Raw genomic sequence first — 41,471 nt, 5'->3', positions numbered from 1 at the left:
ACATGCACATCATGTCCCTGGTCAACCAGACGGATAAAGGTGCCGCCCATGGAGATCACATCATCATCCGGGTGTGGTGAAAAGATGATAGCACGTTTTTGTGCCGGTTGTGCCCTTTCCGGTCTTTGGGTATCATCTGCATTGGGCTTGCCTCCCGGCCAGCCGGTAATGGTATGTTGCAGCTGGTTAAAGATGTCAATATTGATATTGTATACCGGACCCTGTTCTACGGCCAGCTGGGCCATGCCATGGTTGTTATAATCTTCTTCGGTAAGTTTCAGTATCGGTTTGTTTACTGTTTCGGCTAACCACAATACCGCTTTCTTTTTCAGGGTATTTTCCCAGATACAATCTTTTACCAGCCATGGGGTATCAAATCTGGTCAGGTAGCTGGCTGCGGCTTCATCCAGTACAAATTCTACATGGTCAGATAATTGCAGATAGGTAGCCGGTACTTCACCAGAGATCTCTCCTTCTACTGCTTTTTTAATAATCGGTGCTTTCTTTAAGCTCCAGGCCATCAGGATGATTTCCCTTGCTTTGAAAATAGTGCCGATACCCATGGTGATGGCTTTGGTAGGTACGTTTTGTTTACCACCAAAATCACGGGAGGCATCATTCCTGGTTAAATCATCCAGGGTTACCAGGCGGGTTCCTGAATTGGGTGCCGAGCCCGGTTCGTTAAACCCGATGTGGCCCGTACGGCCAATTCCCAGGATCTGTAGGTCAAGTCCCCCCAGTTTGGTGATCTTTTGCTCATAATCTAAACAAAAAGCGGCCACCTCTTCGGTGGTTGTCAGGGTTCCATCGGGGATATGTACATTGGCTTTATCGATATCTACATGGCTGAACAGGTTCTCGTTCATGAAGGTTACATAGCTTTGGGCTGCTGTAGGCTGCATCGGATAGTACTCATCCAGGTTAAAGGTGATCACGTTTTTAAAGCTCAGGCCCTCTTCCTTATGTTTGCGTACCAGTTCGGCATAAACCGCTATCGGCGTTACCCCGGTGGCCAGCCCTAATATTGTTTTTTCACCTTTGCTTTCCTTGCTTTTTATCAGTTTGGCTATCCGCTCCGCTACCGCTACCGATGCCTGTTGCTGATTGGGATATACCGTTACAGGTAATTTCTCATACCTTGTCTCTTCCAGTAAATTTAATCGCGCCATGTTTTAGGTTTTATTGAAGTTTAAGTCATTAATAATTAAGACTTATTACCAAACTTCAGACTTAATAATTGTTGGTGTAAGCAAATATATCAGATATGTTAGATAGTGTGACTATTAATTTAACTTTTGTACTTCCATTGGCAAATGGTTAATTTGAGCAACTATTAGCTATGAATCAAAATCTGCAAAAACTCTTCAGCGTCGCCCAAAAAAATGAAAAACTGGGTATTGGCTTAATGTCGGGCACTTCGCTGGATGGATTGGATATTGCCTTGTGCAGGTTTACAGGCAACGGACTAAAAACACAATTTAGCCTGGTTAAATTTATCACCATACCCTATCGGGAAGATTTTAAAAAAGATGTACAATCCATATTTGCCCGAAGGGATGCTGACTTAGAAAAAGTTTGTTTGCTAAATGCCTTAATTGGCAGTTTTCATGGCGAACTGGTTTTACAAGCATTAAAAGAATGGGACATTCAGCCAGCGGAAGTTGATTTTATAGCAAGCCACGGACAAACTATTTACCATGCGCCTAAGAGATTACATCAAAAGCCTGGCTACCCCAATGCTACCTTACAAATAGGAGATGGTGATCATCTGGCCATAAAAACTGGGATCTTAACCATCAGCGATTTCAGGCAAAAACATATTGCCGCAGGAGGAGAGGGCGCGCCTTTAGCTTTATATGGCGATGTTTTATTAGGCAGTAAAGTAGGTGAAAATAGAATCTTGCTGAATATTGGTGGCATTGCCAACCTTACCTTTTTGTCTGCCGATGGCGATGCGGATAAAATTTTGTGTACAGACATAGGCCCGGGCAATACCATGATTGATGCAGCCTGCCGCAGGTATTTTAATTTGCCTTATGATGAGGACTCAAAAATTGCTTTCTCTGGTAAGGTAAATGATGCCTTATTAAATACGTTACTTGCCGGTCTTTTTTTTAAGGAGCAAGCTCCGAAAACCACTGGTCCCGAATTGTTCAATTTAAGTTATTTGGATGAAGCTCAAAGGCAATCAGGCACTGAAGGTTTAAGTGCCGAAGATATTATTTGCACACTAAGTGCATTCACTGCTAAATCAATAAGCGATTTTATTTTACAGCATTTTAAGGCTGATGATATCAGGATATTCACCAGCGGTGGCGGGGCCAGGAATATTTATATTATAAACTATTTGAAAAAAGCCTTGCCCAATGCCGACATAAAAGATACCGGTGCATTGGGCATTGATCCGGATGCTAAAGAAGCTATCCTTTTTGCTCTATTGGGAAATGAGTCCCTGTGCGGCGAACCTTTAAAAATAGGAACTAACCCGGAAGTATTGATGGGTAAATTCAGCTTTGCTGTTTAAAATAAAAACTCACCATCATTTGGCACAAAGCATTGTGTGGTTAGTCCGTTAGTTTGTAAAGCTGCTTTTATTTGCTGCCTGCTTTCCGTGCCATGGCTTACTGCTTCCAGGTGTACTACGTAGATTTTGGCAAGCAGAGCATATTGGCACACTTTAATAACATCTTCAATATTCATCACTATCGGATCGCCGGTGGCAAAACGGGCCGCACCACCGTTAACCACAATTCTGCTGGGATTAAACTGGTCAATAGCTCGTTTTACTTCATCGCACCAAATGGTATCACCTGCAATATAAACAGCATCGTTCTGGTGTTTAATGTAATAACCGGATACTATGCCCATCCGTTCGCCAACTTCACCTGTGCCATGCCTGCCGCCGGTTCGATTGATACTGATCTCATTCCAGGTGATTTGATCGTTTACAGGTATTACATTGATAAAGCCTTGCCCGAGTATTGTTTCGGTGTTGGCAGGTTGGCAAAACAGGGGGATGTTTTTTGGCAATAGCTCCTGCGCTTTTTTATCCCAATGGTCGAAATGAATATGGGTTAACAGAACGGCGTCAATTTTGGTAATCAGCTTTAATAGCTCGTCATCATTAACAGGCAAATCAACTAATGGAGCCCTCGGTGTACCAGGTGCCGCAGGCAGCGGATCAAAAGTATCTTTAGCGGCAAACATCGGATCGATTAAAATATTTTTTCCATTTACAGAAAGTATTTGGGTGGCATTGCGCAGCAGTTGAAGTTTCATTTTTTTACTATTATTTATTAGCCAAAAGTGATACTATCTTTGTTTAAATTAAAGAAGTTTACCTTTTGGTAACCTGTTCACAATCCAGTAACCATGCAATATCAACAGTTTAAACATTGCGGACTTAATGTGGCGCTCAATATGCTCTCGGGCAAGTGGAAGCCTATTATCCTATATCATTTGTTTCATCAGCAGGAAATGCGGTTTACTGAGCTTTGGCGCATCATCCCTAAAGTAGCTAAAAAGGTATTGCTTGAGCATTTGAAACAAATGGAGGCCCATGAACTCATTATCCGTGAAGAGAAACACACTTTTCCTCCGGAGGTTTATTACCGGCTATCTGAAAGGGGCAAGGCGCTTGGCCCGGCACTATCGGCACTTGAACTTTGGGCCAATGAATATGCTGCTGATGAGGTAACGGAATTGAAACAGCGCAAAAAAGTTACTGCGTAAATTACTTCCATTAATTCACCAGTCTGCCGCTTAAGTCTACTGTACGGGCAAAGGGATTTAAATAACTGTTGGCTAAAACGGCAAATTCTCGGCGTGTAATTGGGCCGTTTAAGTTAAAATCAGTATTAAACTTATACTGGGTTTTCCATGCTTTTTGTATGGTTTTGTTTAATAATTCAGGGTCGGTGAGTGTATAATCACTAATAAGTGATAGGGTATTACCGATGGTGAATATTTTACCTGGTTTTTCTTTGCTAAACCATAAAAAAGCACGTGTGTATATCTCGGTTAATACAGGTTGAATCTGGGCGGTATTAACCAATGAATCAGGCATAAAAATAAATTCAGCGTGGTTTAGCTTACCTTTTAATAAGCCTGTAGCGCTTACCTGTTGCACAGCTCTCCAATTGGCATCTTTTGGATCAATATCTGTAAAGGGTAAAATATATCCTTTAAAATCAAGTAATTCACCCTGTATAATGCGCACCCTAAGATGTTGCGTGGTAGTTTTAAAAAAGGCGCAATACGCGGCTATCGTTCCAACACCCTGGCCCAGTTCTAGCTGTATAGGTAAATATTGAATATTATTACCTGTTGGCAGTGCTTTTGCCGTAACCAATAAATTGCTAAAATCTTTTAGCAAAACGGCATTTATCGGGATACTCCAGAATGGATATGAGGGATAGCTATCCGTGTTATAGTCCTTATTAAAAACCGTATTGCCGGTTGCTATGGTCGTACGATAAGCGTTGAACGAACTGCTTTTAAATGCAGCCTCAAACTTGGCACCTGCTTTTGTGGCTACGGTTCCGCTATCGGTAGCATCAATAATTACCCTTGCTTTTATGGTGATGGTTTTGTCGTTTTGTTTGATAGAAACGGCCCAGCGGTCATCATCTTTTTTTATGCTGATGAAGGTGGACTGCTCATACAGGCTTAAATTTTTCAGTGTGTCGGTTAGCCTTTTTAAGACGACCTCTGCTGTATCGGTCTCAAAATTTAATGCTGCATATTGGGAGGTATCATAACCTGGCTTTTTACGGTAAACTTCCTGAATTTTTTTCCTGAATTCGCCCCATGCACCCGATGGTATGTTGACGTTATTATTTATGGTATACGTTTCTGCTGCATTGCTGTTGGCTATAATCTTAATGGCCCCAAAAGCCCATATGGTTTTAACCTTACTACGGGCGCATTGTACCGATGCAGCAGCGGCGCTTGCACCATTGCCAATTACCAATACATCGGTTTTAACGGTTTGCGCATATAAAACAGTGCAGTTGGAAACGAGTAAAAGTACAAGAAGCTTTTTTATCATTAAGGTGTATATAACGGGTACAAAACGCTAAAATAACCTAAAACCTTGTTGCGCATAAAAATAATCCCTAATTTAATTTTTTTTATAACTATGACAGACGAGCAGATGCAATATCCTATCGGGAAGTTTAAAGCCCCGGTTTCGTACACTACTGAAGATATCCGTAAATGGACTACTACTATCCGCGAATTACCAGGCCGATTGCGCCAGGCCATCATCACCTTAAATGAAAAACAATTAGATACCCCTTACCGTATCGGTGGATGGACATTGCGCCAGGTGGTTCACCATGTTGCAGACAGCCACATGAATAGTTTAACCCGTTTTAAGCTGGCGCTTACTGAAGAAAATCCAACTATAAAGCCCTACGAAGAAGCCGATTGGGCATTATTGCCGGATTATAAATTACCTGTTGAACCTTCCCTGAAAATGCTGGAAGGTATCCACCTGCGTTGGGTAGCTTTGCTGGAGGCTTTAACAGAAGAACAGTGGAACCGTGCCTTTGTGCATCCTGAATCAGGTGAAACGATACAACTGAAAAAGGCACTGGCGTTATACCATTGGCACAGCAAGCATCATTTGGCGCATGTAACGGAGGCGATAAAGAAATTTTAATAAATACAGCTTTAGATCACTCTTTGTGAATTGCCATGGAGAGTGATTTAATAAGACGAAAGAAAATTACCAGGTTATTCTCCTTTAAATTTCAGTCCAATCCCCGCCCTTGCACTATCCAGCATAGCGATCATTTGTCGGGACATTTCATGACTGATGATTGGACTTTCGGTTTTGCTACTGTTAATCAGCTCACAAAAATGACGGGTTTCGTAGTTCAGTCCACCAGATGTAAATGGTTCATCCAGTTCAATGGTGCGGCCATCAAGATAACTGATGGTTGCTTTGGCGGGATTCCACCAATTTTTATGAATGGTGATATGCCCCAGCGTACCGCAGATTAAGGCATCGCCTTTGCCATGCAAGTCAAAACCACAGTAAAGCTGTGCATAACCTTTTTCGTGTTCTGACTGGAAAATGGCAAACATATCTATTCCCGTTTCGCCGAAGCGGCCAAGTGTTTGCACCTGTTTGGTAGTACCCAGCCATTCAATGGCTAAATAAGCCTCATAAATACCTATACCCATAATGCTACCACCAACCAGGTCAAGGCTATAATTGGGATGCCCCGGAGGACAATCAGCAACAGCAGATCCGGCACGAACGTAACCAATTTCGCCAATAGGGTCTGTCAGTAAATATTCTTTTAAGCGACGATATAAAGGGAAAAACGGAGGCTTCATTCCCTCCATAAAAAGTAAACCGGTGGTTTTGGCTACTTCCAGTATTTGATCAAGATCGTTAAGATTAATGCCTGCAGGTTTTTCGCAAAGCACATGTTTGCCGGCTTTTAGTGCCGCAATACAATATTGTGAATGGCTGTCGGGCAGGGTAGCAATGTAAACTGCGTCAATATCGCTCGCCAATAATTCTTCAACCGAGGTGCAGGCCTTACCGCCATATTGCTCAATAAAGGTATTTACCGTTTCGGCCCTGCGCGACCATGAAGCCGCAAGCATGGTATCCGGAACATTATGCAGCCCCTGCATAAACCGATGGGCAATACGTCCGCAACCGATAATACCCCATTTAATCATCTGAGTCTGTAGTCTTAAGTTCTGAGTCTTGAGTCAATAATCTCACACTTTGGACTTAAGACTACTGACTCAAGACTTGAGTTTACTGATACTGTATATAAATGGGTTGCGGTTTGTACATCTTTAATACCTCCTCGGGGGTAAGCATGTGATGCGGCGGCAACCATGAGTCATTTTTATAGAACAATTTGAAGCCGGTAAACTGTACCGGGTCGTGATAAACATAATCGCGATAGGTACCGGTCTTTAAATCGGGCGGGCCGAAACCGTCCATATCCATCACAAACTGGATTTCGGGGTGAAGCTTAATGTTTTGATAATTGGTTAGCATTTTACGCGTAAAACGGTGCACAATAAAAATTTTGGGCGGCAGGTGATACTTCCTTACCTCGTTGGCTAAGTAAGCCGACACATAGTTAACGTCAGCTGCGTCATAACTGCCAATTTTTTTGCCGGGATGAATGCCATCATGCATGGCAAATTCGGGATCTATACCGCAATGAACATTAGGCATTTGCCAATATTTTTCCAACTTGGGCAATTCCGCGCGGATATTGCTCAATGCTACCTGTATATCCAGGAAAAGTATGGCATGAGCCCTTTTAGCCAGTCTTACTGCACTATCTATTTTTTTTTCCGGCATGCGGTTAATATACATATTGTCCTTACCAGGAAAACCGGCTGCCACTACTGCTATATAATGCAGCGCAGGTTGCACAGGTGTTTGTGGGTCAGCTTTCTCCCAATGCTTTACTTCTCCGTGTAGTTTGGTCAGCATTTCGTCTGGCGGCAGCTCGCCCAGAATGCCCATCTTTTTAGCAGACAAGTTACCATAAAAAGCAACTACCCTTTTGAAAGGTAAAATAGCGCCCGGCAATGGATATGGTGCATTTTTAACAGGCCATTTGCCGGTGGTATCGCCATGGGCAAGGCGTTTCATTAATGAATCATAAAGTTTTTTATCCAGCGGCGGGTAGGTTACAGGTGCTGCAGCAACAGTATCCGCTTTTTTTGCGGTATCTTTTTTTGCAGTGTCCTTTTTAGCTGTGTCTTTTGTGGTGCTGGTACTTGCAGCGCTGCTGTTTTTTTGACCGCAGTCAGATAAAAGCAGTACGGCTGATAATAATACCGCAGGCAGGATAATGTTCTTTAATTTCATTTTTTACTTAAATGTTTTGTAACAGGGCTATACAAAATAATATTTTTCTGCGCCTTAGTACGTTTAAATTTATCAATAGTTAGTTCCCTTATTGTTGAACATACCTATAGCGATGTATTTGCCGGTAAAATGTTCAAAATGGATAGGGGGATAAATTAACTGGCGTCAAAGATAGCAATATCGATATATAAATGGCGCTTTAAATGGTATGATTAATAATGATTTTTTAAGAAATGGATAACTGAATAATAAAGTACTACTTCGCCTTATAAAACTTTCCAAATACACCCAATGGTAGCTTTGAGCCGGCAGTAGCTTGCAGATAAAGTTCGCCGGTTTCCAGGTTTTGTACCTGTGGGTAAGCGCTTTTGATAAGATTTTCAATAATTACAGATGAGAAACCCAGCGAGTAGGTATTTAATATCAGGAAATGTTCTTCGGGGTCAAGAAGCTGCATTACATCGCCCATCATTTCGTTAATGTTGTCTTCCAGTTTCCACTTTTCGCCGTTAGGGCCATGACCATATGCTGGTGGATCGAGGATAATGCCGTTGTATTTTTTGCCGCGTTTAAGTTCACGCTTTACAAACTTCAACGCATCTTCAACCACCCAGCGGATATCGGTTAGGCCAGATAGTTCCTGGTTTTCGTTGGCCCAGGTAACTACTTGTTTAATTGAATCTACGTGTGTGGTATCTGCTCCGGCAGCCCTGGCAATTAAGGAAGCACCACCGGTATAGGCAAACAGGTTAAGTACTTTGGGCTCTGGCGTTTTAAATCTTTTAATGTTTTGGGTGATGTAATCCCAGTTTACAGCCTGCTCCGGAAAAATGCCCAGGTGTTTAAATGATGTTAGCGCCAGGCGGAATTTAATTGCCGCTTCGGGATTTTTATATTCGATGTGCCAGCGATCAGGCGTAGCCGGATTTTTCTTTATCCATTCGCCGGATGTGGCGGAACGGCCTTTAAATTTAATGTGATGTAGTTTTTGCCATTCGGCAGGGCTTAAGGCCTTGCTCCAAACCGCCTGTGGCTCGGGACGAATTAGTATGACATTGCCAAAACGTTCCAGCTTTTCAAAATCGCCGCAATCAATCAGCTCATAATCTTTCCAGTGCGTTGGTGTGAGAAGTTGGATCATTTTTGTGTTAGTGATTAGAAACCGGAGATTAGAGATTAGAATAAAAAATGCAAATATAACAATCCCTGTTTCAATTTAATGAATTGTAGTAAAGTTGAATATGCTAAATCAGGTTCAGCGGAGTCTTATCTCCAATTACCAACCTCTAACGACTCTTAATTATAACTTCTCTCTTGCCGCTTGCATAAACTTGCTGGCAAATACAAAGGCATTCAGTTCTTTATTATCAGTATGGGCTATTTGGTGATTAGAGCCTTCCCACCATTTTTCGCCGTTATGCAAAAACAGGATATGATCGCCAATACCCATTACCGAGTTCATATCATGGGTTACAATAACCGTTGTGGTTTGAAAGTCTTGGGTGATTTCACTGATCAGGTCATCAATCAAAATGGATGTCATTGGGTCCAAACCTGAGTTGGGTTCATCCACAAACAAATATTTTGGCTGCATGGATATGGCCCGGGCAATGCCCACCCGTTTTTTCATGCCTCCCGATAATTCTGAAGGATATAAATGATTTTTTCCTGCAAGGTTCACCCTTTCCAAACAAAAATTAGCCCTGTCTAGCTTTTCACCTCTCGACATCTCGGTGAATAAATTCAATGGGAATATGATGTTTTCCTCCACCGTCATGGAATCAAAAAGAGCGGAGTTTTGGAACAGCATTCCAATTTGCTTACGGATTGGTACACGTCCCTCAAAATGCATAGAGGTAAAGTTTTCTTTGTCGTAAAGTACCTCGCCGCTTGTTGGTTCGTGCAGGCCTACAATACATTTTAGTAAAGTGGTTTTCCCTGAACCTGAACTGCCAATAATCAGATTGTTTTTGCCGGGCTTAAAATCAGCTGTTATGCCTTTAAGCACATCATTGCTCCCGAATGATTTATAAATTTCTTCAACCTGGATCATAGCAATAATTCTGAAATAACTAAATCGGCAAATAATATCATTATACAGCTAAACACCACGCCTTTTGTAGCTGATTGGCCCACTTCGAGCGCGCCGCCCTTGGTATAAAAGCCCTGGTACGCACAAATAGAAGTAATGATGAAACCAAAAACAATGGCCTTAACAGCACAAACAGTAACGATAACAGGATTAAAGCCATCAGATAAACCGGCCACATAATCAGCTGTAGATACATCTTTTGATGCCGCGCAGGCCAGGTAGCCACCGCCCAAGCCCAACGCTACAGAAACGATTACCAATAGGGGGATCATGGTTACTCCGGTGATCACTTTTGGAGAGATCAGGTAGCCTGGTGCATTAACGCCCATAATTTCAAGTGCGTCAATTTGCTCGGTTACCCTCATAGTGCCAATTTGTGAGGCGATGCTTGATCCGATACGACCGGCAAGTACCAGTGCCGTAATGGTTGGACTAAACTCAAGGATAGTTGAATCGCGGGTGATGCCGCCTACTACTGTTTTGGGAATGAAATCACTCACCAACTGGAAAGCTGTCTGAATAGTTGCCACCGCTCCGATAAATACGGAAATAATAGCTACAATGCCCAGTGAGCCAATGCCCTGTGAAACCATTTCACGCATAATTTCGGCCCAGTAAACACTGTACTTTTCGGGCTTGCGGAAACTTAAACGCAGTAAGAGTATATATCTTCCTAAACTATAAAACATTTATTGAATAAAATTCGGCTAAAAATACAGTTTTTAGAGGATAAAGTGCACCATCATATAAAACCAATAAGAATAAAGCCACCGATGTTTTACATTATTTGAACAAATGGGTTCAAAAATCAGCTTTTTTGAGTGAAGGAAACATCCATTTTCAATTCTTTAAGACCCTTTTTTATCTGCACCAGGTAAAGCAGATCACTTTTACCGCCACTTTGGCCCTCTTTACCGAAAATATGCCCCGCTTTACCAATGCATAGATAGCGTCTGTTTAAATAAAAATTAGATTTGTATTGTAAATAGTTCGGGATCGCTACCCAAACAGTAAATAATTTAAAGCTTTAAAAATAAAAACAAGAACAGTACATGAAAAATGCAATCATCACCGCATCAACCAAAGGAATGGGCCGGGCTATATCAATAATCTTTGCTAAAGAAGGGGTAAACCTGGCTATCTGCTCAAGGCACGATGATGAACTTGCTGCTTTTAAAACTGAACTTTTAACCATCAATCCCAATATTAAAGTATTTACCTCAGTTACTGATTGCAGTGTTAAGCAACAAGTTTTAGCATTTGCGGCGGCTGCCGAGGAAGCACTGGGTGATATCAGCATTATTGTAAATAATGCGGGCATGTATACCTACTCCAGCATATTGGATGATACCGAAGATGCTTTTCAAAAACAGGTAAATACCAACCTGATGCCTGCTTATGAACTGTACCGTTATTTTGGTAAAAAGATGATAGCCGCTAAAGACGGGCACATTTTTAATATCTGTTCTATTGCGGCCATAAGCCCGATTGCTGAGGCAGGTACTTACAGTGTAACAAAATTTGCGCTGTTAGGTCTTACTAAAGTAATGCGTTTGGAAATGCAGGATCATGGGGTAAAAGTAACCGCTATTATTCCAGGTTCAACCCTTACCGATTCATGGAAGGGTATGGTGGTTGATAAGGATAAGATGGTATTGCCGGAAGATATAGCATCGGCAGTGATCAATATTTATAAAATGAGCGTTGGCGCAAATGTTGACGAAATAATAATAAAACCGGCATACGGTCAAATATAAAAATCAAACTAAAACAAAATAAAGATGAACAAGAAACTATATCGCGATGAATACCACAAAGTGTTAGGTGGTGTTTGTTCGGGCCTGGCAGAATACTTTGAAATGGATGTAACTGTTATACGCCTGCTTTTTGCCTTTACCGTTATTGTAATGGGTGTAGGCATTATTCCATACATTGTTTTATGGATTGTATTGCCTAAAAAGGGCTATCTGTACAATCAATATAATAACCCATCGGTTGATTACACTGTTCCGCCACAGCAGCCTGCTGGAGGACAATTTACAGCTGAAGGAAATCCATTTGGCAGCAATCCTTACGGAGCTAACCCATTTGACGAAGTCCCTCCGCTTAAATATCCTCAAAAACAAAAATCAAATGCGGGCATCATTGTAGGCGTAGTGCTTATTGTTATTGGCGCGGCAGTTTTAATAGATGAGTATGACCTGATCCCTGATTTTGATTTTGGCCGGTTATGGCCTATAGTATTGGTATTGGTTGGCGCATCCCTGATTGTATCCGGGCAGCAAAAAAAGCCATGGCACCATGGAAACTGGAATGATGCTCCCGCTGCAGATAGTGGAATAAAAACTGAGTCTTCAGATCAGCAGGAACCATTAGTTTAATATATTGATTAACGGGCGCAAGCCATTAAAACATAAAAAAATGAGAAACGATAAATTAATCCCCGGTTTGGTGCTGGTACTCATAGGCGCAGCCATATTGCTTGCTAATTTCGGCTACTTGCATTTTCATTGGTATAACATATTTCATTTGTGGCCAATATTTTTGGTAATAGCAGGTGTAAACCTGGTATTTGCACATAGCAAAGCCATTTGGGCAACCATTATAAAAGTTGCAGTTGTAGTATTGGGCCTGGGTTTGGTGCTGTTTGGCAACTTTGGCGACAGGTATAATTTTTGGCCGGGTATGGCATATCACTACGGGCATTATGATAATGATGACAATGACAACGATAATGATAGCAAAAGTGACTTTAATTTTGATGATGACGACGACGATGATAACGACAGCACCAGCACTACTACTAAAGTAAGCGGCAATGGCACCTTTAACGAGCCCTATAAAGCAGGGATTAAGTATGCCCGTGTAGAAATAAGCGGAGGAGCTACCACCTATAATCTATCAGATACTACCAACCAGTTATTTAGCGCTAATGCTTATAACAAAAATGGACGATATGATTTTTCACATAGCACAGATGATTCTGTTTATGTGGTGAGCTTTAAAATGAAAGATCATAACGGCATCAACTTTGATTCGGATAAAAACAAGGCTGATTTTCGTTTGAATCTAAATCCAATTTGGGATGTACATGTAAAAACAGGTGCAAGCAAACTTGATTTTGATCTTTCAAAATTTAAGATCCGTAATTTGAAACTGGATGGAGGGGCAGCATCTTTTGATATAAAACTGGGAGCTCCCTTAACTAAAACAAATGTGGATATTTCTACAGGCGTTTCGGGTGTGGATATCAATATACCGCAAAATGCTGCTTGCAGTATTGAAACAGACTCTGGTCTTTCTGGAAATCATTTTGATGGGTTTACCAAAACAGGTGATAATGATTATGAAACACCGGGCTTTGCTGCGGCAAAAAATAAAATGTACATCCATATAACAGGTGGCTTGTCTGATTTTAAAGTACACAGATATTAATTGGGGTAAAAGTTTTAAGTTGAAATGTTGGAAGACCGGGGTATTAGTTCGCTAATATTCCGGCCTTTTTAGTTTAAATTTGATTCATTATGGAGCCTGTTGATCTTTCAATTTTAAAACACGGTAGCAATACTTACCTGCTGGTAATAAATGGCAGGCCCGAAGGCCCGTTTACTATGCAAGAGTTAAAGGACCGTAAAATAAAGCCTGGAGATTTTGTAAGGACCGATGGGATGGATGATTATAAAGAGGCCCATGAAATTGCAGCGCTTCGTGCACTTTTTGGTTTTAGTAAACCCGTAATTATGCCCCAGTATTTTGCAGGTTTTGACCAGCGTTTGCTGGCCTCAGCACTTGATTGGTTCTTTGTTGCCGGTGTTTGTATCACTATTGCATTTATAGCCAGTTTATTTGTTGGTGATAAAGAAACACGCCTTTATATAGCCCTGGGTTTACTGCTCGTTATCCCGGTAGTGAAAATTATCTATCATATAGTAATGGAATGCACGGTTAAGCAGGGAACTTATGGCAAGCAATTACTTAAAATAAAGGTGAGTGATATGCAAGGTAACCGTATCAGTTTTGCACGTTCTGTTAGTCGGAATGCTTTAAAGATCGTTTCTGTGTTACCCTTTTTTATCGGTTATATCTTCAGCTTTTTTAATAAACAGCAACAGTGTATGCATGATATGCTGGCTGGTACTTTGGTAATAAAAGACAGGTTGATTTAATGGAGGAAATCCCAGATTTTGTTCTACAGCTTCACCACATAGGTTTTTGCCATATAATCATGCAGGGCCTGGCGTCGTTCCGAAAAAAATATGCTTAAAAAGCCCAGTCCACAGAGCATTAACGATAAAGCTTTCCCTATACTGCGGCCCAGTGCATTTAAATAAGTGAGGCGGGCACCGTCAATATCAACAACCACTAATCCACATAGCCTTTTACCAAAACTACCCTTCATGGTTGAAGCTTCACAGCTTGAATTGTAAAGAATTAAAACAATAAATGCAATGCCCTGTAAAGGTAAAATGGCCAGTAGGCTTGAATAAAGCTGATCGGGTGTCATCTTTAACATTTGCTCGTTGGTAGGTATGTTGAATTTTAAACCATAGGTAGCCAACAGTGAAAAAATAAATCCAGTTAATAAGGATAAGATAAAATGATCAATTATGTAAGCCAGCAGACGCCACCAAAATGAGGCAAGGTTATCTTCGGTAGGGAATACAAAGCCTCTGGCCTCAAAATACGTAAAAAGTTCAGGCAAATCGCAGGCATCTTCCCAGTCGCTATTTGATGGCGATAGTATACTGTCATGGAGGTCAATATCCATTTTGATAAGCTCATCAAACATGTACGGGCCCTTTTGTTCACCGTTTTCTTCAATGTAATAGGCGTTGTCCATCTTTATTTGAAATTCGGTTGAAAGATATAAAATAACAACACATCTTTTTTACTTATTTAAATCAATTTGAGGCAAAAACAGCGTTCAAATTGTATTAGTTTAAATACTTTGTTAACTTTATACAACACCATTATTTTCTAATTAATTAAACTTGCTTTGGTACTGGCAATCCTTTTAAGCAAAAGGTTGTTTATTATATTATTAAATCAAGTAATATTTAAAACGTGAATGTAATTCCGGTTCCTAAAAATGAGAAAAGCCGTTTAAAGGCCCTTCATGATCATCAGATTTTAGATTCATTAAATGAATATGAATTTGACCGGATCACTGAACTTGCTTCCATAATTTGTGAGGTGCCCATTTCTCTGGTTTCATTGGTTGATGAGCACCGCCAATGGTTTAAATCATCGGTCGGTTTGGATACAAAAGAAACGGACAGGGAACTTGCTTTTTGTGGCTATACCATTATGGATACTTCTATTTTTGAAGTGGAAGATGCCACTAAAGATGAACGCTTTAAAGATAATGCACTAGTAACGGGCGACCCGCATATCCGGTTTTATGCTGGTTATCCGGTATTTGATGAGCAGGGCTATGCTTTAGGTTCGCTATGTGTAATTGACCGCAAGCCGCGAAAGCTAAGTGCAAAGCAAAAACGGGCATTGGAGGTGCTTTCGCAGGAAATAAGCTCACTTATTGCTGAACGCAAGATAAAGGAGGAGTTGAAGGACTTTCAAAAATTGTTCGAACAATCAAACGACTTGGTTTTTATAGGTGGAATTGACGGCTACTTTAAAAAAGTTAACCCGGCATTTGAGCGGGTATTGGGATGGAGCGAAGAACATCTTTTAAACACATCGTCTTTTGAGTTTTACCATCCGGACGATGTGGAGAGCACTGTAAAAGAGTTACAAAAATTATCAGGCGGAGGAAAAACGGTTAATTTTTTGCAGCGTTTTAAAACCGCAAGCGGCGAATATAAAACCATTGAATGGGCATCAATCCCTGAACTAGAAACCGGTAATATATTTGGCATAGGCCGCGATGTATCGGAACTTACATTAAAGGATCAGCAACTTGCAGCAAGTGAAGGAAAACTGAGGGCATTTTTTAATAATTCACAGGGGTTGATGTGCACCCATGATTTGAAAGGTAATTTTATTTCATTAAATACTGCCGGAGCTGAAACTTTAGGATATACCGTTGATGAGATTATTAAGCTAAGCCTGTTTGATGTTATGCCAAAGGATAAACATCCTTTGGTAAATAAATATCTCGATGAAATAAAACAAAACGGTAAGGTTAAGGGGCAAATGGTAACCTTGCATAAAGATGGTTCCATACGTATCTGGATGTATAACAATACGCTGCAAACTGACCCTGGGAGCCCGCCCTATGTTATTGGTAATGGCACTGATATTACAGAAAGACATTACCTGGAAGAGAAATTAAAACGCACCAGCCAAATGCTGGAGCAAACCAACCAGGTGGCACGTGTTGGTGGCTGGGAATATAATTTGGTGAAGAAGAAAGTTTTCTGGACATCGGTAACTAAAGAAATTCATGGTATGCCACCAGATTATGAGCCTGATATTGAAACAAGTATTAACTTTTATAAGGAAGGTAAAAGCCGGGACAGGATAGCTGAAGTAATTAAACGCGCCATGGCCGATGGTACTCCCTGGAATGAAGAGCTGCAAATTATAAACAACAAGGGCGAAGAAATTTGGATAAGAACTTTAGGAAATGCTGAATTTGAGAATGGTAATTGCGTTAAACTATATGGTACTTTTCAGGATATTGATGTTTATAAATATAATGAGATAGCGCTACAGGGAGCAGTTGAAGCGCAGGCCAGGCTTAATAAAGCACTTTCCAAGTATATTGATTTAATAAGAGAACAGGATAAAACCATCGAAAAAATACAGGAATTTAAGTTCCTGGCTGATTCTATTCCTCAAATTGTATGGATCTCAAACCCGGATGGCAGCCTGGACTATTACAATCAGTATTGGTTTGATTATAGTGGGATGAGCTTGAAGGATACAATGGATTATGGCTGGACACCTGTGCTGCATCCGGATGATATAAGCAAGGACTTTAAGCCCTGGACCGAAATGTATGTAGAAGGTAAGCACTACGAGGAAGAGGTAAGGTTTAAAAGGATATCAGATGGTACATACCGGTGGCACTTAGGAATTGCAGTGCCAATGAAAGACAGCAAAGGGAATATTATTAAATGGTTTGGCTCATTTACCGATATTGATGAATACAAACGTGCGCTTGATCTTGAAAACAGGATTAGCCAATTTGAAGATTTTAACCGGATAGTAGCTCATAATTTGCGCGGACCTGCCGCCACTATACAGATGATATTGGAGATGTACGCTGATTCGGCATCGGAGCCAGACCGATCAGATTATTTGGCGATGCTGAAGCAGGCGAGTTCTACACTTATTGATACCCTTAATGAACTGATGAAGGTGTTAGAAATTCGTAATAACCAGAATCTTCCATATGACACCTGTAACTTTAAAAGTATTGTAAACAGTGTTGAAGTGATGTTAAAGGGGCAAATCATCAAAAAAAAGGCTATCATTCATACTTACTTTAAGATTCCCTCTATGGCATTTCCTAAGATGTATCTGGAAAGCATATTTTACAACATGATCAGTAACTCCTTAAAATATAGTCGGGCTGCTGTTCCCCCGGTAATTACTATAAAATCTGAATTTGAAGATGGTAAGCTTATATTAACTTTTAATGATAATGGTTTAGGCATTGACCTTAAAAAGCACGGCGAAAATGTGTTTAAGCTCAATAATGTATTTCACAACGGCCATGATAGCAAAGGGATAGGTCTTTTTATGACGAAAACACAAATTGAAACTTTTGGCGGCAATATAAAGATAGGTAGCGAACCCAATGTTGGGACTACTTTTACCATTACGTTTTAGTTTGTTGATTATCATGTAGTTTCTTATTTAATAGTTCTTTATATTAGCCTAAGCTATTTTATGAACGAAGAAACTACTACAGAAAACAGTAACGAAGAAGTTAAATCTGCTGAAACGAGTATTCCGGAAGTTTACACGCTTCGTGGATGGAAGGAATACGCAGGCGAATCACTGCTAATTATTTTCAGTGTTTTGTTGGCACTTATTCTTACGGAGTTTATCAATAACCTGCACGAAAAAAAGCAATTCAATGAGCTACTGAATAATATCCGCAATGAGCTGATCACTAATAAAAAGTATGCGCAGGAACAATATGCCTACAACAAAAAAGTAATACGGTCAATTGACTCGGCACTGACCGATCCTACCATACAAAGGAAGATTATTAATAATGATGAATTTCATCTGAAATATATTGCTCCGCAAGGAGTGTTATATCGTTTTTTTGATGATGTAGCCTGGGAACAGGCCAAAAGCCTTAATATCTCCTCAAAACTGAATTTTAAAACTATTTCGCTACTTAGCAATATTTATGCTGACCAGACCCGCATAATGAAAGTTGAAGATGAAATAGGTAAAGTAGTACTTAGTTACGAGGCGCGGAAGCCGGAAAATGCTCATATAACCCTAATGCTGATAAGAGATAATTACAGTGCCTGGGCTGTTGACCGTGCACCGACGCTAATTAGTAGTTATGATGAAGCAATAAAAGAGTTAGAAAAATAAAATTAAGGCAAACAAAAAAGGCACGATCCTTAAATCATGCCTTTTCTATATTCAATTGTAAAGGCATTAAGCTTTCACGTTCAACCTTAAATTAGTAACGGTAGTACTCCGGTTTAAACGGACCGTCAACAGTTACACCAATGTAATCGGCCTGATCCTGGTCTAAAACTTCCAGTTCAACGCCAATTTTAGCAAGGTGTAAACGGGCAACTTTTTCGTCAAGATGTTTTGGTAGGGTATAAACCTGATTTTCGTATTGTTCACTGTTTGTCCAAAGTTCAATTTGAGCTAAAGTTTGGTTAGTGAATGAGTTACTCATTACAAAACTTGGGTGTCCGGTTGCGCAACCTAAGTTTACCAAACGGCCTTCGGCTAAAACAATAACATCTTTACCGTTAATAGTATATTTATCAACCTGTGGTTTAATTTCAATTTTGGTATTGCCATAAGCGCCGTTTAACCAGGCCATGTCAATTTCATTATCAAAGTGACCAATGTTACAAACAATAGCTTTGTCTTTTAATGCACGGAAATGCTCTTCCCTTACAATGTTTTTGTTGCCGGTAGCAGTAACAACGATATCAGCCTCGGTAATAGCTGTACCTAGTTTTTTAACTTCAAAGCCTTCCATAGCAGCTTGTAAAGCACATATAGGGTCAATTTCAGTTACAATAACGCGTACACCTGAATTGCGTAATGAATCAGCTGATCCTTTACCCACATCACCATAACCGCAAACAACAGCCACTTTACCAGCCATCATTACGTCGGTTGCACGACGGATAGCGTCAACAAGTGACTCACGGCAGCCGTATTTGTTATCGAATTTTGATTTGGTTACCGAATCATTTACGTTGATAGCTGGCATTGGTAACGTACCGGCTTTCATACGCTCATATAAACGGTGTACACCTGTGGTGGTTTCTTCTGATAAACCTTTTATACCTGCAATTAGTTCAGGATATTTATCCAATACCATATTGGTTAAATCACCGCCATCATCCAAAATCATGTTTAATGGTTTACGATCTTCTCCAAAAAACAAGGTTTGCTCAATGCACCAGTCAAATTCTTCAGCATTCATGCCTTTCCAGGCATAAACAGAAGTACCAGCAGCAGCAATAGCAGCAGCAGCATGGTCCTGGGTTGAAAATATGTTACATGATGACCAGGTAACTTCGGCACCCAATTCAATTAGTGTTTCGATTAAAACGGCAGTTTGGATGGTCATGTGCAGGCAGCCTGCAATGCGCGCGCCTTTTAATATTTTTACCGGGCCGTACTCTTTACGTAAAGCCATAAGGCCAGGCATTTCTGCTTCAGCCAATTCTATTTCCTTACGACCCCACTGAGCCAATGAAAAATCTTTTACTTTGAATTTAACGTACGAGGTCTCTACTGATGACATAGCTCTTTGATTTTTTTACAAAATTAGTGTATAATAATATCAATACAAAATTACTAACGCTAATTACGAAATGTGCCACGTATTAGATTTACCCGTAGATAATATAATAACCTATTATTATGCAGTTAATGTTGCTTTGAGATAAGTTGCTGATTTTAAACCTCAATAACTTTTTGAGCAGATGCTTTGCTTATTTTATGTGATTCGGCCAGCTTGTTGTTTTGGGTCATGGACAGGCTTCCATTGTAAATTGCCCCATTTTCAACTGCCAGTGTTTGTGTTCTTATTTCACCGGAAACTTTACCTGTCGATTTAATTTCGAGCGAATTTACGTTAAGGTTGCCATTTACAGTACCATAAATAACCATTTCTTTGGTTATCACATTCCCTAATATTGACCCTTTTTCACCGATTATTAATCCTTCATCAATCATTACATCACCAGTTATCTGGCCGTCAATACGGGCAAATGCAGGTGCTTTAAGATTACCATCCAAAATACAGCCTTCACTAATAAGGGTCGATATAGATTGCATGTCGAGTGCAACGTTATCTTTTTTTGAAAAAAAAGCCATGAATAAGTAGTTTTAGTTATTTAGGGTAAGAAATTTTATAGGATTAATAGGTTTACCATTTAACCTTACTTCGTAATGCAGGTGGGCACCTGTTGAGTGACCTGTTGAACCTACTTCGCCTATTTTTTGGCCTACGGTAACTTCCTGTCCTACCTTTACGGTAATGCGTGACAGGTGTCCGTATAATGTTTCATAGCTATTAGCATGAGCAATGCGAACGCAATTGCCATAACCACCGTACCAGCCTGCAAAAACAACCTTTCCGTTGGCAGTGCAATGAGCCTCGTCTCCAACAGCACCTCTGAAATCAATGCCCGGATGGAATTCAGCACTTGCTGAGTTAAAAGGATCGCTTCGGTAACCAAACATGGAGGTTAATGAACTTATGCGCGGATAGCCCATTGGGGTAAATGCTACTGAATGAACCAGGCGGCTTAAATATTCATCATATAGCGAGTAAGTTTCTTCATCAGTAAGTTTAGCTCCTTCGGTATTACCGTTGCCACCTACCGCTTTGTTTGAAAAACCTTTTAACCCGCGTTTTTTTAAATAATCGTTAATTTTTTGAAGCTTGGCTTCTATGCTCTGGATATAGTTTTGAGCAGTATTTGTTTTCGTTTGTGGAATTGCAGGAGGAGGGATGGCAATTTTAAGTTTGGTAATCTGTGCCATCAGCCGGTCTTTTTCTTCTTCCTGCTGTGCATTTTGTGATCTTAAGTAAACTACTGTTACCGAAAGTATTACTATAACACCCACAACAATTGCAGCATAATGGCGCAAACGGCTAAGGTGCTTTGACTTTATTTGTATTGTTTTTGGCTCCCTGCTTTTATTTACAATAATTACTGTACTGATTTCAGATAGTTTTGATTTCATTTCAATTTTTAATGTAATTAGGATTTGCAAGATAACAAATACACTTTGAAAAGCAACATTAATTTTAGTTTAACCTAACGTCAGGAAACAGTTTTCCTTGATTTGCTTAATAGTCTAAATATTATCGGTTCGTACTTATACGGGTTAAGTCAGCAAATTGTTATATATTGTTATTTATAAATTTTAACTCAACATCATTTGTTATTTTTGTACATTAAATTTATTAAAAAGAAAACCATGTATCCAGAATATTTAGTAGCCCCAATGCGGGAAGACCTTACCAGGGTTGGCTTTGAAGAGTTAAAAGATGCTGATGCCGTAACTAAAGCTATTGAAAGCGAAGGTACGGTGTTTGTGATGGTAAATTCAGTTTGCGGTTGCGCTGCAGCAAATGCGCGCCCTGCTGCACGTATAGCTGCACAGTCAGAAAAGCACCCTGATAAATTGGTAACTGTTTTTGCAGGTATGGAAACAGAAGCGGTTAATAAAGCGCGTGCTTATATGCTGCCGTATCCACCATCATCACCGGCAATGGCTTTATTTAAAGATGGCAAATTGGTGCATATTATTGAGCGCCATCAAATTGAAGGTCGCCCGGCACAAATGATTGCCGATAACCTGATTGGTGCGTTTGAGCAATATTGCTAAAAGATTTTTATACCTATAATAAACCCCGGTACGCATTTGCAGACCGGGGTTTTATTTTTTGTGGGTAAAACCAATCTATAATTTACTCGCTTCTTAAACTTTTTATCGGGTTAATCAATGCCGCTTTAATTGCCTGTACGCTTACAGTAGCCAATGCAATAAATATGATCAATCCACCGGCTAAAGCAAACACCGAAAATTGAAGGGGAATGTAGTATGCAAAATTGTGCAGCCATATATTCATAGTATACCATGCTATGGGTGAAGCAATTATTAAGGCGATAACAATGAGCCATAAAAACTCAGACGATAATAAAGCAAATAAAGAACTCACGCTTGCTCCCAATACTTTTCGGATACCAATTTCTTTTACCCGCTGTTCAGCAGTAAACATGGCCAGCCCCAGCAGGCCCAGGCATGAAATGAAAATGGCAAGAAATGCGAAGGCATTTGATAGGTTTCCCACTATCTGCTCATTGTTGTAAAGCTTATTATATTCCTCATCTGAAAAAGCATAGGTAAACTGAAAATTGGGGTTCAGTTGTTTGCAGATGGTTTCCATACTGGCTAGCGCCGTTTTGGTTTTGCCCGGCTGTGTTCTGAGCATTAGGTAGCCGCTAATATCTTTTTCGCCATAGCGAAGTATCAATGGTTTAATTTGTTCATGCAGTGAATTGAAATGAAAATCCTTAACTACCCCAATAATGATACCTTTATTACCCCATTGGTCAAAGGGTTTTCCGATAGGATCGGTATAGCCTATTCTTTTTAAGGCTGTTTCATTAATGATATATCCTGCAGAATCCGTGGCATTATCTTTTGAAAAATCCCTGCCGGCAACCATCTTTAGTTTCATAGTGTTGATATAATCATATCCTACAGATGCATCATTGAAAGATATATTTAAGTTAGGGTCTTTACCTATCCAGTGGACGCCGATAGTGGAAGGAGTTATATTGGTTGGTGTACAATCGGTCCGGGTAATAGATTGTATGCCTGGCATTTTAAGGGCCTCATTTTTTAAAACTTCGTAATTGGTAACAAGGTTTCCTTCAAGTGGGACGTAAATCATATTTTCCCTGTCAAAACCCAGATTAATAGACTGTGTATAGTTTATTTGTTTGGATACAATAATGGTTCCGATTATTAATATAATGGATAGCACAAACTGGAAAACAACGAGGCCTTTACGAAAGATTACTGTTCCGGAGTCGAGCTTTAGTGTGCCCTTGAGTACTTTAACCGGGTTGAACGATGACAGGAACAAGGCAGGGTAGCTACCCGAAACTAAACCGGTAATAATTGTAATGCCAAGTAATTTTATCCAAAACAACGGCTGGTTAAAAGGAAGCTCAATTTGTTTTTGAGTAATCTGATTAAACACCGGCAACAGAACGGTTAAGAAAACCAATGATATTATTACTGCAATGCTGGTAAGCAGTAATGATTCGCCTATGAATTGCCAAACCAAAATGCTTTTTACTGCGCCAATAGCTTTGCGTACCCCAATTTCTTTGGCTCTTTTTACAGACCGTGCTGTAGCCAAATTCATAAAGTTGATGCATGCGATAAGTAAAATAAAAACAGCAACTATGCTGAATAGTTGTACATATTCAATTCGGCCTCCATCTATTACACCATTCTTAAAATTGCTGTGTAAATATTTCTGATCAAAACGCTGTAGACTCAAATCCTGAGTGAAAATTCCTTTTTTCTCAAATTTATTATAGCTGGTTAAAAGATGGGTAATCTTCTTATCTACCAAAACGGGGTTAGCATCATCGCGCAGTTGTATATAAGTTAGCGGGCTGTTGTTATCCCAATTTAATGCCCATGGATTGTCTTTCAAATATGCCTGCCAGTTGGTGATGTAATCAAACTTTTCGGAAGAATTTGCTCCTATGTTGTCGAAAACAGCGGTAACAATTAAGTCTTTTTGATTATCATAGCGGATGGTTTTACCCATGGCTGTTTGCGGAGAACCGAAGAAGTTCTCCGCCATTTTTTTCGAGATAGCTATACCCGAAATATTATTGAGGGCATTCTGCGCATTTCCCTGTAATAAAGGGTAACTAAACATTTTAAAGAAATCAGAATCGGCAGCAGCACCCTCTATTTTTAATATTTTATCGCCTACTTTAAAAGTATGGCGCTCTTCAAAACCGGTGGTTGAACTGGTAGCATATTTTATTTCGGGGATTGCTTTTTTTAATTCGCTTGCCAATAAACCTGGTGTAAAGTATTGTGCGGTAACCTTATGGTCAAAAAACTGGCGTTCATAAACCGAATATAAGTTTTTGCCGTTTTTATGAAATGCATCAACATCCATTTCATTTTGTACCCATAATAATATGAGTAAGCTACAGGCAAGGCCAACTGAAAGGCCTGCAATATTGATAAATGTATGTGCCTTATTTTTGATGAGGTTGCGCCATGCAACTTTTAAATAGTTTTTAATCATAAAAAGTTTACTTAAAATGGATACTGCTTTTTAAGTCTATAAATTATTATGCCATTTATATAATATATTCATTATTAGTGTATTGATAAAGTGGATTGCTTATTATGCTGTTCGTATCCGGACAATATACGTTCGGTTTTGAACTGCTTAATTAGCTGTTTTTATTAAAAATAAAAGTACCTTAGTGTAACAAACCGGCTCTTTGTTCAGTCATATCTGCAATAAGCGGGAACTTGTTAATTTTAACTGATTATTAGCTGACCTTTACTGACAATTTTTTATGATAAAGAACCTTTACTTTATTGCCTTCCTGCTATTCTCTTCTGTGGCGTTTGCCCAAAAAACATACATTCAATGCGGTAAACTGATTGATGGCAAAGCCAACGCTCCACAAACACAAGTTACCATAATTGTTGAAGGAAAAACCATTACCGGTATCGAGAAGGGTTATTTAACTGGTTCATCCGCTGACAGGGTCATCAACCTGCAAAATAAAACGGTAATGCCAGGCCTTATTGATTGCCATGTGCACCTTGAATCGCAGGGTACTAATTTGCTGGAAACTTTTACTTTAACTGATGCCGATATTGCTTATAACGCGGCTGTTTATGCAAAAAGAACATTAATGGCTGGCTTTACTACAGTTAGGGATCTGGGTGGTTCGGGTGTGAATATCAGCTTACGTAAAGCGGTAAAAAAGGGCCTGGTTGATGGGCCGCGAATTATCACTGCGGGTAGAGCCATATCTGCCAGCGGTGGCCATATGGATAATTCTGACGGCTACCGTGATGATGCGTTTAACCACAAAATGGGACCGGACGATGGTGTTGCCGATGGGAGGGACGAACTGATAAAGGCGGTGCGTTTGCAGATAAAAAGAGGATCGGATGTTATTAAAATTGCCTCAACAGGTGGCGTGCTTGATTTGAGTGAAAATGGATCGGGAGCCGAGTTTAGTATTGATGAGATTAAAGCAGTTGTTGAAACCGCAAAAGACTATGGGCTAAGGGTAGCCTGCCATGCCCACGGGGCCGAAGGCATCCGCAGGGCTATTTTGGGTGGTGTGACTTCAATAGAGCATGGCACCTTTATGAATGATGAGGATATGCAGTTAGCCATTAAATACGGTACCTATTATGTACCCACTATCATTGCAGGTAAATCTGTTGCCGACTCGGCTAAAATAAAAGGTTATTTTCCACCGGTTATTGCCCGTAAAGCTTTAGAAGTAGGTACACAAATACAACAAACTTTTGCCAGGGCCTACAAAGCAGGGGTAAAAATTGCTTTTGGAACCGATGCCGGGGTTTATGACCATGGGAAAAATTATATGGAATTTCAATATATGGTTGAAGCAGGTATGCCACCAATGGAAGCCATTAAATCCGCCACAACCAGCGCAGCTGATTTGTTAGGTATTTCGGATATAACCGGGAGTATAACAACAGGTAAGTCTGCCGATATTGTTGCCGTTGACGGGAACCCGCTGGAAGATATTAAAACAATGAAAAACATTTCCTTCGTTATGAAAGAGGGGAAAATATACACTCAATAAAAAGCATATGACAAACATTAAAACACTCTCGTCATTCGTTTTTACGGGCCTTATTGCCGGACTAAGCATATCTGCTGTCCATGCACAGGCTCCTGCAAAAGCGGATGATCCTTTGCTGAAGATCTACCGTGAAACTCCGCCTAAAATCAATGACCTGGTACACACCAAACTGGATGTACGCTTTGATTACAAGAAACGCTATCTGTATGGTAAGGAATGGGTTACTTTAAAACCGCATTTTTATCCTACCGATACCCTGCGCCTTGATGCAAAAGGTATGGATCTTAAAAATATTTCGGTGGTGAAGAACGGCAAAAACACCCCACTTAAATTTACTTATGATAGTTTAACTGTGGCTATTAAGCTGGATAAGGTTTACCATAATGATGAAAGTTACACGCTTTATATTGACTATACCGCTAAACCGAATGAGCTGCATGTAAAAGGTAGCGCAGCTATTAACGATGCAAAAGGTTTATATTTTATTAATCCGGATAGCACTGAAAAAGGCAAGCCTGTACAGATCTGGACACAGGGCGAAACGGAAAGTTCATCTGCCTGGTTCCCTACTATTGATAAGCCTGAACAAAAAACTACCGACGAGATCAGCATGACTGTTCCTGCAAAGTATGTAACCTTATCAAACGGCCGTTTGGCTTCGCAAAAAATTAATGGTGATGGCACCCGTACCGATACCTGGAAACAGGAATTACCACACTCTCCTTACTTGTTTATGATGGCTGTAGGTGATTTTAAAATTTACCACGATAAATGGCGCGATAAAGAAGTAAACTATTACCTGGAGCCAGCGTATGCTCCATATGCCAAACAGATATTCGGGATGACACCAGAGCTGATAGAGTTTTATTCTAAAACTTTAGGTGTTGATTTTCCATGGTATAAATATTCGCAGATTGTAGTGCGTGATTATGTGAGTGGGGCAATGGAAAACACCAGCGCTACCCTGCATGGCGAATATGTACAGGAAACACCACGCGAGTTGCTGGATGCTAATTATGATAACGGCAGAAGCACCATTGCACACGAGCTGTTTCACCAATGGTTTGGTGATTTGGTAACTTGCGAAAGCTGGAGTAACCTTACCGTAAATGAATCATTCGCTGATTTTAGCGAGATGCTTTGGGCCGAACATAAATATGGTAAAGACGAAGCCGATGCACATAGCTATAATGCTATGTTTAATTACTTAAACTCTCCGGATGCTGCTAAAAAGGACCTGGTGCGTTTCCATTATGATGATAAAGAAGATGTTTTTGATGTGGTTACTTACCAAAAAGGTGGCCGTATTTTAAATATGCTGCGTAATTATTTAGGTGATGCTGCTTTCTTTAAGGGATTAAACATCTACTTAAAAACAAATGCATATAAAAATGGCGAAGCACAACAATTACGCCTTGCATTGGAAGAAGCCAGCGGATTAGACTTGAATTGGTACTTTAACCAATGGTATTATGGCGCAGGACATCCTGTTTTAGGCATTAGCTACAAATGGGATGATGCTTCGAAAACTGAAACCGTTTATCTGCAACAAAAACAAGATGGCCAAACCTTTAAATTACCAATGGCAATTGACATTTATGCAGGTGGTAAAAAAGAGCGCCATAAAGTTTGGATGAATGATAAGGCCGATACTTTAACCTTTACTGTGGCTTCAAAACCTGATTTGGTGAACGTTGATGGTGACAAAGTGCTACTGACCGCAAAAACTGATGATAAAAATTTGGATGAATTTGCATTCCAGTATTTTAATGCGCCGTTATACCTTGATCGTTTTGAGGCCATTAATGCGGCAGCAGGTCATCAGTCAGAAAAAGTAGCTCAAAAAGTAATGATTGCGGCATTAAAAGATCCTTATTATGGTTTACGTATAAAAGCTATCAGAGCTTTAAACATGACTAATGATGATATTCACAATGCGGCTTTACCGGTATTAGCCTCATTGGCACAAACTGATGATAATACATTGGTACGTGCTGCGGCTATTAGTGTTTTGGGTAAATTAAAGGCATCAGGCAATTTGGATATCTTTAAACAAGCGGTTACCAGTCAGTCGTACGCTATACAGGGTGCTGCTTTAACTGCCATTAACTTACTGGAACCAACACAGGCTTTAACTTTAGCCAAAGGTTTTGAAAGCGATAATAAAGGTGCTTTAACCATAGCAATTGTTAACGTTTATGCCACCAGCGGTGGTAGCGACCAATGGAACTATGTATTCAATGCTTTTAAAAACGCACAACCACAGGCGCAATTTAATATGATAAGAGGCTTTGCTGCAATGGCTGGCCGCGTTGATAAGCCCGATTATGCCCAGCAGGGAATTGGCGCAATAAAAGACTTTGGTGTGAAATTTAAACAGTTTGGCATTGCCCCAACCATTGAAGGTTTATTAAACGATATTAAAACGGCGCGTACTAAACTGAATGATACTGCATCAGCACAAGCTGCTGACGATGCGGTTAAAGCAATTGAAGCTGCAAAATAATAGATTAATATAATATTCATTATGAAGAGGTGCTGCACTTGGTGTAGTACCTCTTTTACTTTAATGCCACCTCTTCAGCAAGCCGGTTTATTTTGCCTTGTTCCCGGTTTTCAATTACGGTATCAAAAGTTTTTTCGTAATGCGGGTGATTGGTTTTCATCAGTCTGTCCCAAAAGTTAAAGTATAGGCCGTAATTGCACTTAACAAGGCGGTGGTGCATGTTATGGTGGGTGGATGTGTTGTGCCATTTAAACAGTTTATGGCTGGCAAATCCTTTTGGGAAAAGCTCATAACCCAGGTGCCCTGCAACATTGAGCAGCAGGGAGTAAATAGAAAAAATAGTTATTGCCGATGCATGATGCGGAATGGTAAAAGCAATTAAAGGGATAATGCCCACCTCAACCAACGCCTCGATAGGATGAAAGGCATAGGCCGCAAAAGGAGTAGGGTTGGTTGATAGATGATGTGTTTTATGCGCCAGTTTGAATAACGGTTTCCAGTGCATTAGGCGGTGTGTCCAATAAAAATAGGTATCGTGCAAAACAATCATCGCTCCAATGCTTAAAAAGTAATAAGCGTAACCATATTTATTAATGGGTTGATACACCTGCGTTAAGCCGTGTTTGCCTGCCCAGATCACTGTAAGAATAACGACTCCGAAGATCAATATAGTAACAAATGAATTTTTTATTTCGTTAATGATATGCTTATTTTCAGGATAACGCTGCTGGATTTTTGCACCCCAGTATCTTTTATTGCGCCAAATATAAAAGAACAGGTAAAACGACCCGGTAAACAACAGATACCGCATGCTGATACTAAAAAGCACTATCAATGAATCAAAAGAATTGGCCAATGACGAAAGCATATTTACTATAACGTTTAATATTAAAAATCCTTATTCAGCAGTTTTTCCAGTTCAGCAAAGCTGATATTCATTTTAACACGGCCCTGCCTGGCGTAAGAGATCTCACCTGTTTCTTCTGATACAATAATAGCCGTAGCATCATTGGTTTCGGTAACACCGATACCGGCCCGATGGCGAAGGCCAAACTGCGCCGGAAGATCTGTTTTTTCGGTAAGCGGTAAGATACAGCTGGCCGATTTAATTTTGTTTTCGGCAATTACTACCGCACCATCATGCAGCGGACTGTTTTTTTGGAAGATGCTTTCCAGCAGGCGTTTGGATATTTTGCCTTCTATTACTTCGCAACTGTTTTGATAAAATTGCTCATCGTAATATTTAGCAAACACAATGAGGGCGCCTGTACGGGTTTGCTTCATGCTTTTGCAGGCATCAATAATAGGTTTGATACGGGCGTAGTTATCTTTCTCAGCCTCGGCTTTGCCAAAAAAATACTGCCACCAGGCCTTATTGCGTTGTAGTGATGCATTTTTCCCTACCAGGAGCAGAAATCGCCGCACCTCCTGCTGAAACACAATGATGATGGCAATAATACCCACATTTACAAATTGCTGTAATATGCCGGTAAGCAGCCGCATTTGCAATCCCCTTACCACGTAGTACAGGCAAAATATAATGGCTAAACCTATAAAAATATTGGCAGCAATGGTGCCCCTTATTAAATTGTACAACTGGTAAATCAGAATGGCTACCAGAACCACATCCAGAATATCAAAAAATGTAAATTTAAACAGGCTGAGATTGAAAAATTGCATCTACTAAGTTAAGAAGATTGTATGAGATAGGCGATTTGAGCGGAGAGATTAGCTTATTTTAATTTAGAAATGACAAAACATACAGCTTAGCCAATTATTTATAGCACGTGGGGCACGTAAAAAGTATCAGTTGCTTTTTAATTCTTTTTTGGGAAATAACAGGGACGCAATAACACTTATTACCAATATGGCAAGGATAACCAGCAATGAGTTGGTGGTATCGAGACCAATTTTATCTACATAATTTGCGGCCAGCATTTTAAGGCCGATAAAGGTTAGCAGGGCTGCCAGGCCAATTTTTAGATAGTGAAACTTATCAATAATATTAACCAGCAAAAAGAACATGGAACGTAGGCCCAGTATAGCAAATATGTTAGAGAAGAAAACAATATAAGGATCTTTAGTAACCGAAAATATAGCCGGAATTGAATCTACCGCGAAAACCAGGTCGGTAACCTCAATAATCAGCAGGACTAAAAAGAGTGGGGTAATATATTTTTTATGATCTATCCGCACAAAAAACCTGTTGCCTGAAAAATGAGGATGAACGGCAAAGTATTTGGACGCAAACTTTACGATGGTATGATTTTGCGGATCAACTTTTTCTTCCTTATCCTTGTTTAAGTACATCATTACCCCGGTATAAACCAAGAATGCTCCGAACAGGTAAAGTACCCAATGGAATTGGCTGATTAATGTGGCACCCACAAAGATAAAAGCGAACCGCATAATAATGGCGCCGATTATCCCCCAAAAAAGAACTTTATGGTAATGCTTGGGCTCTACAGCAAATGCAGTAAAGATCAGTACAATTACAAAAATATTATCAACCGATAAAGCATACTCCACCACATAGCCGGTTATAAATTCCATAGCCAGGTTTTTGTTGTAGGCTTTTAAGCCTCCGGTAAAATCATGGGGGTTTAAGGGCAGGTTGTGGAAGTTGTCAATATTAATCTGCTTCAGGGCAGCAAAGCTGTTTACATGGTGTAGCAGATGGCCATAGTTGTAAATAAGGGTATAAAAGCTAAGTGCAAAAGCTATCCACACTACACTCATCAGGGCTGCCTTTTTTGTGCTTACAGGCTTTTCGGGGCTGGAGAACAAACCAAGGTCAAGCGCGAGCATAACCAGGATAAAAACAATAAAGCCGGATACAAAAATCAGCTCGCTTTGCATGGTTTATTTATTACGTTCGGTAGTAAAACGTACCAGTTGCTCTAATCCCAGGCGGGCCTCACCTTCGGGGAAAGTGTTTAATATCTCAAAAGCCTCGTCCTGGTATTTTTTCATCTGCGTTTCGGCATATTCCAGTCCGCCGCTTTCCTTAACAAAGTTAATGATACGGGCTATTTTGGCAGGATCATCATTATGGTTCTTCACCAGGTTGATCATTTCCTTTTTAACCTTTGAATTGCTGTTGTTAAGCGAATATATTAAAGGCAGGGTCACTTTTTTCTCTTTAATATCGATGCCTAAAGGTTTGCCCACATCGTCGGTACCAAAATCAAACATATCATCCTTAATTTGGAAGGCGATACCGATCTTTTCACCAAAAAGGCGCATTTTTTCAATGGTAGCATCATCGGCACCGGCAGAAGCGGCCCCGCACTCACAACAGGATGCAATAAGCGATGCTGTTTTTTGGCGGATAACCTCGTAATAAATGGGCTCTTCAATATCCATTTTACGCACCTTTTCAACCTGCAGTAATTCGCCCTCAATCATCTGGCGCATTGCTTCCGATACAATTTTCAGGAACCTGAAATCATCATGCTTGATAGATAACAACAAACCCTTTGATAGCAGGAAGTCGCCTACTAAAACGGCTATTTTGTTTTTCCAGAGGGCATTGATAGAGAAAAAGCTGCGGCGTTGATAGGAGTTGTCTACCACATCATCATGTATCAGGGTGGCGGTATGTAAAAGCTCAACCAAAGCGGCACCACGGTGGGTTGACTCGTTTATGCCTCCGCAAATACTTGCAGAAAAAAACACGAACATGGGCCTTATCTGCTTCCCTTTACGCTTAACAATATAGTGGGTAATACGATCAAGCAACGGCACTGAGCTTTGCATGGAAGATTTAAACTTCCCTTCAAAAACATCAATATCGGCGGCTATGGGTTTTTTAATCTCGTTGATGCTCAGCATTGAAACAAAACGCTCTTTTAGTTATATGGCCGTATCACCGGCATTCAGCAGCAAACATAAGTTAAAATTATTTATCTGCATTAACGCCCGGCGAATTTATGTTGATGCCATGACCGGAACCTGCTTTTAACAATGCGCTCATATGGCAATCAGCATCAGCTATATTTTTAGTTTAATTAAACCAATGGCCTTGTTTTTACTCTATTATTATAACAACACTAAAAAAGTAAAAAATGAAAATCAAAATATTTGGAGGGTTATTAATAGCTGCATTAGCTGTTACCTCAATGGCTCAGGCACAAACTCATACCCCTGTTATTAATCACAGAGAGCATAATCAAAACCGCAGGATTAATCGGGGTGTACGAAGCGGTGAGCTTACGCGTAACGAAACCCATCACCTGCGCAATGATGAACGACACATCCAGAATCAGAAAATGCGCGATAAGGCCAGTGGCCATGTAACTTATGCCGAACGCAGACAGTTGCGTCATGAAGAAAATCGTACCAGTCGTGCAATTTACCGCGATAAGCACAACGACCGGGTAAGATCATAAGTTTTAGTATAGGTTTAATGTTTAATGGAGCGTTCTGTGCTGATAAGCCGGGACGCTTTTTTATTGCAGCGGATAGCAATATTATTTTACCTTTGCAATCCTAAATAAAACAGGAGAGGTGTCTGAGTGGTCGAAAGAGCACGCCTGGAAAGTGTGTATACTTCAAAAGGGTATCGAGGGTTCGAATCCCTCCCTCTCCGCAAAGTAGTAGTCAAAAAAGGTTAAAAACGCTTAAAATCACTGATTTTAGGCGTTTTTGCGTTTAGGGCCCTCCAAATTCGACCATAATTTCTCAATCTGATCGAGACCTATTGCCATCACTCATTATGTTATTAGAATTATTCGGAGGATTCATAATAATGCATTTTTGCTGATAAAATAATTACGCTTCGACGTCGAGCAAAGATAGTTGTAAATGATTAGCTCATGTATTCGCTGGTCATTGCTATAAAGACGGTTTACATGCATGTGGAACAAATCAATCACTAACTTTTCCCGTTTTTCAATCTCTGCTGCATTTAAGGCTTTCGTCATAGCATTGATACATCGGTCAAAAACCCTTCTTGGGATTATCTCAATAGATTGGTCAGAGTTTATTTTCACGAATTGTTTAAATCCCTCATTGACTCTTCGAAACGCCGGAGCCGACATATTAAATTCAACAGCAAATGAGTCCGCAACTTTCGCTAAAAACCTAATCCGACGTTGGTGATCGTAAGTAAGTTTATCTAATATTGCCTCCATCAAACGCATTGATAAGAAATAGCGCTGATTATTAGTATATTGAGAATCGATTGCGGCAAGCGAAAGCTTGCTATCCTGCCAAAAGAAATTTTCTACAAGAGGCATCAGGTCTGCCTCGTATCTTTCCGCCTCAGGCCAGTATATTCTTAACTGAAGATCTGATATTATTCGATTAAGTAAGAGTGGCTTTAAGCAACCGGAAAGTTCTGCAATCAAACTATATCCATCAGAAACAGATTTAAGTTTAAAGCGTAAACGAATATGAGAAGAAGGAGAGTTGTATCGTATAAAAAACCACAATGAAATTTTTTGACGATTTCTTACCAAAAATGGCTTAAGATATTCACTTAACACAGACTCCGATGACGCATTATGAGTATAAATTTCAAAATAGACCCACTCCTGTCCCTGTAAATAAAATTTTTCAGGTTGACTAACAGAGTGGGCCGATGGCTTGAAAACCGATTGGTAAACCGGGTTTTCATGATAATAGACCAAATTAAACTCTGCTGAAAAGGTGTCGTAGTTTTGGTCGATAACATGGGAATCTTTTGGCTTGATGTACTCATCAATATAAATTACCGTTCGTCCAGAAACGAAACGGAGGAAAGAATTCAAGTCATCATTGCTATCAGCTTTGAAAACCAATTTCTGATCAGCCACTCCACAACTAAATACTTCAATCGAATTTTCCGATAGCCATTTTTTTAAGGCAATGATTGTGGATTCTGATATGGCAAGCTTTTTATGTATAAATTCACTTGGAATGAGCCATTTCGCAGGTGACATAACTACGCTTTTGTAATGCACGCGAGGGTAGTGGTCAAGGCCTGGAATAAGAGCCATAAAATCAAAAGTAAAGGATGACCTAATTCCTTGATGTTGCAAATCCGCTAAAAAACGAAACAACGATAGGTCAGAACGTACATAATTATATGCAGAGGCAATCCTGGGTATAAGGCGACGATTATGAATTTTGGATCGAATGATAATTTCCTCATCGATAACGCGAATCATAATATCATCCATCTGCAAATGAATGTTAGCAAGACAATAGGTTAAAATTGGCAATTCTGCTTGATAAAGCGATTTTCTACGATTTACATTGTCCACCCTTCTCTCGGCCATATATCCTATGTCAAAAAATATTACTTCCGGGTTGGCTTCAGCTTCAATACCGGCAATCATTTGGCCCATTTCGTTAAACTCACCACCTATCAGTGAAAAACGCCCAAGCAGGGCATTTGCTGTGCAGCCACCTAAGCGTTCAACAACTAAACCATCATTCCCCACCCGCACAATCACGCTGAATGTATTAGGCATCAGTTGTTCGGAAGATTTAGCTGGCTCAAACGAATCTAGTTGTATAACGCCTCCTTTGACAATTGCCTTCAGCAAAAATTGGTTAAGTTCTATCCAGCAAATGCTACTTTCCGGTAGGTCATTAACACACAGTTCTTTTATCGCTGCGACAAGTTCATTCTCCGTTTGATCAGTTTCTAAATTAGCATAACCTATACCGATTTCCGGATCAAGGGCTAAGGCTAAAGACACTTCTTGCATTCCAAACTTTTGAATAAACTGTTTTTTAAAATTGTCAAGATTCTTGTGGATTTTGACAGGTAAAGCTTTGATTAGCCATTCAAACGATTGTTGTAGCTCGTGAAAGTCAGCTTTTTCAAGATTTCCATATAACAACTTGCGTTCTGCAATGATGTAACTTGGGTAGTTATCATGACTTCTGAATTTTTGGCGCTCGAAATAATCATTTCCAATAATGTTAGGACGGATATCTGAAATCAACAATTGCAAATCTGCTAGCATTTTTACAAGGCTGTTTGCTTCAGGCATATTAAACGAACCTCGAGACTTCAGAAAATTAGTCAATTCTCCGATATTCCTGCTTTTACGTGCATATTCCAATATTGCAAAGATCAACTCAGAATATTCAATAGAGCTTAATTCGAACCTATTTTCGTTAAAATATATATATTTTATCCTATCGCTATGCACATATATTGTGCTGTTTGTTTGAAAAATACCGCCGTCGCCGCGCTGATTTTCCTTTTTTTTTTCAAACCATTTAACGTTAGACCAATCTAAATACCTGTGGTTTATTTGTGGGCCCAACATTAAGGACTCCTCCTTTCGACTATCTGCAATCGATACTGAAGATATTGAAGCGAGTTGTCCAAATGGTGTCGGCCTGTTTTTCGCGCGATTAAAATACTTAAAAATGGTAAAGCTGATTTTTTCGTCGATTTGTCCTAAGTCTTTAGCATTAAGAAATTTAATTTCGTCGTAAAAATTTGGTGAAGAATCACGTATCATTTCCTTTAAACTATCCCATGCCTCGTCCAACGCTATGGTCGAAGGGAAAGCTGGAACGCGGCAGACGGCACAGTTTAGTAACTTAATTGGGGATTTCATCAATTATATTTCTTTAGGAAAACTAATCGTCAAATTGACGGTAAACATTTCTCCACTCATACCATATACGAATTGATAATTATCAGGATAGTAAGTATCCAGTCTTGCTGCAATATTTTTCAAACCCTGATGCTGTGCTTTTTCGTTTGGCCAGGAAAACGAGCAAAGGTTGCTACTAGTGAAAGTTAAACATTCCTCTGTCGATATAATCTTTAACACAGCAGGCGAAGCTGGCTTACGGAGGTCACCGTGTTTAAATAAATTTTCGGTAAGTGTTAGTAATACAACTGGAATAATCAGCCGGCTATCGTCTGCAATTTCAGAAGAGAAGTCTATCTGTAAACTTTCCTCGAATCTGAGTTGATTCAGTCGAATAACGCTGTGGATTTGTTTCACTTCAGTCCCTACGGCAACATACTCTGTATGATTATCGTGCAATGAAAAAGCCATAATATCAGCTAGGGCTAGCACGGCTTCTTCAACATTTTCAGGTTTTTTCTTCGCCGCATACTTAATAAAATTCAAAGTGTTAAACAAAAGGTGCGGATTGATCTGAGCTCTGAGAAAATCCTTTTCCGCACGTAAAAGCTTGGTCTTCAGTTTTTCAGCTCTTAAGGCTGATTGGTAAGCCTTATTCCTGTTCGCGATATAATGCAGTAAAAAATAATAACCAGTCCCATAAAGCATAAAATATATGCCACGCCAAATGGTAGCTGCCACAAATGTTTTTGAAATTGGCGTCTCCTGTCCACCAATAATAAAAAAAAATATTTTTTCCGAGCAAATTATGAGTGCAAAATATAAAATCAATTCCAGGGTAATCAGCAGCGGTGTTAGCCATACTGATCTAATAGCTTTGTCCAATGCGAACGGCAATACAGATAAAGAATGAATATAAAAGAGGGAAATATTTATAGCATAAAAGAATAAGTAGCTCAATATGGGGCTAAAGTGACCCAGCAATACACCAGTTATGACAACTTCATAAAAAATGAAGATAGTCCAGCAAATAAGATGTAAACGTTTTTGTCTAACAAAAGCACGGATATTTTGATATAATATTTTCTGCATCTACTATAAAAAAAATGTCTGTGAAGACGCTCAGAGATACTATTGAAAAAAAACAATAGTTATTATGAAAGCGTCAAAAAAAATCCCAAATCTCAAAAGAAAAAAACATTTTACATTTATCCGAAAAAATGTTTCTGGTTGCATCCTTCCAGAAACAACCGACCCAACTACAGCGACGGCAACGACGGTGACAACAACGCACTTTTGGTAAGGCCAGCTACAGATTATTTAATGTGCGTTTCAAGATGTATTCTTGAAACGCACTTCTATAGCTTCTACCTATCCCCAATGGAGCATTGTTCGATAAATATACCATATTACCATTAACCTGCCGAATGTGATTAGTGGAAATTATCATTGATTTATTTATTCGAAAAAATAGGTCAGTTCGTCCAAGTTTTTGTAAAATTTCTGTTAGCCCCATGTACGTAATGAGTTTATCTCTTTCTGTATAAATAATAACATAGTTCAGCAGTCCTTCAATGTAGATGATATCATTGTAATTAACTTTGATAAAATTGTTTTTGGAATTTCCTTTGATAAAAAGAACATCGTCTTCTTTTTGTTGTGCCTGTCCGACAGAAGGCAACTTTGCAATAAGTTCATCCACTTTTTGTACAAAATTCCCTTGGCTGACCGGTTTAAGCAAGTAAGCACTTGCGCTAACTCCATATGCGTCTAGGGCAAATTCACTATGTGCTGAAACAAAGATCAAAAAATGGCAATATTTTCTTAAGACTAGTGCAGCATCTATGCCGTTCAATCCGGGCATGTTAATGTCTGAGAATACAAAATCAACCGGACCGTGATTTTGTAAAAAATCAATGGCTTCAGATGTATCCATGAATGTTTTAATCACATGTAAACTGGATAAACAATGCGTCAGCTCTTTAAGCTCGGAGATGGCATGCGGTTCATCGTCGATAATGATGCACTTTAATTCCATATAAGCTGATTAGGTTTTATAGGTCATAAATGTAATTAAAGCTAATATAATATAATAAAACATGCAGTTGGTATAATTTTTTAGCTTACTATGAAAATATAAACAACTTTCAAAGTAAGAAAAGTGGTGAGTCCGGCCTGCGGTGATATTAAGAAATATATGTCTTTTTAAGTATTAAACTATGAGAATGGTGGTGCCTAGAAACAATGATTTTTTATGTCGCTAAAAATTTATCAGCATATCAAAAACATCCTGTGAAAATATCTATCATATTCTTTTTAATTTTTTTATTGATTATCAAAGTACATTATTCTTATGCGCAAGAGTATTCCATTAGCGGAAAAGTTTTAGACAATGCAAACAAGCCGGTAAGCTTTATAAACGTTGTTTTGAGAAATGATAGCCTAAAGGGCGGCAAGACGATAACTGACACTGCCGGAATTTTTACGTTAAAGGTTACGAAGGGTAACTATACTTTGTTATTCGAGCAATTCGGTCACCCGCTCCTAACCAAACAGATAACAATTGAAAGTGATCAAAATCTGGGAAACATCATAATCGACGAGGTTGTGATGTTAAAATCCGTAGATATAACAGCCCGTAAAAACTTAATAGAACGTAAGGTTGACAGACTAGTGGTGAATGTAGAAAATCTTCCGAGTTCTCAGGGTACCGATGCGATCGGCGTTTTGCAAAATACACCACTGGTTAACGCCGACGAAAATTCAGGAATCTCTATCGTTGGAAAGGGGGCAGTTTCAATAATGGTTAATGACCGTATGATTTATCTATCTGGTATCGAGCTAATAAATTATTTAAAGTCAATTAAATCGGAAAATATCGCTAAAGTAGAAGTTATTACTACTCCTCCAGCGAAATACGATGCACAAGGTAATGGTGGAATTATAAATATCTTATTAAAGAAAAACCCTTATCTGGGGTGGAATGGTAGTTATACCGCATCGTTTAGCCAGGCAACCAAAAGCGGGTTCGGTAATAACTTCAACTTGAACTATCAAAGTTCTAAGATTAGTTCGACATTAATATTGAAGCAATCGGATAATCCGGTCACTGTTAGCGGATACAACGACATCATAGGTACCACCAGCGTATTAACAAATTATAACAGTAGCAACAAAAGCTCATTATATGGAGCAACATATACTCTTGACTATAAGATAGATAATAAGACAACAATTGGGCTTTATGCGGATTACAACAAAACGAGTACGGATAGAAGCATGCTTTACAATTTGAAATATCTTACAAATAGCTCACTTGACTCGACCCTCAATACACGCTCGCTTCAGAATGGTACAAGCGATATTTTTCAATCCAACTTATATGCATCCAGAAAAATAGGCGAGAATGGCAAAAAAGTAGAATTTAACGCTAACTTATTAACTACGAACCCTTATAATACCGTCAACTTCATTACTGGTAATTTATCGGATGGCAATATAAATCAAGTATTGACACAAAATCAGTTGAATTATCGGATATATTCAGGTCAGGTTGATTTTACCCTGCCTTATAATTGGATACTGATTGAAACCGGCGGAAAATTTACCCGCTTTATTAATAAATCAAGCCAAGACTATTACAACATCATAAATGGTGAATCATCATTTGATTATAATAACAGCGATGATTTTTCTTACCGTGAAAACAACATTGCCGGGTATATCAGCGCGAGCAAAAAACTAAGCAAGCTATGGACGATCAAGGCTGGCTTAAGATATGAATATACGTTCATTAACGACTATTCGCAGACACTTGCACAACCAAACAGCGACCAATACGGTAAATTATTCCCTACTTTTTATCTAACATTTACTCCCAATCAAAATAATACCTTCTATTTGAATTATTCAGAAAGGATTAACCGGCCTAATTTTAGCCTGTTAAACCCTTTTAGGAATTACTCGAATCCTTATATTTATTATGCAGGCAATCCTGAATTACAGCCATCCTACACTCACAACTTAGAATTCGGTTATACAAGAAGTAAAATAAATCTCACCGTCTATGGCAGTGTTTGGACTAATGGAAACGCTTATATAACGCAATTAGAAAATGGAGTTCAAATAAATACTCAAGCAAACTACATTACTCAAAAATCTGTAGGTACATCTTTATTTTATAATGACTTCTTTTTTAATGTTTGGGGATTCACGCCAAGCATGAACTTGAGTTATATGACATCGCAAACCAGTATTTCAAATACTGTCGCAAAAAATGGGGTGTCAGCATACGCCAACATATTCAATTCCGTAAATATAAACAAATCTAAAACTGTCACTGCACTTCTTAGCTATAATGAATTTTTCGGCAACTACAGTGGCAATATCAGGAATTACTCGAGGGGCAATTTGAGTACTGGGTTGAAAATTTCCTTACTGGACAGGACATTACAAATGAACCTAGCTATAAACGATTTACTAAAACAACAATACAGCCACGGCGAAGCTTTTTATACAACCTTTTATCAGGAGTATAAAAACTATGCAGACGCTCGAAAACTAACATTATCTGTAACCTATTCTTTCGGAAATAAAAAGGTAAAGACGAATAATAGGAACGTAAAATTCGACGACAAGGGTCGGGCAAATTAATTCGATTTATTCGCGATTCTGATAAGTGTACATAGTCAGGGTAGTGCTTAAATAACGCTTTGATTCAAAGCAAATATTAGTTCAATAATTTTAAAAATTTAAAGAAATGGAAAAAAAAGAACTCAGTAAGGTTTTCCATACCATGTTTTCCGATACCAATATAGTAGAGGATAACGAAAATGGAAGATTAAAGGGCGGTTTCGCGACGCTATCGTCAAGCCAAATGTTAAAGTTAAAGGGTGGTGTCGACGCTACCAACAATGGTAACTGCGGCAACTGTGGCAATTGCGGTTGTCCACCACCGGACAACAACGGTAACTGTGGCAATTGCGGTACTTGCAACCCGGCTAGTTAATTTATGTAAAGGGGCTGACTCTATTGTACAAAGAAGAAGCCCCTTTTTTAAGCTTTTAATTGATTGTCTTAAATTTTAAAGAAATGGAAAGAAAACAAATGATCGAGATTTTTGACGCAATCTTCTCACATGTACAGCTTGCTGTAGCTAAAAGCAAAACTTTAAAGGAAAGCTTTGCTACCCCAGTTCCAAGCAATTGCTAAATAAAGAAAGATCTCAGGTAAAAAAAGCAAACACAGGAATTGCCGTTGGCCGCCCGATGACAATATTGCCAACTGCTTAAACTGTGGGAACTGCGGCGGTATTTGTGATTTATCCATTTAACGAAATATTAATTAGAGCTTTTAAAATGACAACTCTTATTCACCATTAAAAATTATATTCCATGAAAATTAGTAGATATAATACGTTCTT

38 protein-coding genes and 1 tRNA gene (1 of these 39 only partly in view) are annotated in these 41,471 nt (G+C 39.4%); 18 read left to right on the top strand and 21 right to left on the bottom strand.

Features of this window, described 5'->3' with window-relative positions; translation table 11 throughout:
• A partial coding sequence (nagB, locus tag JN11_RS23180; RefSeq protein ID WP_144913892.1) for a glucosamine-6-phosphate deaminase occupies nucleotides 1-1,169 on the bottom strand: 1,169 nt, incomplete at its 3' end.
• A 170-nt stretch (nucleotides 1,170-1,339) separates the two neighbouring features.
• Here nagB and JN11_RS23175 point away from each other — a divergent pair.
• Entirely contained in the window at nucleotides 1,340-2,524 is a 1,185-nt protein-coding gene (locus JN11_RS23175) for an anhydro-N-acetylmuramic acid kinase (protein WP_144916562.1), read from the top strand.
• Here JN11_RS23175 and JN11_RS23170 read toward each other — a convergent pair.
• Complete coding sequence (locus tag JN11_RS23170; RefSeq protein ID WP_144916560.1) at nucleotides 2,521-3,279, bottom strand: MBL fold metallo-hydrolase; 759 nt, start codon at nucleotides 3,277-3,279, stop codon at nucleotides 2,521-2,523. The genes JN11_RS23175 and JN11_RS23170 overlap by 4 nt on opposite strands.
• A gap of 93 nt (nucleotides 3,280-3,372) precedes the next feature.
• On the opposite strand from JN11_RS23170, the gene JN11_RS23165 reads away from it, so the two are divergent.
• A complete protein-coding gene (locus JN11_RS23165; protein WP_144916559.1) occupies nucleotides 3,373-3,732 on the top strand; it encodes a winged helix-turn-helix transcriptional regulator in 360 nt (119 codons plus the stop codon).
• 10 nt (nucleotides 3,733-3,742) lie between these two features.
• Here the strand turns inward: JN11_RS23165 and JN11_RS23160 are convergent, their stop codons facing one another.
• Nucleotides 3,743-5,050 carry an FAD-dependent oxidoreductase gene (locus JN11_RS23160; protein ID WP_144916557.1) on the bottom strand — a complete coding sequence of 436 codons (1,308 nt, stop codon included), beginning with the start codon at nucleotides 5,048-5,050 and terminating at the stop codon, nucleotides 3,743-3,745.
• 90 nt (nucleotides 5,051-5,140) lie between these two features.
• On the opposite strand from JN11_RS23160, the gene JN11_RS23155 reads away from it, so the two are divergent.
• Nucleotides 5,141-5,665: a YfiT family bacillithiol transferase gene (locus JN11_RS23155; RefSeq protein WP_144916555.1), complete on the top strand. Its 525-nt coding sequence runs from the start codon at nucleotides 5,141-5,143 to the stop codon at nucleotides 5,663-5,665.
• Between the two features lie 74 nt (nucleotides 5,666-5,739).
• On the opposite strand, the gene JN11_RS23150 is transcribed toward JN11_RS23155, so the two are convergent.
• From JN11_RS23150 to JN11_RS23130, 5 genes are all read right to left on the bottom strand, one after another.
• A complete protein-coding gene (locus JN11_RS23150; protein WP_144916554.1) occupies nucleotides 5,740-6,702 on the bottom strand; it encodes a Gfo/Idh/MocA family protein in 963 nt (320 codons plus the stop codon).
• A gap of 82 nt (nucleotides 6,703-6,784) precedes the next feature.
• Nucleotides 6,785-7,861 carry a hypothetical protein gene (locus JN11_RS23145; protein WP_144916552.1) on the bottom strand — a complete coding sequence of 359 codons (1,077 nt, stop codon included), beginning with the start codon at nucleotides 7,859-7,861 and terminating at the stop codon, nucleotides 6,785-6,787.
• Nucleotides 7,862-8,117: 256 nt separating this feature from the next.
• Nucleotides 8,118-9,002, bottom strand: coding sequence for a class I SAM-dependent methyltransferase (locus tag JN11_RS23140; RefSeq protein WP_144916550.1), 885 nt, complete (start codon nucleotides 9,000-9,002; stop codon nucleotides 8,118-8,120).
• 159 nt (nucleotides 9,003-9,161) lie between these two features.
• On the bottom strand, nucleotides 9,162-9,914 hold the full coding sequence (locus JN11_RS23135) for an ABC transporter ATP-binding protein (protein ID WP_144916549.1): 753 nt from the start codon (nucleotides 9,912-9,914) through the stop codon (nucleotides 9,162-9,164).
• Nucleotides 9,911-10,642, bottom strand: coding sequence for an MlaE family ABC transporter permease (locus tag JN11_RS23130; protein WP_144916547.1), 732 nt, complete (start codon nucleotides 10,640-10,642; stop codon nucleotides 9,911-9,913). Before JN11_RS23130 ends, JN11_RS23135 begins: the two co-directional genes overlap by 4 nt.
• A 128-nt stretch (nucleotides 10,643-10,770) precedes the next feature.
• Here JN11_RS23130 and JN11_RS24895 point away from each other — a divergent pair, with 128 nt between their 5' ends.
• From JN11_RS24895 to JN11_RS23110, 5 genes are all read left to right on the top strand, one after another.
• On the top strand, nucleotides 10,771-10,899 hold the full coding sequence (locus JN11_RS24895) for a hypothetical protein (RefSeq protein WP_262713306.1): 129 nt from the start codon (nucleotides 10,771-10,773) through the stop codon (nucleotides 10,897-10,899).
• A 106-nt stretch (nucleotides 10,900-11,005) separates the two neighbouring features.
• On the top strand, nucleotides 11,006-11,710 hold the full coding sequence (locus JN11_RS23125; RefSeq protein ID WP_144916545.1) for an SDR family oxidoreductase: 705 nt from the start codon (nucleotides 11,006-11,008) through the stop codon (nucleotides 11,708-11,710).
• 24 nt (nucleotides 11,711-11,734) lie between these two features.
• A complete protein-coding gene (locus tag JN11_RS23120; protein ID WP_144916544.1) occupies nucleotides 11,735-12,334 on the top strand; it encodes a PspC domain-containing protein in 600 nt (199 codons plus the stop codon).
• Nucleotides 12,335-12,374: 40 nt separating this feature from the next.
• Entirely contained in the window at nucleotides 12,375-13,388 is a 1,014-nt protein-coding gene (locus JN11_RS23115) for a LiaI-LiaF-like domain-containing protein (protein ID WP_144916542.1), read from the top strand.
• Between the two features lie 89 nt (nucleotides 13,389-13,477).
• Entirely contained in the window at nucleotides 13,478-14,119 is a 642-nt protein-coding gene (locus JN11_RS23110) for an RDD family protein (RefSeq protein ID WP_144916540.1), read from the top strand.
• A 23-nt stretch (nucleotides 14,120-14,142) separates the two neighbouring features.
• On the opposite strand, the gene JN11_RS23105 is transcribed toward JN11_RS23110, so the two are convergent.
• Nucleotides 14,143-14,793 carry an RDD family protein gene (locus JN11_RS23105; protein WP_144916539.1) on the bottom strand — a complete coding sequence of 217 codons (651 nt, stop codon included), beginning with the start codon at nucleotides 14,791-14,793 and terminating at the stop codon, nucleotides 14,143-14,145.
• 224 nt (nucleotides 14,794-15,017) lie between these two features.
• On the opposite strand from JN11_RS23105, the gene JN11_RS23100 reads away from it, so the two are divergent.
• Both JN11_RS23100 and JN11_RS23095 read left to right on the top strand, forming a co-directional pair.
• The gene (locus tag JN11_RS23100) at nucleotides 15,018-17,750 is read left to right on the top strand and encodes a PAS domain S-box protein (RefSeq protein ID WP_144916537.1); all 2,733 of its coding nucleotides are present in this window, start codon (nucleotides 15,018-15,020) and stop codon (nucleotides 17,748-17,750) included.
• Between the two features lie 60 nt (nucleotides 17,751-17,810).
• Entirely contained in the window at nucleotides 17,811-18,476 is a 666-nt protein-coding gene (locus JN11_RS23095) for a hypothetical protein (RefSeq protein WP_144916535.1), read from the top strand.
• A 91-nt stretch (nucleotides 18,477-18,567) separates the two neighbouring features.
• On the opposite strand, the gene ahcY is transcribed toward JN11_RS23095, so the two are convergent.
• The 3 genes from ahcY to JN11_RS23080 all read right to left on the bottom strand — a co-directional run bounded on the left by ahcY (nucleotide 18,568) and on the right by JN11_RS23080 (nucleotide 21,335).
• Complete coding sequence (ahcY, locus tag JN11_RS23090; RefSeq protein WP_144916534.1) at nucleotides 18,568-19,884, bottom strand: adenosylhomocysteinase; 1,317 nt, start codon at nucleotides 19,882-19,884, stop codon at nucleotides 18,568-18,570.
• A gap of 155 nt (nucleotides 19,885-20,039) precedes the next feature.
• On the bottom strand, nucleotides 20,040-20,459 hold the full coding sequence (locus tag JN11_RS23085; RefSeq protein ID WP_144916532.1) for a bactofilin family protein: 420 nt from the start codon (nucleotides 20,457-20,459) through the stop codon (nucleotides 20,040-20,042).
• Between the two features lie 12 nt (nucleotides 20,460-20,471).
• Nucleotides 20,472-21,335 carry a M23 family metallopeptidase gene (locus JN11_RS23080; RefSeq protein ID WP_144916531.1) on the bottom strand — a complete coding sequence of 288 codons (864 nt, stop codon included), beginning with the start codon at nucleotides 21,333-21,335 and terminating at the stop codon, nucleotides 20,472-20,474.
• Between the two features lie 237 nt (nucleotides 21,336-21,572).
• Here JN11_RS23080 and JN11_RS23075 point away from each other — a divergent pair, with 237 nt between their 5' ends.
• Nucleotides 21,573-21,983 (top strand): BrxA/BrxB family bacilliredoxin, encoded by a 411-nt coding sequence (locus JN11_RS23075; protein WP_144916529.1) that lies wholly within the window; start codon nucleotides 21,573-21,575, stop codon nucleotides 21,981-21,983.
• Nucleotides 21,984-22,065: 82 nt separating this feature from the next.
• On the opposite strand, the gene JN11_RS23070 is transcribed toward JN11_RS23075, so the two are convergent.
• Nucleotides 22,066-24,444: an ABC transporter permease gene (locus tag JN11_RS23070; RefSeq protein ID WP_144916527.1), complete on the bottom strand. Its 2,379-nt coding sequence runs from the start codon at nucleotides 24,442-24,444 to the stop codon at nucleotides 22,066-22,068.
• A gap of 280 nt (nucleotides 24,445-24,724) precedes the next feature.
• On the opposite strand from JN11_RS23070, the gene JN11_RS23065 reads away from it, so the two are divergent.
• Both JN11_RS23065 and JN11_RS23060 read left to right on the top strand, forming a co-directional pair.
• The gene (locus tag JN11_RS23065) at nucleotides 24,725-25,999 is read left to right on the top strand and encodes a metal-dependent hydrolase family protein (protein ID WP_211360892.1); all 1,275 of its coding nucleotides are present in this window, start codon (nucleotides 24,725-24,727) and stop codon (nucleotides 25,997-25,999) included.
• A gap of 7 nt (nucleotides 26,000-26,006) precedes the next feature.
• Nucleotides 26,007-28,505: a M1 family metallopeptidase gene (locus JN11_RS23060; protein WP_144916526.1), complete on the top strand. Its 2,499-nt coding sequence runs from the start codon at nucleotides 26,007-26,009 to the stop codon at nucleotides 28,503-28,505.
• Nucleotides 28,506-28,560: 55 nt separating this feature from the next.
• Here the strand turns inward: JN11_RS23060 and JN11_RS23055 are convergent, their stop codons facing one another.
• From JN11_RS23055 to JN11_RS23040, 4 genes are all read right to left on the bottom strand, one after another.
• The gene (locus tag JN11_RS23055; protein ID WP_144916524.1) at nucleotides 28,561-29,373 is read right to left on the bottom strand and encodes a sterol desaturase family protein; all 813 of its coding nucleotides are present in this window, start codon (nucleotides 29,371-29,373) and stop codon (nucleotides 28,561-28,563) included.
• Nucleotides 29,374-29,393: 20 nt separating this feature from the next.
• Nucleotides 29,394-30,185, bottom strand: a complete 792-nt coding sequence (gene cdaA / locus JN11_RS23050) for a diadenylate cyclase CdaA (RefSeq protein ID WP_144916522.1) — start codon at nucleotides 30,183-30,185, stop codon at nucleotides 29,394-29,396.
• Nucleotides 30,186-30,311: 126 nt separating this feature from the next.
• Nucleotides 30,312-31,364, bottom strand: coding sequence for a TerC family protein (locus JN11_RS23045; protein ID WP_144916521.1), 1,053 nt, complete (start codon nucleotides 31,362-31,364; stop codon nucleotides 30,312-30,314).
• Nucleotides 31,365-31,367: 3 nt separating this feature from the next.
• Nucleotides 31,368-32,339: a polyprenyl synthetase family protein gene (locus tag JN11_RS23040; protein ID WP_144916519.1), complete on the bottom strand. Its 972-nt coding sequence runs from the start codon at nucleotides 32,337-32,339 to the stop codon at nucleotides 31,368-31,370.
• 233 nt (nucleotides 32,340-32,572) lie between these two features.
• On the opposite strand from JN11_RS23040, the gene JN11_RS23035 reads away from it, so the two are divergent.
• Both JN11_RS23035 and JN11_RS23030 read left to right on the top strand, forming a co-directional pair.
• Nucleotides 32,573-32,896: a hypothetical protein gene (locus tag JN11_RS23035; protein WP_144916517.1), complete on the top strand. Its 324-nt coding sequence runs from the start codon at nucleotides 32,573-32,575 to the stop codon at nucleotides 32,894-32,896.
• A gap of 112 nt (nucleotides 32,897-33,008) precedes the next feature.
• Nucleotides 33,009-33,096, top strand: a tRNA-Ser gene (locus JN11_RS23030).
• Nucleotides 33,097-33,247: 151 nt separating this feature from the next.
• On the opposite strand, the gene JN11_RS23025 is transcribed toward JN11_RS23030, so the two are convergent.
• From JN11_RS23025 to JN11_RS23015, 3 genes are all read right to left on the bottom strand, one after another.
• On the bottom strand, nucleotides 33,248-36,070 hold the full coding sequence (locus tag JN11_RS23025; protein ID WP_144916516.1) for a lantibiotic dehydratase: 2,823 nt from the start codon (nucleotides 36,068-36,070) through the stop codon (nucleotides 33,248-33,250).
• A 3-nt stretch (nucleotides 36,071-36,073) separates the two neighbouring features.
• Nucleotides 36,074-37,141: a sensor histidine kinase gene (locus JN11_RS23020; RefSeq protein ID WP_144916514.1), complete on the bottom strand. Its 1,068-nt coding sequence runs from the start codon at nucleotides 37,139-37,141 to the stop codon at nucleotides 36,074-36,076.
• A gap of 217 nt (nucleotides 37,142-37,358) precedes the next feature.
• Nucleotides 37,359-38,087 (bottom strand): LytR/AlgR family response regulator transcription factor, encoded by a 729-nt coding sequence (locus tag JN11_RS23015; RefSeq protein ID WP_144916512.1) that lies wholly within the window; start codon nucleotides 38,085-38,087, stop codon nucleotides 37,359-37,361.
• Nucleotides 38,088-38,341: 254 nt separating this feature from the next.
• On the opposite strand from JN11_RS23015, the gene JN11_RS23010 reads away from it, so the two are divergent.
• Complete coding sequence (locus JN11_RS23010) at nucleotides 38,342-40,702, top strand: outer membrane beta-barrel family protein (protein ID WP_170227837.1); 2,361 nt, start codon at nucleotides 38,342-38,344, stop codon at nucleotides 40,700-40,702.
• Between the two features lie 106 nt (nucleotides 40,703-40,808).
• The gene (locus JN11_RS23005) at nucleotides 40,809-41,057 is read left to right on the top strand and encodes a hypothetical protein (protein WP_144916509.1); all 249 of its coding nucleotides are present in this window, start codon (nucleotides 40,809-40,811) and stop codon (nucleotides 41,055-41,057) included.
• 161 nt (nucleotides 41,058-41,218) lie between these two features.
• Here the strand turns inward: JN11_RS23005 and JN11_RS24565 are convergent, their stop codons facing one another.
• Nucleotides 41,219-41,377, bottom strand: a complete 159-nt coding sequence (locus tag JN11_RS24565; protein WP_170227836.1) for a hypothetical protein — start codon at nucleotides 41,375-41,377, stop codon at nucleotides 41,219-41,221.
• A gap of 65 nt (nucleotides 41,378-41,442) precedes the next feature.
• Between JN11_RS24565 and JN11_RS23000 the strand changes: the two genes are divergently transcribed.
• Nucleotides 41,443-41,471 carry the start of a radical SAM/SPASM domain-containing protein gene (locus tag JN11_RS23000; protein WP_144916508.1) on the top strand. 1,267 nt of this gene lie beyond the right edge of the window, so only the first 29 of its 1,296 coding nucleotides appear in the window; it begins with the start codon at nucleotides 41,443-41,445; its stop codon lies off the right edge, out of view.

The organism is Mucilaginibacter frigoritolerans (assembly GCF_007830615.1).
In the GTDB taxonomy this organism is placed as follows: Bacteria; Bacteroidota; Bacteroidia; order Sphingobacteriales; family Sphingobacteriaceae; genus Mucilaginibacter; species Mucilaginibacter frigoritolerans.
Note: the sequence above shows the minus strand (reverse complement) of the source record. Positions and strands in the feature narration are given on the sequence as shown.

What these genes read in the sequence shown, in the direction of transcription:
- JN11_RS23175 (WP_144916562.1), top strand. Translation starts at nt 1,340, where the DNA reads ATGAATCAAAATCTGCAAAAACTCTTCAGCGTCGCCCAAAAAAATGAA.
- JN11_RS23170 (WP_144916560.1), bottom strand. Translation starts at nt 3,279, where the DNA reads ATGAAACTTCAACTGCTGCGCAATGCCACCCAAATACTTTCTGTAAAT.
- JN11_RS23165 (WP_144916559.1), top strand. Translation starts at nt 3,373, where the DNA reads ATGCAATATCAACAGTTTAAACATTGCGGACTTAATGTGGCGCTCAAT.
- JN11_RS23160 (WP_144916557.1), bottom strand. Translation starts at nt 5,050, where the DNA reads ATGATAAAAAAGCTTCTTGTACTTTTACTCGTTTCCAACTGCACTGTT.
- JN11_RS23155 (WP_144916555.1), top strand. Translation starts at nt 5,141, where the DNA reads ATGACAGACGAGCAGATGCAATATCCTATCGGGAAGTTTAAAGCCCCG.
- JN11_RS23150 (WP_144916554.1), bottom strand. Translation starts at nt 6,702, where the DNA reads ATGATTAAATGGGGTATTATCGGTTGCGGACGTATTGCCCATCGGTTT.
- JN11_RS23145 (WP_144916552.1), bottom strand. Translation starts at nt 7,861, where the DNA reads ATGAAATTAAAGAACATTATCCTGCCTGCGGTATTATTATCAGCCGTA.
- JN11_RS23140 (WP_144916550.1), bottom strand. Translation starts at nt 9,002, where the DNA reads ATGATCCAACTTCTCACACCAACGCACTGGAAAGATTATGAGCTGATT.
- JN11_RS23135 (WP_144916549.1), bottom strand. Translation starts at nt 9,914, where the DNA reads ATGATCCAGGTTGAAGAAATTTATAAATCATTCGGGAGCAATGATGTG.
- JN11_RS23130 (WP_144916547.1), bottom strand. Translation starts at nt 10,642, where the DNA reads ATGTTTTATAGTTTAGGAAGATATATACTCTTACTGCGTTTAAGTTTC.
- JN11_RS23125 (WP_144916545.1), top strand. Translation starts at nt 11,006, where the DNA reads ATGAAAAATGCAATCATCACCGCATCAACCAAAGGAATGGGCCGGGCT.
- JN11_RS23120 (WP_144916544.1), top strand. Translation starts at nt 11,735, where the DNA reads ATGAACAAGAAACTATATCGCGATGAATACCACAAAGTGTTAGGTGGT.
- JN11_RS23115 (WP_144916542.1), top strand. Translation starts at nt 12,375, where the DNA reads ATGAGAAACGATAAATTAATCCCCGGTTTGGTGCTGGTACTCATAGGC.
- JN11_RS23110 (WP_144916540.1), top strand. Translation starts at nt 13,478, where the DNA reads ATGGAGCCTGTTGATCTTTCAATTTTAAAACACGGTAGCAATACTTAC.
- JN11_RS23105 (WP_144916539.1), bottom strand. Translation starts at nt 14,793, where the DNA reads ATGGACAACGCCTATTACATTGAAGAAAACGGTGAACAAAAGGGCCCG.
- JN11_RS23095 (WP_144916535.1), top strand. Translation starts at nt 17,811, where the DNA reads ATGAACGAAGAAACTACTACAGAAAACAGTAACGAAGAAGTTAAATCT.
- ahcY (WP_144916534.1), bottom strand. Translation starts at nt 19,884, where the DNA reads ATGTCATCAGTAGAGACCTCGTACGTTAAATTCAAAGTAAAAGATTTT.
- JN11_RS23085 (WP_144916532.1), bottom strand. Translation starts at nt 20,459, where the DNA reads ATGGCTTTTTTTTCAAAAAAAGATAACGTTGCACTCGACATGCAATCT.
- JN11_RS23080 (WP_144916531.1), bottom strand. Translation starts at nt 21,335, where the DNA reads ATGAAATCAAAACTATCTGAAATCAGTACAGTAATTATTGTAAATAAA.
- JN11_RS23075 (WP_144916529.1), top strand. Translation starts at nt 21,573, where the DNA reads ATGTATCCAGAATATTTAGTAGCCCCAATGCGGGAAGACCTTACCAGG.
- JN11_RS23070 (WP_144916527.1), bottom strand. Translation starts at nt 24,444, where the DNA reads ATGATTAAAAACTATTTAAAAGTTGCATGGCGCAACCTCATCAAAAAT.
- JN11_RS23065 (WP_211360892.1), top strand. Translation starts at nt 24,725, where the DNA reads ATGATAAAGAACCTTTACTTTATTGCCTTCCTGCTATTCTCTTCTGTG.
- JN11_RS23060 (WP_144916526.1), top strand. Translation starts at nt 26,007, where the DNA reads ATGACAAACATTAAAACACTCTCGTCATTCGTTTTTACGGGCCTTATT.
- JN11_RS23055 (WP_144916524.1), bottom strand. Translation starts at nt 29,373, where the DNA reads ATGCTTTCGTCATTGGCCAATTCTTTTGATTCATTGATAGTGCTTTTT.
- cdaA (WP_144916522.1), bottom strand. Translation starts at nt 30,185, where the DNA reads ATGCAATTTTTCAATCTCAGCCTGTTTAAATTTACATTTTTTGATATT.
- JN11_RS23045 (WP_144916521.1), bottom strand. Translation starts at nt 31,364, where the DNA reads ATGCAAAGCGAGCTGATTTTTGTATCCGGCTTTATTGTTTTTATCCTG.
- JN11_RS23040 (WP_144916519.1), bottom strand. Translation starts at nt 32,339, where the DNA reads ATGCTGAGCATCAACGAGATTAAAAAACCCATAGCCGCCGATATTGAT.
- JN11_RS23035 (WP_144916517.1), top strand. Translation starts at nt 32,573, where the DNA reads ATGAAAATCAAAATATTTGGAGGGTTATTAATAGCTGCATTAGCTGTT.
- JN11_RS23025 (WP_144916516.1), bottom strand. Translation starts at nt 36,070, where the DNA reads ATGAAATCCCCAATTAAGTTACTAAACTGTGCCGTCTGCCGCGTTCCA.
- JN11_RS23020 (WP_144916514.1), bottom strand. Translation starts at nt 37,141, where the DNA reads ATGCAGAAAATATTATATCAAAATATCCGTGCTTTTGTTAGACAAAAA.
- JN11_RS23015 (WP_144916512.1), bottom strand. Translation starts at nt 38,087, where the DNA reads ATGGAATTAAAGTGCATCATTATCGACGATGAACCGCATGCCATCTCC.
- JN11_RS23005 (WP_144916509.1), top strand. Translation starts at nt 40,809, where the DNA reads ATGGAAAAAAAAGAACTCAGTAAGGTTTTCCATACCATGTTTTCCGAT.
- JN11_RS24565 (WP_170227836.1), bottom strand. Translation starts at nt 41,377, where the DNA reads ATGGATAAATCACAAATACCGCCGCAGTTCCCACAGTTTAAGCAGTTG.